Genomic DNA, 57,671 nt, shown 5'->3' on the forward strand with positions numbered 1-57,671 from the left:
GAGGATTGGCTATGCGAATTTTCATAGGCGCTGTGTTGGCATGCCTGGCGTTCGGCGCGTGGGCCGAACCGGCCGACCCTGCGAAGCTCAAGACACAACTACAGGACTACTATTTCGACGCCGCCCGCCGCGGCGACCTCGATATGCTCAACACCTTTATTGACTCCGGCTACAGCCTCAACACCCAGGATGACAAGGGCTACACCGCGCTGATCCTCGCCGCTTACCACGGCCAGGGCCCGTTCGTGGAGCGCTTGCTCAATGCCGGAGCCGACGCCTGCGTGCAGGACAAGCGCGGCAACACGGCGCTGATGGGCGCGATCTTCAAGGGCGAGTTGAAAATCGCCCAACGCTTGCTGGCGACCGACTGCAACCCCGACCAACGCAACGGCGCCGGGCAGACGGCGGCCATGTACGCCGGGCTGTTCAAGCGCGTCGAGTTGCTGGATGAATTGAAGGCCAAGGGCGCCGACCTCAACGCCGAAGACCCGATCGGCAACAGCGCTTCACGATTGGCCAGTGGTGAAATCCGGACCCCGACGCCGCGCTGAGCTATCATCGCGGTTTTTCGGTTGGAGGTTCTCAAATGGCAAAGGCCAAGCGCATGTACGGCTGCACGGAGTGCGGCGCGACCTTTCCCAAGTGGGCCGGCCAGTGCACCGAGTGCGGTGCATGGAACACCCTGACTGAAACCATGATCGAAAGCGGCGGCGCTGCGGCCCCCACCGGCCGCGCCGGCTGGACCGGGCAACAGGCACAGATCAAGACGCTGGCCGAAGTCAGCGTCGAAGAGATCCCGCGTTTCTCCACAGCCTCCGGTGAATTGGACCGGGTGCTGGGCGGCGGCCTAGTGGACGGCTCGGTGGTGCTGATCGGCGGCGATCCGGGCATCGGCAAATCGACGATCCTGTTGCAAACCCTGTGCAGCATCGCCAGCCGCATGCCAGCGCTGTATGTCACCGGCGAGGAATCCCAACAACAAGTGGCCATGCGCGCCCGTCGCCTGGGGCTACCCCAGGATCAACTGCGGGTGATGACCGAGACCTGCATCGAAAGCATCATTGCCACGGCGCGTATTGAAAAGCCCAAGGTCATGGTGATCGACTCGATCCAGACGATTTTCACTGAGCAATTGCAGTCGGCGCCGGGCGGTGTATCCCAGGTGCGTGAAAGTGCGGCGCTGCTGGTGCGCTATGCCAAGCAGAGCGGCACCGCTATCTTCCTGGTCGGTCATGTGACCAAAGAGGGCGCACTGGCCGGGCCACGGGTGTTGGAGCATATGGTCGACACCGTGCTGTACTTCGAAGGTGAATCCGACGGCCGTCTGCGCTTGCTGCGGGCGGTGAAGAACCGGTTCGGCGCGGTCAACGAATTGGGCGTGTTCGCCATGACTGACCGGGGGCTTAAAGAAGTCTCCAACCCTTCGGCGATTTTTCTCACGCGTGCCCAGGAAGAAGTCCCAGGCAGTGTGGTGATGGCAACGTGGGAAGGCACCCGCCCGATGCTGGTGGAAGTGCAGGCGCTGGTGGATGACAGCCATCTGGCCAACCCTCGCCGCGTAACCTTGGGCCTGGATCAGAATCGACTGGCGATGTTGCTCGCGGTATTGCACCGTCACGGCGGTATTCCGACCCACGACCAGGACGTGTTCCTCAACGTGGTCGGCGGGGTCAAGGTGCTGGAAACCGCGTCCGACCTGGCGCTGATGGCGGCAGTCATGTCCAGCCTGCGTAACCGGCCGTTGCCCCATGATTTGCTGGTGTTTGGTGAAGTGGGCCTGTCGGGCGAGGTGCGTCCGGTGCCCAGTGGCCAGGAACGCTTGAAGGAAGCCGCCAAGCACGGCTTCAAACGGGCAATCGTACCTAAAGGCAATGCGCCCAAAGAGTCGCCGCCTGGGATCAAGATCATTGGCGTGACGCGACTGGAACAGGCGTTGGATGCACTATTCGAGTAGGGCGCCCAGCTCGCGCTCCAACTCTTGCTGATCACCCAGGTTCAACTCGATCAATCGTCGCAAATGGCTGATCGAGTCCAGGTCGATGTGCTGGCACACAAAACCCAATTGCCCGTGATCCTCATGGGTCAGTCGCACTTGCATCTTTATATGCGCCTTGGGGTCTAGACGGATATCGACGTCGAACGGCAGCGCCTTGTTGCCCTTCCAGTCGTCGGGGCGTTGTATCAACAAGCCTTTTAACGACAAATCCACCAATCGCACCGTCCATTCGCGGCCGGTTTGCCGGAATTCTGTCTTGGCGTCAAAGGCGATGCGGCGGAAACGGCGGCGGTCAGACGGTTGCTCGGTCATGGTGAAACCCTCTGGAGATACGGGAATTGTAGCCCTGCGCCATCATTGGCCCGGTATTTCTGCTTTTTTTGTGCGCAGGAGGCTCTAGACCAACGTAGGGGGGTGGCCTTTGAGGCCAACAGCGCTAAACTCGGGATGGCTGTCCTTTCTGTCCACCCTGGCTGGAATATAAAAATGAAAAATAATAATAGCCTGCTACGCCACTTACCCTGGCTGGTGCTGGCAATCGTAGGAGCGTGCGCCCTGGGCGTAGTGGCCTTGCGCCGCGGCGAGGCGATCAACGCCTTGTGGATTGTGGTCGCGGCAGTGGCCATCTACCTGGTTGCGTACCGTTACTACAGCCTGTTCATCGCTAACAACGTGATGCAACTCGATCCACGGCGGGCCACCCCCGCAGTGGTCAATAATGACGGTCTGGACTATGTGCCGACCAACAAACACATCCTTTTCGGTCACCACTTTGCGGCTATTGCCGGTGCAGGCCCGCTGGTCGGCCCGGTGCTCGCGGCGCAAATGGGCTACTTGCCCGGCACGCTCTGGCTGATTGCAGGCGTGGTGCTGGCCGGTGCGGTGCAGGACTTCATGATCCTGTTCCTGTCCACGCGTCGCAATGGCCGTTCCCTGGGGGACATGGTGCGCGAAGAGATGGGCCGCATTCCCGGGACCATCGCGCTGTTTGGCTGCTTCCTGATCATGATCATCATCCTCGCGGTGTTGGCGTTGATCGTGGTCAAGGCCCTGGCCGAGAGCCCATGGGGGATCTTCACGGTGATGGCGACCATCCCGATCGCGATGTTCATGGGCATTTACATGCGCTACATCCGCCCGGGTCGCATTGGTGAAATCTCGATCATCGGCGTGCTGTTGCTGCTGGGTTCGATCTGGCTGGGCGGGCAAATTGCCGCTGACCCGGTCTGGGCCAAGGCCTTCACCTTCACCGGCATTCAAATTACCTGGATGCTGATCGGCTACGGTTTCGTCGCCGCAGTGCTGCCTGTGTGGCTGATCCTGGCGCCGCGTGACTACCTGTCGACCTTCCTCAAAATCGGCACCATCATCGCCCTGGCGATCGGCATCTTGGTGACCATGCCCGACCTGAAAATGCCGGCGCTGACCCAGTTCATCGATGGCACCGGTCCGGTGTGGAAGGGCGGCCTGTTCCCGTTCCTGTTCATTACCATTGCCTGCGGCGCGGTATCGGGTTTCCACGCACTGATCTCGTCGGGCACTACGCCCAAACTGTTGGCCAGTGAAAGCCATGCGCGCTACATCGGTTATGGCGGCATGTTGATGGAGTCGTTCGTGGCCATCATGGCCATGGTTGCCGCGTCGGTGATCGAGCCAGGCGTGTACTTCGCCATGAACAGCCCGGCCGCGATTGTCGGCTCGGACGTGGTCACCGTGGCGCAGACCGTCAGCAGCTGGGGTTTTGCGATTACGCCTGAGGCGCTGTCAGCCGTCGCCCATGACATCGGTGAAACCACCATCCTGGCGCGTGCCGGCGGCGCACCGACCCTGGCGGTAGGTATCGCGCAGATCCTGCACAGTGTGCTGCCGGGTGAAAACACCATGGCGTTCTGGTATCACTTTGCGATCCTGTTCGAAGCGCTGTTCATCCTCACAGCCGTGGACGCGGGCACCCGTGCCGGTCGCTTCATGCTGCAAGACCTGCTGGGTTCCTTCGTGCCGGCGCTGAAACGCACCGAGTCGTGGACCGCCAACCTGATCGCGACCGCGGGTTGCGTGGCGATGTGGGGGTACCTGCTGTACCAGGGCGTGATCGACCCACTGGGCGGCATCAACACCTTGTGGCCGCTGTTCGGTATCTCCAACCAGATGCTGGCAGGTATCGCGCTGATGCTGGCCACCGTTGTGCTGATCAAGATGAAACGCCAACGCTACATCTGGGTGACCATGCTGCCGGCTGTCTGGCTGCTGATCTGCACCACCACTGCGGGTTTCATCAAGCTGTTCGACGCCAACCCGGCGATTGGCTTCCTGTCGCTGGCGAAGAAATACAGCGATGCATTGGCCAACGGCCAGATCCTTGCCCCGGCGAAGAGCATCGACCAGATGCAGCACGTGATCTGGAACGCCTACACCAACGCAACGCTGACGGCGCTGTTCCTGTTCGTGGTCTTCAGCATCCTGTTCTATGCGCTCAAGGTCGGCGTCGCTGCCTGGGGCAACAAAGAACGTACGGATAAAGAAGCCCCGTTCCAGGCTGTACCGGACGCGTGATCGAGGATTGCAACCATGTTCAATGACATCAATCGCCTCGGTAAATACCTCGGTCAGGCCGCGCGCCTGATGGTCGGCATGCCCGACTACGATACGTACGTCGAGCATATGCAAACCAAACACCCGGACAAGCCGATGATGGACTACAAGGCGTTCTTCCGGGAACGCCAGGAAGCCCGTTACGGCGGCAAGGGTGGGCCCAAGTGCTGTTGACCTGCTAGGCAGGCCCCTGTGGGAGCCCATACCAATGGGCTCCCATTTTTATTTCTGTTTATTGAAGGAGAACTGCTTTTGTCCTCTCCCATCCCAGTCACCGTCCTCAGCGGCTTCCTCGGCGCCGGCAAGACCACCTTGCTGCGCCACCTGCTAAAAGCCGAGCACGGCCTGAAAATCGCCGTGATCGAAAACGAATTCAGTGACGCCGGTATCGACACCCAGCTGCTGGGCGCCGAGCCAGTGCAAGTCATGACCCTGTCCAACGGCTGCGTGTGCTGCACCATCCACACCGACCTGACCAAAGCCCTGTATCTGCTACTCGAACGCCTGGACAGCGGCGAGATTGCCTTCGACCGCCTGGTGATCGAGTGCACCGGCCTGGCCGACCCGGCACCCGTGGCCCAAACCTTCTTTATCGACGAGGAGTTGCGCGAACGCTACATCCTCGACGGCATCATCACATTGGTAGACGCGGCCCACGCCGAGCAGCACCTCACCCAAACCATCGCCCAGGCCCAGATCGGCTTTGCCGACCGCCTGCTGGTGAGCAAGCGCGACCTGGTGGATGACGCCACCTTCGACGCGCTCAGCGAACGCCTCACCCGCATCAACCGCCGCGCGCCAATCCGTGTGGTGGACCATGGCAACATCGACCTGGCGGAACTGCTCGATGTGCGCGGCTTCAACCTCAACGCCGGCATGAGCCTGCGCCCGGTGCGCGCTGCGCCGTCCATCGACCGTATTTCCAGCCTGGTATTGCGTACCGATCAGCCGCTGGATATCGACCGCCTCAGCGAGTTCATGAACGAACTGCTGGAAGACCACGGCAAGCAGCTGTTGCGCTACAAGGGCGTGCTGAATATTGCCGGTGAAGACCGGCGCATGGTGTTCCAGGGCGTGCTCAAGCTCTACGGCTTTGATTGGGACACGGAGTGGGAAGAGGGCGAGGCGCGGGAGAGTGTGATTGTGTTTATTGCAGATGAACTGCCGGAAGACAAGATTCGCGAAGGTTTCCAGCGCGTCTATCAGGCATAAAAAAGCCCGGCTCTAGAGCCGGGCTTCTTGTTCAAGCAACTGCAATCAAGCGCCGTACACCGGCAGCTTCTTGCAGATGGCCTTGACCTTCTCACGCACCGCGTCGATCACGGCTTCGTTGTTCAGGTCAGCCAGGATGTCGCAGATCCAGCCAGCCAGTTCCTTGCACTCTGCTTCCTTGAAGCCACGCGTGGTCACAGCCGGAGTACCGAAGCGCAGGCCGGAGGTGACGAACGGCGAACGTGGGTCGTTCGGCACGGAGTTCTTGTTTACGGTGATGAAGGCTTTGCCCAAGGCAGCATCAGCATCTTTACCGGAAATGTCCTGCTTGATCAGGGACAGCAGGAACAGGTGGTTCTCGGTACCGCCGGAGACTACGTCGAAGCCGCGCTCGATGAACACGCTGGCCATGGTCTGGGCGTTCTTGACCACTTGTTGCTGGTAGGTCTTGAACTCAGGCTGCAGGGCTTCCTTGAAGCAGATCGCTTTGGCGGCGATCACGTGCTCCAGCGGGCCGCCTTGGGCGCCTGGGAATACAGCGGAGTTCAGCTTCTTCTCGATGTCGGCGTTGGCGCGAGCCAGGATCAGGCCGCCACGTGGACCGCGCAGGGTCTTGTGGGTCGTGGTGGTCACGACGTCAGCGTAAGGCACCGGGTTCGGGTAGACGCCAGCGGCGACCAGCCCTGCAACGTGAGCCATATCAACAAAGAGATACGCGCCGACTTTGTCAGCGATTTCGCGGAAACGTGGGAAGTCCAGGATCTGCGAGTAGGCAGAGAAACCGGCCACGATCATTTTTGGCTTGTGTTCAACTGCCAGGCGCTCGACTTCGTCGTAGTCGATCAGGCCGTTGGCATCGATACCGTACTGAACGGCGTTGTACAGCTTGCCGGAGGAGGAAACGCTGGCGCCGTGGGTCAGGTGACCGCCGTGGGCCAGGCTCATGCCCAGGATGGTGTCGCCGCCTTGCAGCAGGGCCAGGTACACGGCGCTGTTGGCTTGGGAACCGGCGTGCGGCTGGACGTTGGCGTAATCGGCGCCGAACAGTTCTTTGGCACGGTCGATAGCCAACTGCTCAACCACGTCGACGTACTCGCAACCACCGTAGTAGCGCTTGCCTGGGTAACCTTCGGCGTACTTGTTGGTCAGAACCGAACCTTGAGCCTCCATCACCGCAGGGCTGGTGTAGTTTTCCGAAGCGATCAGCTCAATGTGCTCTTCCTGGCGCACGGCTTCTTGCTCCATGGCGGCGAAGAGATCGGCGTCGTACTTGGCAATAGTCAAATCACGGCTGAACATGGCGGTCCTCAAGGATCGGGGGCAGAAAAGGAAGGCATTCTAACCCAATGGGTTTTAGATGGCATATGAAAGGACATCATGTCGCGGATAAGCGGGGCTCATCTGGGGATAAGCGTTGCCAGGGCCGGCCCTATCGCGGGCAAGCCCGGCTCCCACATTTTGATCTGTGAACCCATTCAAGGGTGGGAGCTGGCTTGCCTGCGATGAGGCCATCCGCCCCAGCAAAAAAACTCAGTCGAACATGAAAAGGGCATCATTGCTGAACTGCGCCTCGAACCGGTTCGCCGGCATCGGCCGCCCGAACAGGTAACCCTGCACCTCGTCACACCCATGCTCACGCAGGAAGTCCAACTGCTCATGGGTTTCCACACCCTCGGCGATCACCGCCAGGTTCAGGCTGTGGGCCATGGCGATAATGGCGCGGGCGATCTGCGCATCCTGTTCGCCGGAGGGCAGGCCATCCACGAAGGTGCGGTCGATCTTCAACACGTCGATGGGGAATTGCTTGAGGTAGTTGAGCGACGAATAGCCCGTGCCGAAGTCGTCGACCGCAATGCTCAGGCCCAGGTTTTTCAGGCTGTCGAGGATCTGCATGGCCTCGTTGACTTCCCGCATCAGGATACTTTCGGTCAGCTCCAGCTCCAGGCATGCTGGCGGCAGGCCGGTGTCCTTGAGGATGGTGGCGATACGGGTGCCCAACTGGCCGTCGGAGAATTGCCGCGCCGAGATGTTCACCGAGACTTTCGGCACACGCACCTTGTTCTGGTGCCAGGTCTTGAGCTGTCGGCAGGCTTCGCTGATCACCCAGTCGCCCACGTCCACCACTAGGCCCAACTCTTCCAGTACCGGGATGAAGTCCCCCGGCGGCACCAGGCCACGACGCGGGTGACGCCAGCGCAGCAGGGCTTCGGCACCGGTCAGGCGTTTGCCGTCGCCGCTGAACTGCGGCTGGTAATAGAGCACGAATTCGTTCTGGTCCAGGGCGTGGCGCAGGTCGCTTTCCAGCTCCAGGCGTTCCAGGGCGCTGGCGTTCATGTCGGCCTGGTAGAACTGGAAGTTGTTCTTGCCGCGTTCCTTGGCGTGATACATCGCGGTGTCGGCGTTTTTCATCAACTGACTCAGCTCGTTGCCGTCCTGAGGGCTCAGGGCGATGCCGATACTGGCGGTGACAAAAAACTCGCGGCCTTCCAGCACGAACGGCTTCACCAGGCTGGCAAGGATCTGCTCGGCCACATGAATCGCACGGTTCAACGCCATTTCGCGGCTGATCCGCGGTTGCAGCAGCAGCGTGAACTCGTCGCCGCCCATGCGCGCCACGGTGTCGTCTTCGGCCACGCAACCCAGCAGGCGCGTGGCCATTTCCTTGAGCATGCGGTCGCCGGCGGCGTGGCCCAGGGAGTCGTTGATCGGTTTGAAGCGGTCGAGGTCGAGGAACATCAGCACCACCCACGACTTCTGCCGTTCTGCCGACTGCAACGCGGTATGCAGGCGGTCCTGGAACAGCGTGCGGTTGGGCAGGTGGGTCAGGGCGTCGTAGTAGGCCAGGCGGTGGATGCGCTGCTCGCTGGCCTTGCGCTCGCTGATGTCACTGAAGAAACACACGTAGCTGGCCAGGTCGCCTTCATCGTCGAACACGGCGGTAATGCCGACCCACGCCGGGTAATGCTCGCCGTTGCGCCGCTTGAGCCACACTTCGCCTTCCCAAGTGCTGTGCTGGTGCAACTGCTTGAGTACGTAGCGCAGGTGGGCTTCCTGCTGTTCGTCGACGGTGAGCATATTCGGCAACTGGTCGAGCACATCGCTGACCGCATAGCCGCTGACCCGGCTGAACGCCTCGTTGGCCTGCACGATATAACCGGCGGGGTCGGTGATCAGAATCGCCGAGGTGGAGTGCTCGAATACCGTGGCCGCCATGCGCAGGTCTTTTTCGGCGCGGCGTTGCTGGCTGATGTCGCGGCCCACGCCGAGGACGCCCTCGAAGGCGCCGTGTTCGTCCCATACCAACACCAGTCGCAGCTCGATCGGCACTTTGCGACCATCTGCGCGCAGGCAGTCGAACAGGAACAGTTGGGTCTGCACCTCGTCGCGCAGCGTGTTCAGTGCCTCGATGTTGCCCAGCGCGCGGCTGACTTGTTCCATTAGGCTGTAAATGCCGGTCAGCTGCTGCGGGTTGGCGATGATCGACTGCCAGCCATTTTTGAACACCCAGTCCACGTCATAACCGAGTACGGCATTGACCGAGGGGCTGACGTAGTTGAGGGCCAACTGGCTGTCGGTGGAGCAGATCACGTCGCTGATGCTTTCGGCCAGCATGCGGTAGCGCTGTTCGCTGTCACGCAGGGATTCGCTGGCCTCGATCTGGTCGGTGATGTCCTTGGCCACCCCAATGATGCGGGTGATCTGCGCCGTCTTGTCGCGGGCCAGGGCCTGCTCGCGGATGTCAAAGCGCCGCCATTGGTTGTTGCGGTGGCGGAAGCGCAATTGGCATTGCAATTGGGTGGCGTAGCCGATCTGGCGCTGCTGCTGGCGCAAATCGTGGTAATGCTCGGCGTCTTCGGGGTGCAGTAGGATTTCCCAGAAGTACTCGCCCATTTGCTGCAGTTCGGCCTTGTTGTAGCCGAGGGTGTGGCCCAGATGGTGATTGCTGAAAATCATGCGCTGGCTGATCACGTCCTGCACATACAGGTGGTCAGGCACGGTGCGTACCACGTCCGACCAGAAGCTTTCACGCTCCACCAGCGACAGCTCGATCAGCTTGCGGCTGGTGATATCGCTGATGCTGAGGATCACTGCCTTGAAGTCGTCCTGCTGCTCCGGCAAGCGCATCACCAGCCAAAGGTATTGCTCGTTGCCCGCCACGTCCTTGAGCTGGATTTCCAGTTCCAACTGGCTCTGCTGGGTCAGTACCGCCTCAAGAATCTGGTAGCCGATGGACGTGGCATTGCGCGGGGAGTCATCGATCAGACGCTCCCAGGCTTCTTCACAGGAACCCACGTTCAACAGGCGCACCGCCACCTGGTTGACTTCGGTGATGCGCAGCTCCTTGAGCAGTTGCTGGCGTTCGTCGGGGTTGTCCTGCAGCCAGGCGTGCAGTTGCTCGCGGGTCTCCAGTCGGGTCTTGTCAAAGAACGCATTCAGGCCCGACAAGTCGAGCACGCACAGGGCCACGCCGGTGCCTTCGAAAATGTCCTGGTAGCGCCGGCGGCCTTCATGCACCTGGCGCTGGCGGCGGCGCATGTTCAGCAGCACGATCACCGGGATCAGCGAGAACGCCAGGCCCAGCAGGCATTTGCCGATGAAGGCCGGCAGCAGTTGCTCCAGCACCGCAGTACGGTCGAACAGCCCGCGCAGTTGCCAGTCGCTTTTGCTTAGAGGGGTGACCAGTACGCTTTTATTCAGCTCGTCCGGGGTTAGCGCAGACGCCCATTGCGCCGGCATGCCGCTGTCTCGGCTGACAACCCGGTGGTTGATGCGATTCTCGATGACCCACAGCGGGCGCTGGCCCTGGCCGTCCTGGCGGGTGAGGTTGCTCAGGTAGTTGGGTGCCAGGCGCAGCGCCCAATACATCCGCGAGCCGCCGCTGGGCTGGTGCAGCAGCAGATAGATGAGGGTGCCGTCGTTGCTGTTGCTCAGATAATAGGACTGCGCGTGGCTGCGTTGCACCAGCTCTGCCAACCAGGCGGCGTCCTGGCTGTCGGTGGCGCTGTCACTGATTATCGCGCCGCTGGGGGCGAGCAGGGCGACGCTGCGCAGCTCGGGTAGCGAGCGTTGCAAGGTGCGCATCAGCGCCTGTTGCTGTTCGCTGTCACGCGGCGGCTCGACCATCGGCAGCAGGTTCAGGGCGATTTTCGCGCTGAGGGCCATGTTCAGGCTGATCTGTTCAGCCAGGTCGGCGCTGTAGTCGATGGTGTATTGCTGCTGGTTCTTCTGGTTTTGCTGCAACTGGTCGAGCAGTTGCCAGAACAATAACGCGAGCAACATGAGGACGAGCGTCGCCAATGCGCCTTTGAGGGTGCCGTGCAGGGGCGCTCCCGGCGCTATATGAGCGGCGCGCAGGGGAGTTGGCGGCGTGACTTTGGACAAGCTGTGATCCTGCGGTTTGGCTGGACTGGCGCGCGACGTGCACTATAAGCCGGACGCCCGGAGGGCGGCTAGCATGCCTTGACTTGTGGCAAAGTGCCAGCCCCGCCTGGCGGGCACTATAGGGCGCCGCCGGTGTGGATCAGGCTGTCCGCCAGCCGGGTCAGGATCGCCAGCGTGAACAGGCTGATAACCACAGAGGCCGTGCGGTTGATGGTGTGCGGCGTCAACCACGCGTACCCGCCTCGTTTGATGCGGGCCCCCAGCAGCACCCAGACGCAGCCCACCGGTATCACCACGGCGCTGAACTGTGCGACGAAATGCACGTACAAGGTCAAGTCGATAAATGTCTGCATCGGGACGATAAACGACACGATCAGTAATCCCTTGGGGTTGATCAGCGTGAGCAAAAAGAAGTTCAGCGTGGAGACCCGTGCCTCGGCCTCGGTGTGGAGTGTTTCGTCGGGGTGGCGCCACAGCAGGTAGCAAGTCCTGATCAAATAGCAGACCGAAGCGAACTGCACGAGCTTCAGGCTCCAGGGCGCGTTGTCGCCGATATGGCTGAGCAAGTAGCCCCAGAACGAGATCTGCGTCAGGTAAGCCAGGCACTCCAGCAGGCTCAGCGGCCAGGCGCGCCGGAACCCCGCGAGTAATCCCGAGCGCAGCAGCAGCGTGTTGGTAGGCCCCGGCATTAATAGCAGTAGCCCGAGTGCGGATAGGACGCCAAGCATGAAGGGTGTCTCCTGGAACCCCTGAGGGTTTTGACCGGCTAATCTAACAGATAGGCTTCGATACGCTCGGTCACTTAGGTTAACCTTGAGGATTCGCAACACTATGTACAGCGCCATGACGCTACGTAGGCCTGTTCTTACTTTTATGAGGTCCACATTTTGGCTCAATACGTCTTCACCATGCATCGGCTGGGCAAAGTTGTCCCTCCGAAGCGGGAAATCCTGAAAAACATTTCGCTGTCCTTCTTCCCAGGCGCCAAGATCGGCGTACTCGGCCTCAACGGTTCGGGTAAATCCACCCTGTTGAAAATCATGGCCGGCGTCGACACCGAGTTCGAAGGCGAAGCCCGCCCGATGCCAGAACTGAACGTTGGCTACCTGCCGCAAGAGCCGATCCTGGACCCGACCAAGACCGTGCGTGAAGTGGTTGAAGAAGCCGTCAGCGTGATCAAGAACGCCCAGGCGCGCCTGGACGAGGTCTACGCGGCCTACGCTGAAGAAGATGCCGACTTCGACAAACTGGCCGCCGAACAGGCCAAGCTCGAAGCCATCCTGCAAGCCGGCGACGGTCACAACCTGGAGCGCCAATTGGAAGTCGCGGCCGACGCACTGCGCCTGCCAGCGTGGGACGCCAAGGTCGAATTCCTGTCCGGTGGTGAAAAGCGTCGCGTGGCCCTGTGCCGCCTGCTGCTGTCGGCCCCTGACATGCTGCTGCTCGACGAACCGACCAACCACTTGGACGCCGATTCCGTCGCCTGGCTGGAACATTTCCTTCACGACTTCCCAGGCACCGTGGTCGCGATCACGCACGACCGGTACTTCCTGGACAACGTGGCCGGCTGGATCCTCGAGCTCGACCGTGGCGCGGGTATCCCTTACGAGGGTAACTACTCCGGTTGGCTGGAAGCCAAGTCCGACCGTCTGGCCGCCGAATCCAAGCAGCAATCGGCCCATGAAAAAGCCATGAAGGAAGAACTGGAGTGGGTGCGCAAAGGCGCCAAGGCCCGCCAGTCCAAATCCAAGGCCCGTCTGCAACGCTTTGAAGAAATGCAGTCGCAGGAATTCCAGAAACGTTCGGAAACCAACGAGATCTACATTCCGGCCGGTCCGCGCCTGGGCGACAAGGTCATCGAGTTCAAGAACGTTTCCAAAGGTTATGGCGACCGCGTGCTGATCGACAACCTGTCGTTCTCTATGCCAAAAGGCGCGATCGTCGGCGTTATTGGTGGTAACGGTGCGGGTAAATCCACGTTGTTCCGCATGCTGATGGGCAAGGAAACCCCGGATTCGGGCACCATCGAAGTCGGCGAAACCGTGCAGTTGGCCTGTGTGGACCAGAGCCGTGAAGACCTGGATGGCAGCAAGACCGTGTTCCAGCAGATTTCCGACGGTTCCGACCAGATCCGCATCGGCAACTATGAAATCCCGTCGCGTACTTATGTCGGCCGTTTCAACTTCAAGGGTGGCGACCAACAGAAGTTCGTCAAGGACCTGTCCGGTGGTGAGCGCGGTCGCTTGCACCTGGCCCTGACCCTGAAAGAGGGCGGCAACGTCCTGCTGCTCGACGAACCGTCCAACGACCTCGACGTTGAAACCCTGCGTTCCCTGGAAGAAGCCCTGCTGGACTTCCCGGGCGCTGCCATTGTGATCTCTCACGATCGGTGGTTCCTTGACCGCGTCGCGACCCACATCCTGGCGTACGAAGACGACTCCCAGGCGGTGTTCTTCGAAGGTAACTACACCGAGTACGAAGCGGACCGTAAAAAACGCTTGGGCGACGCTGCTGCCCAGCCGCACCGTGTGCGTCACAAAAAGCTGGCCTGATTCGGGTTGGTGGTTTGAAAGAGCGGAGCCTTCGGGCTCCGTTTTTTTTGCCTGGAATTTGATGGTGCGTGCGGTTTGATTTGAATCCCTGAAAGGGTGCATAAAAGCCGCTAAAACTGGATACAGTTATATAAAACGCACCATTTAAATTCACAAAGGCGACATTTTGCCCTGTCGCAGTGCGGAATGAATTGATAAAGTCCGGCTCAATCTCCGTTAACAACTAAAAATTTGCCGAGACTTTCCATGATCGAATCCGTCGAATCCTTCCTTGCCCGCCTCAAGAAACGCGACCCGGACCAGCCGGAATTCCACCAGGCCGTAGAAGAAGTCCTACGCAGTCTGTGGCCGTTTCTGGAAGCCAATCCTCATTACCTGACATCGGGCATCCTGGAGCGCATCTGCGAGCCAGAACGCGCGATTACCTTCCGGGTGTCGTGGGTGGATGATCACGGCAAGGTCCAGGTCAATCGCGGTTTCCGTATTCAGATGAACAGCGCCATCGGCCCCTACAAAGGCGGCTTGCGCTTCCATCCATCGGTGAACCTGGGCGTGTTGAAGTTCCTCGCCTTCGAGCAGACCTTCAAGAATTCTCTGACGTCGCTGCCCATGGGCGGCGGCAAAGGCGGCTCGGACTTCGACCCCAAGGGCAAGAGCGACGCTGAAGTCATGCGCTTCTGCCAGGCCTTCATGAGTGAGCTGTATCGCCACATCGGCGCGGACGTGGACGTGCCGGCCGGCGATATCGGCGTGGGCGCCCGTGAGATCGGCTTCCTGTTCGGTCAGTACAAGCGTCTGAGCAACCAGTTCACCTCCGTGCTGACCGGCAAGGGCATGACCTACGGCGGCAGCCTGATCCGCCCGGAAGCCACGGGTTTCGGCTGCGTGTACTTCGCTGAAGAGATGCTCAAGCGCAACAACCAGCGGGTTGAGGGCAAGCGCGTGGCGGTGTCAGGCTCCGGCAACGTGGCGCAATACGCGGCGCGCAAGGTCATGGACCTGGGCGGCAAGGTGATTTCCTTGTCCGACTCCGAAGGCACCCTGTACGCCGAAAGCGGTTTGACCGAAGAGCAATGGTCGGCCCTGCTGGAGCTGAAAAACGTCCAGCGCGGTCGCATCAGCGAACTGGCCGAGCGTTTCGGCCTGGAATTCCGCAAAGGCCAGACGCCATGGGAACTGGCTTGCGACATCGCCTTGCCCTGCGCGACCCAGAACGAACTCGATGCCGACGCCGCCCGCGCTTTGCTGCGCAATGGCTGCATCTGCGTGGCCGAAGGCGCCAACATGCCGACCACGCTCGAGGCTGTGGATATCTTTATCGAGGCGGGCACCCTGTTCGCGCCGGGTAAAGCTTCTAACGCTGGCGGCGTCGCCGTGAGCGGCCTGGAAATGTCGCAGAACGCCATGCGCCTGCTGTGGACCGCCGGTGAAGTGGACAGCAAGCTGCACAACATCATGCAGTCGATCCACCATGCCTGCGTGCACTACGGCGAAGAAAACGACCGGATCAACTACGTGAAAGGCGCGAACATCGCCGGCTTCGTCAAAGTCGCCGACGCGATGCTGGCCCAAGGCATCGTCTAAAACTCGGGCTCAATCCGCAGCACTTCGATCAACTGATCGCCGACGGGGCGCTGCCACAGTACCTCGTCACCCACCTGGGCGCCCAGTAAGGCGCGGCCCAGGGGCGAACCCCAGTTGATCAGGCCTGCGCTCGCATCGGCCTGGTCTTCACCGACCAACTGGATACGTTGTTGTTCGTCCTGTTCATTGGCGAAGGTCACCCAACTGCCGATCTGCACCTTGTCAGTGGAGGTGGCCGGCGCGACCACTTGGGCGCTTTGCACCCGCTGGTTGAAGTAGCGCAAATCCCGCTCAAGGTCCGCCTGGCGCTGTTTATCGCCCTTGGCGGATTCGAGGCTGTAAGCCTGCTGCAACTGCGCAACCTTGGCCTGCAATTGCGCCAAACCTTGCGCAGTCAGGCGATTGGGCTGCTCACTGACCTGACGCTCCACCGGCTGATCAGCCTGGGCGGCAGCGTTGTCCTCATTTACAAAAGCTCGGCTCATGACGTTCTCCCTCTCTGGAGTTGGGCCATGGTCGCCGCGCTTTAGTTTCGCTGGATGTCTGGAAACGACCTATTGCGAACGATAGGCCCTGGCGGCGTCGCGGTTTTTCTCCTGTTGCCAGGCGCGCTCGCGGTCATCCCAGTGGTTGTCCTTGTAGTCACGCAACTCTTCGTTCTCACGCATGGCCTTGCACTGGCGGAAACCGTCTTCCCAGCCTTCAGCGTATTCGCGGTCTTTCAGATAACGCGGCACATTCTTGCGAAACTCACCGCTGATAACGCCAGCCGCCTGGCGACCGCTGCTGCAGCCATCGTCAAAACCGTCGGCAAAGGCCGGTGGGTAACCTTTGGCCAGCAAATTTTCATGGGTCGATTGGCAGCCGGCCAACCACATCACTGCACACAGCAATACCGCAGACCGCCACATGGCGTACTCCCTGGCCGTTTCACGGCTGATAGGGAAGAGTCTAGAAGGGGATTTGTCGGGGAGGTGTGAAAGGGAGGTGAGAATACTGTTGTTGTGTAGGAGCTGGCTTGCTGGCGATGCAGGCACCTCGGTGTATCAGTCGCTCTGAGGTGATGCGGTCGCCGGCAAGCCGGCTCCTACAGGTCCTGTGGTCAATAGTGGTACCACTTCACTTCCAGCATCACTTCATTAACCGGCGTCGACAGGTGGCTGTATTCGCGCTGAGCGCTCAGGCGCAATCCGAGGTTGCGCGACAATTCCCACTGCTGGTTCAGGCTGATGCTACGGCGCACTTCGCCATTGGTGAAGAAATCACCCTTGGCTTCCAGGCTCAGGTTACCCAGCGGGTTTTTCCACAGCACGCCAGTGTTAAAGCCGGCCGCGGGGGAGATGGCTTCGTTGAAGTCATTGTTGTGCTCCACGCGCACGGTGCCGAGGGCGAAGCCGAGCATGTCATCGCTCAGTTGCCAGGTGCCGCCGGCGCCACCGTTGACGTGGGCGACCAGGGTTTCGTCGTCGTGTTTGCCTGGTACACGTTCAAGGCCGCCAGTGACTTGCCATGACCATGGCTGCAACAGGGCGTTACGTGGGGTCAGGGAGCGGATGGTGGCCAGGTCCAGCTGCTGCAATTGCCAGTGGTTGCCTTCGTACTGGCGCAGTTTCATCTGCAGGATTTCGATCTGCGCACCCAGGGGGAAACCTTCGGCGTTGTCGTTGAGGTCGTGGTAGGCCATGCGCAGGCCGTATTCACCGAAGGCCTTGTCGCCACGGGTGCCGATGCCGGCTTGCCAGGTGCGTGATTCATGGCCGTTTTCCGGCAGGCCGGGCGGGGTGATCTTGAGGTCGGGCGCCGGGTTCTGGTTGATCGCGCGCAGCAATTCGAAGCTGCGCTGGGAGCGGGCCGTGTCCCGCTCCAGGCCATTGGCGCGGTAGCGGCCGAGGCGGTAGGCGGCGTCGATGATCAGGGCCTGGCGGTCGCGGGGCAGGGCTTTGAATGCCGGCTCCTGCAATTGTTTCTGGTCGTCGCTGATCTTCAGTACCCATTGTTGCTCGTCGCTGTCGAGCGGCTTGGCACGCTCCAGCAGCTCGCGCTCACGGGAGGGGCGATAATCAATCCTCTCCACCAACCCCGCATCTTTAACCGCCTTGACCGTGTCGGTCGGGATGGCGGTCAGAGGGAACTGTTCGGTCAACCGCAGGCCGGGACGCGCCACTTGCAGCAATTCCAGCAGGCGATAGGAGCAGTTTTCGTCAAAGAAGAAGTAATCGAACTGGATCTGTTTGAGCTCCCACACGTGCTCGACCATGCGCTCGGTCTCGACTTGAGTGAGGTTGAGGCGATATTCCCACAGGTCGCGGTTCTCAAGGCTGCGGTACTCCGACAGCTTTTCCTGATAAGGCACCAGCGCGAACAGGCCGGGATAACCGCCCATCAGGCCTTTCCAGGCGTAGAGAATGCTGTTGTCGGAGCCTTCGATGTAGGCGCCGAAGTTGATCGCGTAGCTGAGCAGGGCGGTATTGTTGCTCTGCACGTCGGCCTGGTCGATGCGCAGCAACGTGTGGCCGAACATCGACGACGGGCTGTTGAGGTAGGCCGCTGGGAAGATCATCACCGCGCTATGGGGGGCGACGTCCTTGAACCATTGCTTGAATTCTGTGCAGTCCACGGCAGGCAGGTCAGTGAGGTGCAACTGATCCTTGAGCCAGCGGGTCCGTGCTGGGTAAACGCATTGGGCGTGTTTTTCACCCAGGCTGGCCGGTGCGTAGAGCGCATCAACAGTGGCCTTGAGCTCGGCGTCCGGGTGGTGGGCGCCATCGGCCGCGAGGAAGAACTTTTTGTCGCTGACGTAACTGCGCCAGCCACTGATCTTGCCGGCTTCGTAATGGCCCAGGGAAAGCCAGAACGGATCATTCGCCAATTGCTGCAAACGTTGATCATCAAGGTGCGGGGCCGCATACAGCGGGGCGCAGGCGAAGAGTGCCATCCAGGCAAAGCGTTTGAGCATAGGGGCAACTTAAGTCGGATATAAAAGAGACCCAAAGGGGAGGCGGGTCCAAAATAAAACCCGCGCCTTAAGCAGGCGCGGGCGGATCGAGCTTAAGCCTGGGTTGCGTATTTCGCCAGACGGGCATCGCTTTTCAGTACCGCAATGGTGTTGTTGTGCACGTCGTCAGCGGTCACGTCAGCTTTGCTGAAGATCTGCTGGAAGTGCTCGTGGGTCACGGCCGCGAAGTGCTCGCGATCTTCCGGTGCCACGCCCAGTACCACGGCGTAGGTGGTCAGCGCTTCGCCGTTGCCCTTGGCCATGTCTTCGGACAGCTCGTTCATCATGCCATTCATGGCAATCCAGGACTTGCCGCCGTAGGTCAGGGCGCTGTTGGTGTTACAGCCGTTGGTGCCCGAGGTCATGCCGAACGTGGCGTTACCCGAAGTACCGTTGGTAGTGGAAGCCAGGAAGTGAGCTGGCGTGCCGCGCTGGCCTTCGAACAACATGTTGCCCCAACCGCAGTTCGGGCCACCTGGTGCTTCTGCCATTGCATTGAGGGAGACGACGGTGAAGAGAGTACCGAGAAGGATCCGTTTCATAGCTTTGTTCTCTTTGTGTGCAAACCAATGGACAAGGGTTCAGGCGCGTCGCAGCGCCCTAGGGGCCAGTTATTAGTCCAACCCGCGCAGTTTGGAGTTTAGGCACGTTCCAAGGGTTCCGTGCATTTTTATAAAACAATCCGCGATGTCGCGATATTTCTGCAGCTCATCTCTCACGTCTATGCTTTCCCGAAAGCGCGCCTTGCCAGAGCGCGTGACCGGGAGCCAGAATGCCGTCATCTGCCCCGCCTGATGTAAGGAAGCCCGATGCCTGATCCTGTTGCTGCCAGCTTGCGTCTAGCGCCCGAAGCGCTGACTCGCCCTTTCTCCGCTGAACAGTTCAGCTTCTCGACCACCAATGATTTGGAGCCCTTTCGCGGTGTGCTTGGCCAGGAACGTGCGGTTGAAGCCTTGCAGTTCGGTGTGGCCATGCCACGCCCCGGTTACAACGTGTTTGTCATGGGTGAGCCCGGTACCGGGCGCTTTTCGTTCGTCAAACGCTACCTGAAAGCCGAAGGCAAGCGCCTGCAGACCCCGGCGGATTGGGTCTATGTGAACAATTTCGATGAACCTCGCGAACCGCGCGCCCTGGAATTGCCCGGCGGCGCGGCGGCGGCGTTCATCAACGACATCAACGGTTTGGTCGACAACCTCGTCGCCACCTTTCCGGCGGTCTTCGAACACCCGACCTATCAACAGCGTAAAAGCGCCATCGACCGCGCCTTCAACCAGCGCTACGACAAGGCCTTGGACGTGATCGAACGCCTGGCCCTGGAAAAGGACGTGGCGCTGTACCGCGACAGTAGCAACATCGCTTTTACCCCGATGCTCGACGGCAAGGCGCTCGACGAGGCCGAGTTCTCGCAGTTGCCGGAAGCCGACCGCGAGCGTTTCCACACGGACATTTCCGAGCTGGAAGAGCGCCTCAACGAAGAACTGGCCAGCCTGCCGCAGTGGAAGCGTGAGTCGAATAACCAACTGCGCCAATTCAACGAAGAAACCATCACCCTGGCCCTGCAGCCTTTGCTTGCACCGCTGTCGGAAAAGTATGCGGAAAATGCGGCCGTCTGCGGTTATCTGCAAGCCATGCAGGTCTATCTGCTCAAGACCGTGGTCGAGCAATTGGTCGACGACGCCAAGACCGACGCCCAGGCGCGCAAGCTGCTGGAAGAGCAATATTGCCCAAGCCTGGTGGTAGGGCATCCGGTCAACGGCGGCGCCCCGGTGGTGTTTGAACCGCACCCGACCTACGACAACCTGTTCGGCCGCATCGAATACAGCACCGACCAGGGCGCGCTCTACACCACTTATCGCCAGTTGCGTCCGGGCGCGCTGCACCGTGCCAACGGCGGCTTCCTGATCCTGGAAGCCGAAAAAATGCTCAGCGAGCCGTTTGTGTGGGACGCGCTCAAGCGTTCCCTGCAGTCGCGCAAACTGAAGATGGAATCACCGCTGGGCGAGCTGGGCCGCCTGGCCACCGTGACCCTCAACCCGCAGATGATTCCGTTGCAGGTCAAAGTGATCATCATCGGTTCGCGTCAGTTGTACTACGCGTTGCAGGACGCCGATCCGGATTTCCAGGAGATGTTCCGCGTACTGGTGGACTTCGACGAAGACATCCCGATGGTCGACGAAAGTCTGGAGCAGTTTGCGCAGTTGCTCAAAACCCGTACCTCGGAAGAAGGCATGGCGCCGCTGACCTCGGATGCGGTGGCGCGGTTGGCCACTTACAGTGCGCGGTTGGCCGAGCATCAGGGCCGGTTGTCGGCGCGTATTGGCGACTTGTTCCAGTTAGTCAGCGAGGCTGACTTCATTCGCCACTTGGCGGGCGACGAAATGACCGATGCCGGCCATATCGAGCGCGCCCTCAAGGCCAAGGCCACGCGCACCGGGCGCGTGTCGGCGCGGATTCTCGACGACATGCTCGCCGGGGTCATCCTCATCGACACCGCCGGTGCGGCGGTGGGCAAGTGCAATGGGCTGACTGTACTGGAAGTCGGTGACTCGGCCTTCGGCGTGCCGGCGCGGATTTCCGCCACGGTGTATCCGGGTGGCAGCGGCATTGTCGACATCGAGCGTGAGGTCAACCTTGGCCAGCCGATTCACTCCAAGGGCGTGATGATCCTCACGGGTTACCTGGGCAGCCGGTATGCCCAGGAATTCCCGCTGGCGATCTCGGCGAGCATCGCGCTGGAGCAATCCTACGGTTATGTGGACGGCGACAGTGCGTCCTTGGGCGAGGCGTGCACCTTGATCTCGGCCTTGTCGAAAACGCCGCTCAAGCAGTGCTTTGCCATCACCGGCTCGATCAACCAGTTTGGTGAAGTGCAGGCGGTGGGTGGGGTCAACGAGAAGATCGAAGGTTTCTTCCGCCTGTGTGAAGCGCGCGGTTTGACCGGTGAACAGGGGGCGATCATTCCCCAGGCCAACGTCGCCACGTTGATGCTCGATGAGAAGGTGCTGCAGGCCGTGCGCGCCGGGCAGTTCCACATCTATGCTGTGCGCCAGGCCGACGAGGCGCTGAGCCTGCTGGTGGGCGAGGATGCCGGTGAGCCGGATGCCGAGGGGCAGTTCCCGGAAGGCACGGTGAACGCGCGCGTGGTGGAGCGGTTGCGCGCGATTGCCGAGATGATCAGCGAGGAAGACCTCAAGGAAGCGGAGAAGGAGTTGGCACAGCAGGCGCTGGCCGAAGCCAAGCCCACCTGATGGCTGAGCGAGTTGTCGTGACTGGTGGGCTGTGGTGGTGAGCACGCTTGTTGTGGTGAGCGGGCTTGCCCCGCGCTGGGCTGCGAAGCAGCCCCAAAACCAGACAATTCAATCTCACTGGCACACCGCACCGGTCCCACTGGGGCTGCTTCGCAGCCCAGCGCGGGGCAAGCCCGCTCACCACATTACGGGCAAAACCGTCACAAAATTGGCGCAGCTGTAGGGCCAACGGCCGTCTGTCCCTACAACCTTGGTTTGTCGTGGTTTTCTTCTATTCTGTGCTCAAGGGATATCCACAGGAGTCGCTGGATAGAGACAGCCTCGCCACAGGCGCAGGTTGAATACCGATCTACCGAGGGTCGCCGCCATGCCGCGCAACCTTTGCCTTACCCGCCAGTGCTTCGGCCTGGTCACCCGTATCGAATGTTCCATTCGCCCTCTCGCGGGGGATAACGGGATGTGGACGTTGTTGTTTGCCGCTGGAATGACCGGTGAACAACCTTCCACCATCAAGTCCCAAGGCCCGTTCCCCGGGCCCTTCGCGGCGGAAAATATTCTGGAATCCATTGTGGACAGCCTGACCCAGCACGGGTACGAGAAGGCGGGTGACCCGCAGATCTGGTGCCTGCACATGCAGGCCCATCTGCGACAGCTCAACGGTGACACCCATCACTGACCGCTACTTGCTCTCGGGCTTGTCCAGCTTGACCTCGAAGCCATATTGCACGGTGCTCAGGTCAGTGCGCTGGTAGCTTTCCAGGGTGGTCGGCTGGCCGTAGAAGTAATGCACGTCAAACATCGCTGTGCCGTATTCCTCGGCGCGGTGGCTGACGCCGAGGATTTCCTTGAGGTAATTGCCGCTGGCGTCCTTGGCGTAGAAACGCCAGCTGTCAGCGGGAAAGGCTTTCTGGTCGACGATCAGCGCGTTGTCTTTGAGTTCGAGCCCTTTGGGCAGCTTGCTCGCGTCAATCTCGTTTTTATCGATGGTCGCCAGGAACAGCGGGATCGAGCCCACCACAAAGGCCGGATTTTCCGGGAACAGGTTGAGGTCATAGGTCAGGGTGCCGCGTGCCGGGTTCAGCTCAAAGGCCTCGGTCGGCAGCTCGATCGGTTCGCCGCGCTCGCCTTTTTCGTCGGCGGTGAAGAAGGTCACCGGTGATTCACTGCTGTTGCGCTCGCTGCCCACCAGGTCGTCATTGAAGGTGAATGGGTGGTCGAACACGATGTGCGCCGCGCTGGCGTCTTCGACTGACTGGCTGATGGTGACGCTGTTTTTCAACTGGTCCTCGGTCATGCTTGCGTCTTTGAGCCAGTTGGCGGCGCTGTCGTCATACACGGTGACTGGCATTGGCAGGGCCTGCACGGTTTTCTGCAGGCTGTTCTTGTCGAAGCGCAGCACTGGCAGGTCGAGGTCTTTGCGGGTGCGTGTGGCGGTGGAAAAATCCAGCACGTTGACTTGCAGGTTGTCGATCACGCCATTGAAGTACACCTTGGCGTAATGGCTGCTCTGCTTGCGTTCGAAGGCTTTCTGCTCATCGGTCAGCTGTTTTTCGAACGCCTCCGACCAAGCCTTCTGCTTTTGCATTTCGGCCAGTTGTTTCTCGTAGAACGTGACTTGGGCGTTGCTTTCGTTGATCGAGCCCGAGCGTGTGAGGAACTGCCCGGTGCTGTCCCGCGCCTGCACCAGCAGAGGGTTAGGCGATTCGTCGCCGACTTCCGATGCCAGTGGCTGGCTGTTGGTCAACTCGATCTCGGCGTAGTTTTTTTCCAGCGAGACCAGGTTGAGGGTGATGTTGCCTTCGGTGCGCTTGTGGCCCACGTCCTTTTTCGACAGATCAAAGGTCAGCACCTTGCCCGGCGCGACCACTTCAACTGTGCCCTTGAGGCTGACAGGCTGTGGCTGGCTCTTGTTTTCCGTCTCGATGCCCTCGATGAACGGGTAGGTCACCGTCAGGTCATCGGGGTTGGTCAGGTTGGAACTGCTGGGGCTCAGTTGGATGCCCGGATCGGTTTCCGACCATTCCGGCTGGAAGGGGATCACCTTGTTGTTGCTCAGGGTCACCGATTGCCATTCCAGCCCATGGGGGAAGGGGAATTGGTCTGGGACGTTGAAGTTAAAGGGGAAGACCGGCTGTAAATCCGTCAGATAGTCGGAATGGGAGGTCTTGCGCAGCACGAACAGGCCATTGATGTAGGTGTCCACCAGCGCCTGGGGCGTGGGGTAGTGCTTGAGCAGGGTCAGGGTGTCGTCGCCGTATTCGGTTTCGATGGGCTTGGTGGCGAGCTTGACCCGCGCCCGCTCCAGCAACAGCAGCGACCCTCCCAGGTCAGCGACGGCGTCGCGCAGCTTGGGGTCCTGGATGCTGTCGAGGGATTGTTCGAACTTGGCGGTTTTCTCTTCGAGGGTGGTTTGCTTCTGCTCGTCGCTGGGGGAGCAGCCGCCAGCCAGCAGCAATGCCGCGCACAGGCCGATACCGGCCAAAGGGGATCGCACATCCATCATCTGGGTTTTTCCTGTCCGACGTCATCGAGCGGAGTCGTTATTGAGCTCGACACTAGCAGAAAAATTCTCTTACAGATGCCGCACAGGTCAGTTTTCTCGTGGTTACAGGTGTCTTGTAGCGGCTGGTATACTCGCCGCCATTTCTAGCCTAGCTGTGTGAGATCCAATGGAACGCTTTATCGAAAATGCTATGTACGCCTCGCGCTGGCTGCTGGCGCCTATTTATTTCGGCTTGTCCCTGGGGTTGCTGGCGCTGGCGCTGAAATTCTTCCAGGAAGTGATTCACCTGCTGCCGAGCGTGTTCTCGATGGCCGAGTCCGAGCTGATCCTGGTGCTGCTGTCGTTGATCGACATGGCACTGGTCGGTGGCTTGCTGGTGATGGTGATGATTTCCGGCTACGAGAACTTTGTCTCGCAGCTGGATATCGATGAAAACAAGGAAAAGCTCAACTGGCTGGGCACCATGGATTCTTCGTCGCTGAAGATGAAAGTGGCGGCCTCCATCGTGGCGATTTCCTCCATCCACTTGCTGCGCATCTTCATGGACGCCAAGAACGTCGATCCGCAGCACTTGATGTGGTACGTGATCATCCACATGACGTTTGTGATCTCGGCGTTTGCCATGGGTTACCTGGACAAGGTCACCAAGCACTGATGCCCTGCGCTGGCCTTACTGCTCCACGAAGTAGTAAGGCTGGCGATTGATCGACATTTGCTTGATCACCTTCACCGGGGTCGCCAGGTCATCGGTATGGTCCAGCAGCGCAACGTTGCCGGGCTTGGCGCCGAGGTAACTGTGCAACTCGGCCTCGGTTTGCAGAATCGGTAAATAGGCCTGCAGGTAAAACACGCTGGCCCCGGCGATGCGCTCGTTGGGCCGGTACAGCACCACCTCCCTGCCTTCATCTTTCAACGCCTGAACCTGGCTGATCACCGGTACGAATGACTGGCGCACATCCGCTTTGGGCGCGAACCAGAAGGCGGCGATCAGGTAGCACCCCACGGCCAGGGTGAACACGCTGCCCACTACCGTTCTGTGATGCTTATGCAGCGCGGGTTTGTGGGTTTTCAGCCAGTCCAGCAGCACCCGCGCATATTCCGCTGCCAAGACGGCGGCGGCTGGCGCGAGTGCCATCAGGTAAACGGTGCGTTTGCTCGACGCCAGGGTCAGCAGGGTGAACTGTGCCACCAGCCAGACGCTGAAGAACAGGTGGTAGCGGTTGCGCACCAGGCTTTTGCGGAAGTGCCACAGGCCCAGGTACACCAGGATATTCCAAGGCAGGAACGCTTCGGGCAGCTTGGCGATGTAGTAGTAGAACGGCTCGTAATGCCCGGCCTCGACAAACGAGCCGCTGAACCGGCCGACGCTGTTGGTCAGCAACACTTCGGCCACCGCCTGCATGCCGCCACGCTGGAACAGGAACCCCAGCCAGATCATCAGCGGCACCAGCGCCAGCAAGGTAAACAGCGCTGGCTTGAGCCAGTTGCCAATCTGCAGGCGTTTGTCCATCAGGCTGGTGCTGGCCAGGTACGCGAAAATCACAATGCCCGGCATGGCCAGGCCCAGCATGCCTTTGCTGAGGGTGGCGATCACCATCCCGGCGGTAAACAGTGCCCAGGCGCCTGTGCTGGGGCCCTGGCGATCAGGCCGCACGGCCTGGTAGAACGCCAGCAGCGCGGTGGTCACGCCGAGGGTGAGCAGCGAATCCTCACCGACGCCGCGCGCATTGCTCCAATAGCTGGCCATGGTCGCCAGGATCAACGCGGCGCTGAACGCCAGCGTCTGCGGTCGTCCGAACCGGCGCAGCATCGTGTAAAGCAGCATCACGCTGAACAACCCGGCAAACGCCGAGGCCAGGCGTACCGCCCAAGTGGTGCCGCCGAACAGGCGAATGGCCCCGGCGTCTATCCACAGGCTCAGGGGCGGTTTTTCCAGGAAGGGCTCGCGAAACAACTGGGGCACTACCCAGTTATTGTCCAGGTGCATGGCCATGGCGATCCCGGCGACACGGGCTTCGGTAGAGCCTTGCAGCTCATGGTTGCCCAAGGCAAAGAAGAACAACAGACCAGCAAGCAGGAGCAGCAGGGGAGCAGGGCGCGTCATGGAGTGTGGCTACCAGGGCAGGAGGACCGTCCGGGGGAACGGTCATTGCAATGGGCTAGTATCCGTGGGCGTTTCTGAATATTTCGTGAACGAGTGTTGGTTTTTTGTAAGGTGGGTCAGGGAGCCATCAAGCTAGGCAATGCGGCTTGACCTTGCGGGCTCAGCACGGGCTGCAGTTGCTCCCAAGTGAAGCTCAGCTCGTTATCGCAGCCATCGCCCTGAGCGGGTGTCGACAGTTGCAGCCCTTGGGTGTTGAAGCTCAAGTCGAACGAGGAATAGCTGGTCACGGCCGGGCATCCTTCGTCCGTGGTGGTCTGCTTGGCCAACCAGGTGCTGAAAGCGGCCGGCAGTTTGACCTGGCCCGAGTAGGGCGTGTCCCATTGCTCATGGCCGCCCAACCACGTCCAGGGGTCGACCTTTTCACCGGTTTGCAGGTTCCAACTGTGCAGGCCCCAACTGATTCCGCCGCGCCCGTACCCCGCCGACCAGCGATAGAAACGCACGGTGATCCACTGTGATGACCAGTAGAACGGTTCCACCGTGATCTCGCTGGTCGCGGTGCTGCCGCCCTGGTCCAATGAGTTGCGCCGTTCTCTATAAAAATCGGTCTGGCCGTCTGGATTGATGGCCATGCGTGCGAGATCCCGGTTGATCTTATCGATGGCTTCCCCGTCGCCCTCGAGTTTCAGGATGACCTGCCCGCCTTGGGTCTTCACCTGATAGGCGTGTTCGGCGAACGTCTTCTTCTCGACCTTCACCGCAGGCGGCGTCGCCTCCAGCGGGTTGTTGTAGGTGTCGCTGGCGCAACTGTCCGTGTCCGCGCGTTTTAGCATCAGCACCAGGCTTTTGCCGCCCAAGGCTTTGCTCCAGGTGCCGGTCAACGTATCGCCCTGCGGGTCGTCCAACTGCCAGAAACCGGTTTGGCCCTCTTCCACCCAGGGCTCGCTGGCGTTGGCTTGGGTCAGTTGAATGGGCGTAAGAATCCGTTGGTAGTAATAACTGCCATTGGCGCCGTGGGCACCGTTGAAACAGACGGTGATCGCGGATTTGCCCAAGGTGCCCGTCCAGACACCGGCCAGTTCGGCGGCGGTTGCGAGCAGAGGGGCGCAGGCGAGGGTGAGAGCGGCGAGTGGCTTGAACACGGGTATCGGACTTCCGGTTGTCTGATAGAGAGGGTCAGGGTAATGGGAAGTGCGGAGGGATTCCAGACAGGGACTGTTTTGCGCTGAAGGCTTTACATCTTTATCTGGTCAAATTTACCCGGCGCAGAAAAACGCCACGGCACGCTGAACGCGGCGCCTCCCCTTATCAACGCTGATTGCTTCATGATTGCCGGCCACCAGCGAACAAGATTGTGAGCTTTATTCCAGTAGGTCTCGCTGCTCCAATGTTTCGCTAGGCAAAAAATGGGCAGCCCGCAGTCTCGGAATGCCTGCTTTTCAGCATGCCCTTTGGTAAATCGATCTTGAGAGATAACAACCCAGTCGCCTTCATCGCGAAGCACTGATATCCAGGAAATGTCACTCGCACTCTGAGGGAATTTATCCTTGAGTGGGACTACGCCATGCTCATGGACGTGTGAAAGCTCATTCAAGGCTCGCGCTAGCGCAGGTGGCAGGTTGTGGTCCAGAAGGAAGTTCAAGCCGCATGCCTTTGTTCGAAGTCGATAGCGGCCTTTACAGCAGATGTGGGGATCTCATAGAGCAGGGCAACACGTTTCGTATCCTGTTCTTCCGCCTCATAAGCACTGAACAGTGCGGCAGTGTCGATACCGGTCCCCGTCAGTACTGGTTTCCCGAAATTTCTGGCGGGGTCCAGGACGATTGCCTTGCTGCGTTTTATCGGATACCAGCGCTGGGCAGAGCCCTTGCCGGTGTAGTCGATCCCTTCGTACAACGATGGGCTGATCACCTGCTTGAACGCGTACTGTTTTTTGATCAGGTCCAGCAGTGTCTCGTCGCCTGTTTCATCCAGAACAGTGGCGAAAATGTTGCGGCCGTCTGTTTGGAAGCGTTTGCAGGTAAATGGATAGGATTGGCCAAACAGTTCAGAGGCTTGCCGAGAGGCGCAGCGAATGGCTTGCAAGCTCACTCCATGCTGACGAAATGCGTGCACGAAGCGGATTTCGAGCAGGTCGTGGAAACTCAGTATGCAATCGTTCACATCCCTGAGTTCCGACTGCCAGAGGCCTGGATGATGAATGCCATTGGCACGATAGCCAAACAACCATCTACGAATATCTGAGGCAGGAATGCCGGTGTAGAGGGACGCTTCACTGGGCGTATAGAGACCAACGCCCACCAGGGGGCTGGGCGAAATGATGCTTTGCATGAACGGCCTCCTTGTCGTGGGTTGGCGTGCTGGAGTGTGCGTGCTCAAGTGATCGCGTTCAATCATCGGCAGACGAGCAGTCGTTTGAAGCGTATTCGAGCAATTCAATCCGCGCCAGTTCATCCCAGTCGCGCCAACGTGCAGGACTTTTCCGGCGGCTTACGTCGGCGCAAGTAGTCTGTGTCGATAATCCGTGACAGCTAAACACCTTCTTAAAGCAGGGAAGAAACTCCTAACCCGTCTCTAATGAGAAGTATTATCATATGTGACTTTCCTTAGCCGTCCCCTGGATATCGCACCGATGGCCTCATCTTCTTCTGCCCATCAGGTCGTGGGCGAACTCTACGCCCAACATCACAGCTGGGTGGTGCAGTTGCTGCGGCGCAAGTTGGGCGGGCAGGAACAGGCCCTGGATCTGGCGCAGGATACCTTCGTACGTATCTTGAGCAGTGGCACTGCGCCGGTTTTCCGCGAGCCGCGTGCCTACCTCACGACCGTCGCCAGCCGTTTATGCGGGCAGTATTTCCGTCGCCAGGCGCTGGAACGTGCCTATGAGCAGTCGCTGACAATCCTCGAACCCGAACACATGCCATCGCCGGAAACCCGATTGCTGGTACTCGAAGCGCTGGATGCCGTAGGCCAGGTGCTGGACGGGCTGGGCAGCAAGGTGCGCGAGATTTTCCTGCTCTCGCAGCTCGATGGCCTGACTTATCCACAGATCGCCGAGCGGATGGACCTCAGCGTGAATGTGGTGCAAAAGGCCATGCTCAAAGCCTATCGCCACTGCTACCTGGCGGTGTACGCGGCATGAATCGCTTCAAGTCCGCCAACGATCAACCCTTGGACGAGCAGGTGCTGGACCAGGCCCTGAACTGGATGGTCGCCCTGCAATCCGGTACCAGCGGCGCCGCCGAGCAGCACGCCTGCCAACAATGGCGCAACGAGCATCCGCAGCATGAGTTGGCCTGGCAGCGCTTGGCCGGGCTGAGCCGCGACATGCGCCTCAATACCCACGCGCTGCCGGCGCCAACGGCCCGGCAGTTGCTGCACGCACGGGGTGTTCCATCGCGGCGCACCCTGCTCAAGGGTTTCGCCGGTCTTGGCGTGGCGACTGCCCTTGGCCTGAGTGTGCGTGAGCGCGTTTTGCTGCCGGAGCTGTTCAGCGATTACCACACCGCCACCGGCGAACGACAGCGCCTGAGCCTGGCCCATGCTGGCGAATTGCAGTTGGATACCCGCACCGCTATGGATGTTCGGGGCGCCCGGTTGACCCTGAACCTCGGTCGGTTGTTGTTGACCACCGGCACCCGCGCCGACACCGCGATCCAGACGGCCAATGGCTGGGTACGGCCGTCGGCATCGTCGCGATTGGTCCTCAGCCACGATCTGCCACGTCAACCGGGCACGCTCGTGCAGATGCTTTCAGGCAGCGCCTCTGTCGAACCCTTGCACGGCGTCAGCACCCGGCTCGGCGCGGGCGAGCAAATGAGCTTCAACCGTCTTCAGAGTGGGCCGTCGACAGCCCTGTCATCTACTGCCGACGCCTGGACTAAAGGTCTGTTGATCGCCGAACGCACGCCGTTGGTCGAGGTGCTTGAGCAGCTTGATCGCTACCGTCGCGGCGTGCTGCGCTGCGATCCCGCAGTGGCGGGCTTGCAGGTATCCGGTTCGTTCTCGCTGGATCAGCCCGAGGCCAGCCTGGACCTGCTGGCCAAGGTGTTGCCCGTGCGTGTGCAACGGGTGTTTGGCTACCTGGCCACTGTCGTGCCGGCCTGACCTGAAATTATTTTTGCATCGCGTGGCAGGTTTTTCCGTCTCGAGCATCAAGACAGGTAAGACGCAGAAAAAAGCGTCCACCCAACCCTTTCACGACAGGACAGTCTTTATGCTCAGCCGCGTCAGCGCTTTGCGCACCGTTATCCTCGGTTTATCGGTGGCAACCGCCAGTCACAGTGTCATGGCCACCACGGCGGCGCCCGCCCAGGAACAATCCCAGCCTCAGGCGTATGATGTTTCGCCCGGCAGTCTTGACCGTGTGTTGGGTGCGTTTGGGCAGCAAGCGGGTGTGATGATCGGTATCGATTCCGCGCTGGCTGCCGGCATTCAGAGCAAGGGTTTGAAGGGCAGTTTCTCTGTGGATGAAGGCCTTGAGCGCCTGCTGGGTCCGGCGAATTTACAGGCAGAGCGTGAGCCGGGCGGCTATCGCGTGGTGGCCAAACCGGTCTCCCAGGATGGCAAGGTGGAATTGCAAACCACCCAAGTCAGCGCCAACCAACTGGGCACTGTCACCGAGGGCACGGGCTCGTACACCCCTGGCACCATTGCCACGGCCACGCGCCTGGTGCTGACGCCACGAGAAACCCCGCAATCAATCTCGGTGGTGACCCGTCAGGTCATGGATGACTTCGGCCTCAAGTCGATTGACGACGTGATGCGCCACACGCCGGGCATCACCGTGTCGACCTATGACACCGAGCGCACCAACTATTACTCGCGCGGTTTCTCCATCGAGAACTTCCAGTACGACGGCATACCTACCCTGCGTGATGCCCAATACTCGGCAGGCCAGACCATGACAGACATGGCGATCTACGACCGCGTTGAAGTGCTGAAAGGTGCCACCGGTTTACTCACCGGTGCCGGCGGCCCTGGCGGCACCATTAACTTGATCCGCAAGAAGCCGACCTCCGAGTTCAAAAGCAGCATCGAACTGGGTGCGGGCTCCTGGGATAACTACCGTTCCCAGGTCGACGTCAGCGGCCCCCTGACCGACACCGGAAACGTGCGTGGTCGCGCCGTGGCGGCGTATCAGGACAAAAAGTCGTTCCTTGATCATTACTCGCGCAAGACCAGCGTGCTCTACGGCATTCTCGAAGTCGACCTGACCCCGGACACCCTGCTGACCCTGGGCGCCGACTACCAGGACAGCGACCCCAAAGGTTCCAGCTGGACTGGCACCCGTACCATCTTCGACGCCACCGGCAACAAACTCGACTTGCCGCGCTCGTTCAACAACGGGCCAAAATGGGGCTCATGGCAACAATACAGCCACACTGTCTTCGCCACCCTGGAACACAGCTTCGACAACGGCTGGGTCACCAAAGGCCAGTACAACCATCAGGTCAACGGCTATGACGCGCCACTGGGCTACATCTCCCAGGATTCCGCGACAGCCAGTTCGATCTATGCGGCCAAATACACCGGCGACACCACCAGCGACAGCCTGGATGTTTACGCGTCGGGGCCGTTTGAGCTGTTCGGACGCGAGCATGAACTGGTGATCGGGCAGTCCGTTTCCAGCTCAAGGTGGAAGGGCAAGGACTACCGTAATCCCGTCTACTTCGACAATTCCTATGATTTCTACAACTGGCACGGTGAGGCTATCGAGCCTGAGTGGGGTAAGGCATCCCGCTTCAGTGATGAAATCACCCGCCAGACCGGCACCTATGTCACCGGGCGCTTCAGCCTGACCGATGCGCTGCACCTGTTGCTGGGCACGCGGGTTGCCAACTATCAAGTCACCGGCACCAGCGACACCGAAGAAAGCGGCAAAGTAGTGCCGTACGCCGGCCTGACGTACGACCTCAACGAAAACTTCACCGCATACGCCAGCTACACCGAAATCTTCAAGCCGCAGACCCAGTACCGCGATCGAACTAACACCATGCTTCAACCCGACGAGGGCAAAAACTACGAGATAGGCCTCAAGGGCGAATTCTTCGATGGCCGCCTGAATGCCAGCCTCGCCTACTTTGAGGTGCACGAGACCAATCGCCCCATCGCCGATACCGCCTGGAACTCGCAGCCGGCCGTCGATTACGCGTACATGGGCACCGAGAGCAAAACCAAAGGCTACGAAGCCGAAATCTCCGGCGAACTGGCACCAGGCTGGCAGTTGCAGGCCGGGTACACCCACAAGATCGCTCGCGATGCCGATGGCAAGAAAGTGGCGACCTGGGAGCCCGAGGATCAGGTCACCCTATACACCAGCTACAAACTCCAAGGCAGCCTGGACAAACTCACCCTCGGTGGTGGCACACGCTGGCAGAGCGCGGGCTGGCAAACCGTGCGCAACTGGGGCTATCCCGGTGGCGGCCGTTCGGAAAAATTCACCCAGGACCCGTACTGGCTGGTGGACGTGATGGCGCGTTATCAACTGACCCAGAACCTGTCGGCCACGCTTAACGTCAACAACGTGTTCGACAAGAAGTACTTCACCAATATCGGCTTCTATGACTCGGCGTATTACGGTGACCCACGCAATGTGATGGTCACGACGCGTTGGGATTTCTGAGGCAGATGACAGCAAAAGGCCGAGTTTCCTCGGCCTTTTTTGTTACTGGATTGTTTGGGGGGCTTGTGTGAGGACCAGCACCCGTTCCACCAACAGTTCGCCCAGCACTATCAACTGTTGGCTGGCCAGTAGCTTATGACGGCTGGCACCTTCGAGTTCGAAGGCGAGGTCGGTGGTCATGGCGTTGAGTGACGCGAGGGTTTCGCTGGCTTGGATCAGCAGGGTTTCGGGGGAGATGTCTGGGGCGAGGGTGAAGAGGGGTGCCGAGGGTGGATTGGGGGTGATCTTTTTCATGGCTGAAACTCCTTGATTGATGGAGTCGCCAGACATCGCTGCTAAACGAAAAGGGTGGCGACTGTACGCGGGTTAGCAGACCAGGAATCAAGGAACCCGGCGCACCCGAAAGTGCCCCACGCACAGCCGCCATAATACGAACCAGCGGATGCTGAAAGCATAGCTAGAACCGAATGGTGGATTTGCAAGCCTTGATAGTAAACGAGCTGCTAAACCCGGTCGCTGATTTTGCAGCGACTGGAGGAGGCTATCTGCGTGGTGGGCGTTGCACCAGTTCATCAATGGCGCGATATCTTGAAGGAAAATTCCGAGGGTTCATTCTGTCGAGCTTTCCAAACCCCAGAAACAACAAAACCCGCACTAGGCGGGTTCTGTCGATGCTTCGAATTGGTGGGCCGGGGGCATTTGAATTGAAATCCTAACCGATTGTAATTTCGATTTTTTTTGGCTAGAAATTTCTTCGGGGAACACCAAAGGGAATACCGTTTACTTAGCGCTGCTTGCTTGGCCCAGTAAGGTGAGGTTCTGCAAGCCTCTGTGCAGCATTTTTTGATGCTAGCGGTCGCGACGTCGAACCCGCTTTTGCAGCGCATAAGCAGTGCTAGGAAGGACCGACTCGTCCTCAGATTCGTTATTCTCAACCTGCGGCACGGGCCACTGGGGCTATCTGTAGGTCAGAGACAACTTAATGGCAGTAATCGTTATCAGCCGCGGCCTAATACAACTATTGATAATGGGAATCATTAATTCCTGAGCAAAGTCAAAAGCTTGTGTTCCTAGAGGTTACGTAACAAAATTGGTTCCGAAACTAGCGCAGGCACAATGGAGCTGCAAGGCGCGTTGAGCGCGCGATCCTACCTGTCACAGCTCTCATCATGTTTAGGGAAAAATATGCTCAATGAGGTTTTGTGGAAAACAGTTTACAGGACAGGTGACGATGATTTGCTCAAAGATTTCTATCTCCCTGCACTGAGTCACGCCAAGAACTATGACAGAGCTGTAGGATATTTTTCTTCAGAACTACTTGCCTCTGCGGCCCAGGGCTTGAGTAATTTGGTCAAGTCCGACGGTAAGATGCGATTGATCATAGGGCACCCACTTGATGAGGAAGAATATCAAGCAGTAGTGCAGGGGCAGAAGAATTCTTGGTTAACTGGGCAATTGAAAGACCAGCTTATAGAATTCATGTCTGCGCCCCAGTCTACTTTGAGCAATTACAGGTTAAGGTTACTTTCCTGGCTAGTTGCCGGTGGACGCCTAGAGTTAAAGTTTGCCTGCAGGCGTCGTGGTATGTATCACGAAAAGATTGGGGTTGTCACTGACTCACTAGGCAACAAGTTAGTGTTTCAAGGTTCTGCGAATGAGACTGGATTTGCAATGGATGCCAATTTTAATGCCGAGTCTATTTCGGTATACCCTAGTTGGACTGATGCTTACCCAACTTACGGCAAAATTTATGAAGATGCTTTTGAGTCTTTATGGAATGGTAAACAAAGGGATACGGTTACTTTAGAAATGCCGTCTTCGTTCTACGAAGAAATTGCAAAACAAGTAGCCACAAATCCAGCTTTGAATTTTGAGATTGAATCCGAGATTTTTGAACAAGCGCAACTCGCTAGCGGAATACATTCTAACGAAAATGGGCCGGCGGTTCCATCTGTTCTCGGAAACGAACGGTTTGCAATTAAGCCGCATCAACGACGAGCATTGGAGGCTTGGGAGCGAAATAGTTTCACAGGGATTATGAAGCTTGCAACTGGGTCCGGAAAGACGATTACTGCTATATACGGTGCAGTAAGGATATTTGAATCCACAGGGCAGCTTTGTTTAATTATTGCGGTGCCTTACATAGATTTGGCGAGGCAGTGGGTTGCGGTACTTCGCCTGTTCAACATTTTTCCTATCCAGTGTTATGAATCGAAAGCAAAATGGTCTCATAAATTAACTGAGCAAGTGGCCTTCTACAAAACCGGACAGTCATCATTTCTTCCTATCGTCGTGGTAAATAAGACCTTATCTTCGGATTCATTTCAGTCAATCATCAAAACTGTTCCTCCGGAGCGTATGTTGATGATAGGCGATGAGTGCCATAGGCACGGAGCGACGAACGCCTTTGCAGCGTTGCCTAACGCGGCAATGCGTTTAGGCCTTTCCGCGACACCTTTTAATGACGATGATGATGAGTTCGATACACCTTTCCCCAATGTGGCAAAGGATAGGCTACTTAATTACTATGGGGAAATTGTTAGTGAATACGAGCTCTCCGATGCTATCCATGATGGGGTTTTGACGCAGTATAATTATCATGTTTATCCCGTGGCTCTGACGGAAGAAGAACAAATTGAATATGAAGAGTTGAGCAAAAAAATCTCTGGCCTGATCGGTTCAGCAAAAGATGGAGCAAGCGATTCTCTAACGATACTCTGCGGGCAAAGATCTCGACTGCTTGGAGAAGCAGAGAATAAATTTCTGATGCTTCGGTCTTTGTTGAAAGCGGATGGGGGGGTAAGCAAAGGACACTGCCTATTTTATTGTCCTGAAGGTTCAGCCGAGACAGCTAGTGGTATTTCAAGGAATGTCGACAGGGTCTGTTCTGTATTGAATGAGTTTGGATGGAGAACATCACAGTTTACGAGCAGTGAATCAAAGACCCAGAGAGATAACATAATGAGTGGTTTTCTCAGAAAGGATATTGATGGTCTTGTCGCGATGAAGGTTTTAGACGAGGGTATAGACCTACCTGCGTGCAAAACCGCATTTATTTTAGCGAGCACTAGAAACCCCCGGCAATATGTGCAGCGGCGGGGCCGAATTCTCCGCAGATACCCGGGAAAGCTTATGGCAGAAATTCACGACTTTGTGATTTGTCCTGCAGCAGGTTACGAAGACACTAATGCGAGTCTTAGCTTGAGACGAGCGGAGCTCGAAAGGGTTAGAGATTTTCAACTTATGTCTTTTAATCGGACAGAAGTGTCAAGGTCTTTGAGCGATATGGGGTATGAATAATGGATGATTTACGGAAAGACTTCACAGCGGCGCTGGAGGAGATGGAGCGTGAAAAAGACTCGTCTGAAAATAAAGCGATACGAGATATCATAGCGGTTGTTAGGAATTTCTATTACAACAAGGGTAGCGCTCCTCAGCGGGTGAAAGATATTCGCGCAATTATCGCAAAGTCTGCAGAGGATTGATTGATGAAGTTGCTTTCTATTGAGATCTCAAATTTTCGACAGTTCTACGGAACGCAAGTGGTAAATTTTTCCACAGATGAACAGAAGAATGTGACTCTAATTCATGCAGAGAACGGCGTTGGAAAAACGGCATTTCTGAACGCAATACTCTGGTGTTTGTTTGAACAGTTGACCCCTAATTTTAAACATCCTACTGAACTTCTAAATAATGTAAAAAAAGAGGAGGGTGATGGCGGTTATTATGTCCGGATCAGCTTTGTTCACATGGGGAGGAAGTACTTAGTTCAGCGTAGGTACTCAACATTAAATGGTCCAAGCTTTTCGGTTCATGAAGAGCTAGCTACTGGCAACCACAGTGCCGTAAACAATCCAGCTTTTTTTATAAATAGTGTTGTGCCAAAAGATATGGCAGGATACTTTTTCTTTCAGGGCGAAGGCGCGGGTGCGTTTGCTGATAACCGAAAAGGAAGTGTGCGCGATGCTATTAGGGATATACTAGGGTTTTCCGTCGCAGAAATAGCGGTAAAGGATATACTTAATATAAAGAGCGAGTTTAGGAAGGAATTAATCTCGGTTGATCAAACCAGTGAAGTAGGTAAGCTACAGAGTCAGCTAGGAAATCTAGAGCAAACATTAGCTCGGGCGTCAGAAGAGCTAATGCATTTCAAAAATGAGAAAATTGATCTAGAACGCGATAAGGAGATAGTTGATCAGGAGTATCGAGATAGCAATATTGAAGTGGTCCGGGCAAAGCAGAAACAAAGAGACTCGAAAGAAAGTGAACTGTTGCGCATAGAGCAGCAGATGAAGCAAGTCCACATTCGTCGCGCTAACTTAATCACTAAGTACGCCGTAAGTATTTTTGGTAAGAAAGTAGCAGATCAAGGGATCGAGTTCATCGACGAGAAGGCTCTGAAAGGAACGGTTCCTGCGCCATTTAATGAGCAGCTCGTAAGAGATATTATTGAGCAAGCTCGATGTATATGCGGTGCTGAAGTAAAAGAAGGAACTGGGTCTTACGCTAATATCCTGAAGATGGTAGAGAAAGCAGCAGATCCGATTCTCCTTAATAGAGTTCAGCGTGCACGTGGACAGTTGACAAGTATTAGAAAGGAACTTCGGGACGCTTCGGATGTATTCACTGAAAGTCGAAGTGAGCTTGCGAATGTTATTCAGGCAAGAGACACAGTGTCGCGCGATCTTGCTGAACTGTCCGGAGATTTGAAGAGTATTACGTTTGATGATATTGCGGATAAAGAGAAACGAAGAACCCATTTAAAGAAAAGTATTGAGCAAGTTGATCGCAGCATCTGGGGGAAAGAGCGAGATATTCTCGAATATGCCAAGACTATAGAAGAACTAAAGGGTAAGATAAATAGGTTGGGTGCCCGGACCCCAGAAATTTCGCTATTGAATAAGCGGATTGCTTTTGCAGAGCTACTTGAGAATAAGTTGACGAAGCTTCTTGAGGATACAGAGAGCAGCTCTAGAAATGTATTAATGGCCAAAATCAATGATTTCTTGAGGAAGTATGTTCGTCAAGACTATATCGCTGCACTAAGTGAATCCTATGATATCGTTCTTTACGATAATAGAAGGAATAAAGTAGCGACCAGTGATGGTCAAGCTCTTCTACTCAGTCTAACCTTTATATCTGCTCTTATTTCGATTGCCAAGGATAGGCTATCCGCTAAAGGCGAGGTTCTTCAGCCCGGCGCTACCGCCCCATTTGTTATTGATGCACCATTCGGTGTTTTGGATAATGAATATAAATCCAATATCGCTAGAGAGTTGCCAGGCGCAGTTAGCCAAATAGTCTTCCTCTTGTCGTCATCTCACTGGGAGGGCGCCGTAGAGTCTGCTATCCGTAGTAGGGTAGGAGCTGAGTATAATATGGTGCTAGAGGTGTCTTCTGCTGTGAAACAAAGTATACGCGCGGGCATCGAGATCAATGGAAAGCTTCATGAAACGGTGCGGTATGACTCTATGAGAGATATGACACGTATTGAAGAGGTGTCTTTTCTATGATCGATACCAATAGCGTGCAGATAAAGCGTAACAGAAAGTATGAGGGTGTCGTTGAAAAGCTTTGTGTTCGAAAGAACCCACATACGCAAAAACCCTTATTTGGCTTCAACAAAGATCTGATGGTTTTTGCGGCTATGGTGGGTTACACCCACGACGTCACAGAGGATTTAGAGCCTGATGGCATTCAAATTGTTCTACATACCTATGCCACAGATGAAAAGGACGGATTTATTTACTTGCTCGCTCTACTAGAGACAAAAGATGCAATATGTTTGAAAGATGACAATATAGTAGAGTCTGTTAAGTACTTTGAAAGCTATTGTAATGGTGGGCTATCAGTTATAAAAGGTTGGCTAGATGATAATCCTGGGGATGCAGATGCACTTGACACATTGATTGATAAGGCATTTGAGCGAGTAAGTCTGGATAAAGGAAATCTTAGCTCTCGCGAATTGCCAAAGCCGGCTTGGTGACCGGCTTTTTAAAAGATGAGGAGGGTGTTACTTATGGCAAATCAGGCAGGCGCCGCCTCCCTCTTCCTCGAAATATAATTCATCTATATCAAGATTTTCACAATCAGTGGGCTTTAACGGATTCGGTCGACGCCGTGCTAGCTCCCTATTTTTACGGGTTTCGAATTCTGACTTTATCGCAATAATGCGCACTGGCTGTTCAAGCTCGCTGAGTGACTCTTTCTGCGTCCATGTGAAGGGAGAACCGTGCTCAAGTGCTGTCTTCTCATACGCTTTAGCTTTCTCGAACTCTTCCGGGTGATTCTCTTTCAATCGAACCCATTCAATCTTTTGTTGGAAGAAACAAAAAGTGCATCCACTACGTGAGCGCCAATCGTAATACTTTGGTAGGCCAAGTCCAGACCCGTCGAGTATCTCAAGCACCGTAGCTTTGTCAATTCCTTGCTCTCTGAAAGGTAGGTGCACGACCAATTTTTTGTGGTGAGTTACCATGCCCTCACGGTGCTCCTCGTCACTCCGTATTGCTACATAACTATGCACCGTCTCACCAGCCGAAAGCCAAGGCTTTATCCACTGCTTAAAAGGTTCTAGTTTAAGTTGCCGAGTGCACCAGCGAGTATTTGCAGATGGTAAGAAATTGTTGTACTGCCGGAGCCAAAAATCAAAATCTCGGTGTGGATTAAGGTATTCGATTGGGCGCCCCAAGAAGCCTTCAAGCTTGCCTAAATAGTCATAAACCTCAGGTAGCTCTTTACCTGTATCGGTAAAAAAATACCTGATGTCAATTTCCGGATGATTCAGCCTCATATAGATAGCTAGCGCGGCGCTGTCCTTGCCTCCTGACAGACCTAATACGTGATGATCAGCCATTGTTGATCTCCTCCAATTTCGCCTTGACAATTTTCGCCCCCACTTCTGCGAGAGCTGCTATCGCAATATTGCTATTAAAGTCTTTCGAAAGGGCCAGTATCTTCCTTACCAAATCATCCACTACGGGTGTGTCAGTGTCGGATATATCAACGGAGTCATGGATATCTCCCCCTTGCTTGGTGCTGAAAACAACGCCAATCATATGGCGATTTTTCCCTTTCCCATGCATTGGTACTAGGGTTTCTAGTTTCCTAAAATCCATTGACCATGTGCCCAACTGCACATTCGCCATATCGATGTCCCTATCGACCCAAGCAGCTGCCGGCTTGCTAACTGCTAGGCTGATAAAACCTTCAATACATCTATCCGAATTGTCGAACGTCTCAACGCGCGAGGTAAAAGCGTCTAGTCTGAAATCGCCACTGGTGCCCTTAACGGCAGACGCACGGGCTATTAGCCTTTGCTCGTCGCCATCGTTTTGGTCTATAGATAATAACAACGTGCTTCTTACACGATCTAGCATTTCAGAATAAGAGCTCCAAATCTCGGTCATTACAGCTTCAAAAGCAGTTGAGAGAGACGTCTCTTCATCAGTATTTAGAATGGTCGGCAAATCAGCATACAGCAGCTTGTGCGGATCATTGGCTCTTAGTAGAAGGGACCTCACCGCCTGAGCCTGCTTGGAGATGGATGTGGTTCGTTTTGCCCATCCCGGAAGTTCGCTTCCGAATCGCACCATTGCACGGGCAACGGAGAGAGGTTCAGCAGTTATGGGGCCAGACAATCTAGCACTCAATATAATTGCTAGCTCCTCAAGCGTTTTACTCTGGTCTCGGCTTGCAGAGATATATCTGAGCTTTATCGAGCTAGGTTCTAGAAGCCATTCGTCAATCACGGTTTCAGTAAGGTCAGGCGTGAATAGCCCAGACACATATAGTGCAAGCTCTGCTCTGTTTGCGAGAAAAAAAGCTAACGCTAGTAAGGGCATTACTCCACTTTTAACTCCATACGGAGGCTGGGCCCAGAACGAGTAGAGATCCGATAATAAAATACTTTTGCTTTTTTTGAAGACTTTGGCCTGCGTGGCATTCCACAAGTCTTGCATTGCGATACCCCTATTTCCCTTATCAGGAGGGGTAAACTGCCAGCCGCTAGGGTACGTATAGCGGTGGAGCCCGTTAGCATTGATTACGGTAAAGTAAAGACCGGCGTCTGCCGGAAAACCTTCATACGCCAAGTCCTGTTGCTGCTCGAATGATATCATTCGATACATTAGATCTTTTCGTGCCCTCACGGAATTGCTCGAAGGTGTATCGCGATTCACTAACTCGCTATGGATGATTGGCGACTGCGGGTACACCTCGTCGCAAATCTTGGAGGCTATTGCTGATAATGATCTGGTTTTGCCGCCTTTGATTGTTACGCCATTCCAAAACCAATCGGATGACTGAAATGCTTCAGATAGTTCATCTTCGAGGGCGCTTCGCAGTGAAGAAACTCTTGCGGCAAGCTCTCGTCTGGCGACAGCGTCTCCCTCAAGTTCAGAGCTGTTACTGCCTACTTGCTCCGCAGCCATAAGTTCCAAGCTAAGAGCAGTGATTCGACTAGAGTTTTCGGGTACGCCCAACACTATATTGTTTTTGTAATTGTCCTGGGAAGCTTTAGTCAATAAGCTCACGACAGATTCACTATCTGTAGACTCTGTAGTAAGGCACAGAATAAATTCGCCAAGCGAGTTCTTGCTCTGAGTGACCAATACTTGGTTAAGCGCAATATCTGACAGAAGTACTATGCGCCGATCTAACCAGTGCATTGCTCCTTTCTCTGCATAGAAACGCTTCGCCAATACTGGTTGTAAGTTGGCCAGCTTGATAACCTGCTTTACGATATCCGGGCTATTCTTGGCTTTTGCTCCAGAAATGGCTGCCTCTATGTCAAAGTCACTCCCGGCATATACTCCGAAGGCTCCAAGATGCTTTCTTTCGACTAAAATTCGCCAGCTGATTAAGTCGTTAAGAGAGATAATCACTTCGCGTTCGTCAGCAGCATTAATAGAGCTGACTATTATCGACTCTTCGGCAGCAAGTCCAGATCCGCTTCTAAACATTTCCAACAAGGCAACGGTCTTGGCAATGTCAACATGGATTTTTTTTCCCTTGCTTTCAGCCCGTTCTACTGCGTCAACTCCAGTCGCCCATTTATGTCCGTCGGGAGACGCTAAAATAGCAGGCTCTAGGTTGGCACGGAGATAGTCCCAATACATCGCAGGGGTATACAGCTCTCGTCGATTCACTGTCCCATGAAGATACTCTGTGAAGCCTAACGGTTCTCTAGATGACAGAAAACCAAACGTACTGCGTTCGTTCTGCCCAAATTTCCGCTTAGAAATAGGGCCCAGTATAGCGGCAGTTGCGGGATGTAAAGGCCAGCATTTGGAGAGACCTGTATCTATACTAGTGGCAGTACCAGGCCGTCGCTGTCGAATACTCGAGCCAACCAGGTGAGATAACACGGAAATGTCATCTTTTTCATAGCCTTCATATGTGCTAATCGCCTTGCCTATTAGCTCTACCATTTCATCGGTAGCAGTCACAAGGGGAATATCGACGTAACGGCCCTGGATTTTAGCCCACTCATCTCTAACTTCGCTGTTTAGCCGATTCGCATATGCCTCGAAAGATTGGTGGAGGATACCTACGATTACTAGTTTTCCGGAGGATCGGCTAGCTGCCTCTGCAAGCTCCTGGAATATATAGATATCATTTTCAGGCGATTGTGCAGTGGACTCTAGGAATTTACCCAACTCATCGATTATTAAAAGTACACCTTGTGCATGATTTTCCGCTTTTGCAGCAATCTTCGCCGCGAGCTCGCTAGCAGACAAACGCTTTTTGGTATTGGGGCCCAATATTTTCGCGACTAGAGTCTCGTGGATCCCCGTCCTACTGCCCACAATAGGTATAACTTCCCAGCCATCTTGCTCAGCTGCAAAACACTCTAAAATTGGAGAGCTTTTGGGAAGGTCGAGAATTTCTTTGGCTTTTGTCCTTAGTGAGGTTGTTTTTCCCACTAATGAGCAGAGCATTAATGCCAAGGAGGACTTTCCTCCTCCGTATGGGCCTGTCCAAGTAAAAGCACGTTGCTTGGTGTTTAATATTTGCTCTGCCATGTTTTCCAGCAGATAGCGAGCGGTTCGTTGGCAAACGTAGCCGGTGAGCGCGTCTTCTCTTCCAATGTCAGTATCCAAACGGACAGATCGCATAAACTGACGAGATATATATACTTCCTTGTCTAGTCTATTAGGTTTGGTAGCAGATTTAATAGACATAGGCTTTCCGTAGTGATTCTGACATTGAATTTTGTACTTCGTATAATGAATTGCCGCGCCTGACTACTTGTCTAATGCCAGCCTGTTCGGTCCACTGGATCTCGCCTAGAGTTATATCCTCTAACGACATCAATCGCTCTGCAACCGCATCTTCATCAAGTTTAAATACCCGACCTGGAGAGCCATATCCATGGGCGATCCTGTCAAATGCCATAACCGATGATGAATGTTGGCGCTGCCAGTAATCGAGCAATGCATAGATGAATATACCGTCAGGTAGTGACTTCTTTGCTCCTCGGCGAAACTCAAATGTGTTTTTATTATGTTGTTGTATTATTCCTAGTTCGCCGAGGAGCGGCTCGCTAATCTCTTCGGTAGAGTCACCACCAAGATGCGGAACATAGCTTCTGATGCAGCATTCAACATCTCGCTTGATTGTGGATGGCGATATGCTTTTAAATCCTTGCCCCGAAAACCGCTCAGAGATCTGCTGGAATATTGCAACGTTGATATTCTCTCGATCAAAAGTTTGAGAGGTTAAATGATTAAATAATAAATACCAAGTTGTGCTTTTTTCTATGGTGCTTGCTAAGATCCAATGAATAAGCCAGGCAGTCGCAGGCGACTCACTAAAAGGGTCAAGCCCCTCTGTCCCAAATAGGTCATGACCAAGTTTGGTTGGTAAGTGATATTGGCTATCATCAATGATTTTGCACGCGATAGCCCAATGCTTAATCGAGGCTACCATGTTCTTACCCACGCCAAAATTTACAATTCCGTCGTCACCGAACGGGGATTTCCCTGATTCGCTTGCGCGCACCGATGCGTTATAAGCTTTACTCAGCCAAAGCTGCCGAAGGGGAAACGTTTCGTGCCCTGAGAACTGCGGCTTGACTATGTTATTTTCGGTGTTCATCTGTTTTCCGTAGCCTGGATGAGGTCGCCAGGAGGAGTATACAGGCTGATCAGGAGGCCATGAAGGGCTTTGTTGATAGCTTGAAACTATCAATATATTAAGTGTAGTTGTCTTTTGCTATCATTTTGGCGTTCGTCTCCGCTTTGCTACGCGAGTTGTTCTTGGCCTTAGATGACCTACTACGCTACCAGGGGCCTGTCATGGGTAGAGGACAGCTAGGGGTGGCCCACTGCGTCTACTGTTCGCCTGTGATGGCTGTAGAGTGTAGTGGTCTAATGAAACCGGACACCCATTTAGGCGAGAATGCTCGCCAGATAGAGGTGTCTGATGACCAAACAACGTCGTTCCTTTTCCGCTGAATTCAAACGCGAGGCCGCAGGCCTCGTGCTCGATCAAGGCTATAGCCATATCGAAGCCAGCCGCTCGCTTGGGGTGGTCGAGTCCGCGTTGCGTCGCTGGGTTAACCAACTCCAGCAGGAGCGCAACGGCTTGACTCCGCAGAGCAAGGCGCTGACGCCAGAGCAACAGAAAATCCAGGAATTGGAAGCTCGAATCGCTCGCCTTGAGCGGGAGAAATCCATTTTAAAAAAGGCTACCGCGCTCTTGATGTCGGAAGAGCACGAGCGCACGCGCTGATTGATCAACTGAGCCCCCAAGAGCCGGTTGATTGGCTTTGCGCAGTCTTTGATGTCACTCGTTCGTGTTACTACGCCCACCGCCTCAGGCGCCGAACTCCGGACGTTGAGCGGCTTCGGTTGCGCAGTCGGGTCAACGAACTGTTTACGCAAAGTCGAAGTGCCGCCGGTAGCCGCAGCATCGTGTCGATGATGCAGGAAGACGGTGAGCAAATCGGGCGGTTCAAGGTGCGTGGCCTGATGCGGGAGCTGGAGTTGGTTAGCAAACAACCTGGATCACATGCCTACAAACAAGCGACGGTTGAGCGGCCTGACATTCCGAACATCTTGAATCGAGAGTTTGATGTGCCGGCGCCGAATCAAGTCTGGTGTGGCGACATCACCTACATCTGGGCTCAAGGGAAATGGCATTACTTGGCTGTCGTTCTGGATCTCTACGCACGCCGAATTGTGGGTTGGGCGCTGTCAAACAAGCCGGATGCGGATCTGGTCATCAAGGCGTTGGACATGGCTTACGAACAGCGTGGCAGGCCTCAAGGGCTGCTGTTTCACTCGGATCAGGGCTCGCAATATGGCAGTCGCCAGTTTCGCCAACGGCTCTGGCGTTACCGCATGCGCCAAAGCATGAGCCGTCGTGGAAACTGTTGGGATAATGCGCCGATGGAGCGTGTGTTTCGCAGCTTGAAAACTGAATGGATACCGACCGTGGGCTACATGACAGCTCAAGAAGCGCACCGCGACATCAGTCATTACCTGATGCATCGGTACAACTGGATTAGACCGCACCAATTCAATAACGGACTGGCCCCAGCTCAGGCCGAGAAAAAACTTAACGTCGTGTCCGGGATTAGTTGACCACTACAAGAGCCAGCGGATACAACCACGCCTGAGGTATCGATAATGTTGGGTCGACAGCCGGCAGGTGATCTGCTCGTAAGTTCTAGTTTCCGTCCCATCCGTCGCCATACTAATAGGACTGTCAGCCGGTAGTAATAACGGGTAGGGCATGAGTGATCCTTTAGATGTTGCACCAAGAACCATCGCACATGCTTGAGCTGCCACGTCCATGGGTTGTCTCGGTGCCATCGCTGTTGAATGGCCGCTTGCATGATTCGGGCTTGGCGTAGGTGGCGTTGCTGCGTGGCCGTCGAGCCAGTCAGGACGCCGCTCAGGAACAACGCCATATCGAAGAGCCTAGTCACGCTCTACCTCCAATGTAGGCCGACATCACATCGATCCGGTTATGCCCGAGTTCAACACTGATCTGTTGCCGCACCTGTTGATCCAAATCGCGGTCAGTGCGATAGCAGTGGCCACCATTGACCGGTGCGGCGTGGCCCGTGAGCTGTTCGTAACGCTCGCAGGCGTAGGCCGCGCGCAGTTCATGAAAGCCCTTCAGGCCGTGTTTATGCAGCGTTTCGCGGGCGGGGAGCACGGTCTGTTGCAGGAATGCGGCGTAGCTTTCGTCTCGGGCGAGCAAGTTGCGGCTACGGGGCGGCGAGGTATGACGAGCTAACTGCAGCGCCGCCTTCACTTGTTCATTGGCCACAATCCATCGCGGCGCTGATGCCCCTGAACGGCCGCCTTTGGTGCCGTCCTGGATGTTGATGCGGCCTAAGTGCTCGGCTTCGCGGTGCAAGCGTGGCAGGTCAGCCAGGATCGCTTCGCGCAGGCGCATGCCGGTTTCTCGGGCCAAACGGATAATCGCGGCCACCCGCTCGTGTTGCTGTTCGCCCAGCGCCTCGAGTACTCGCTGCACCTGTTGGCGGTCTTGGCCATCTGGCGCGCGGGTGCGTACGGTCGAGCGCTTCTGTCCCAACGCCTGGCTCGGGCTGGCGATCCTCACGTCCTGATCGCCGCGCAGTGCAGCGAGGGTGCGGTTGACGCTGCTCAGGCAGTTCTGCGCGGTAGCGATGCAGAGTTCGCCTTGCTGGATCTGCTGGCGCAGATACGCGGCGTAGTCCTGCAGCGTCTGTCGGTCGATCTGGCGCGCATCGTTGTAACCGGGGCCCTCCTCTGACCGACACCAACGTACGAACGCTTGCCAGCGATCACTATGGGCTTTGACCGTTGCGAAGTGGCCGTCGGCAAACAAATCCTTTAGCGCTTGTGGGCCGGCATAGCTCAGCTGGCGGCCATAGCCAAAGTTGCGACCATCACGCCGACTGATCAAGGTCATCGTCATCACCGTTTTCGTTTGTCTGTAGAAAGTGCAGCAAGGCTTTCCAGTGAGGGCTGAGCCTGTCCATCTGCCGCCAGTGGGTCGGGCGGATCAGGAGGGCGTTCTCGTGGTGTTGCAACAGTGCCCCTTCCTCACGCAATTGCTCGAGCAGCAGGGCAATGTTGGTAGGCTCCAGGGGTGGTGTGGCGACAGCGGCGACAGTGGCGACAACCCGCGTCGTTTCTGGCCTGGCGCGTGGCGACAGGGTGGCGACAGCGGTGGCGACACGCCGCGATTCTGGCTGTGGTCGATGTTGCGCCTGGTAGCGGCGCACCGCGTCATTGAGGCGGAACATGACGGACCTCGAAAGTTTTTCCGTCGCGACTGCTCAACCAGCGATGAGTGATCAGCACGACCAATAAAGAGGCGGTATGGTCAGCGCTCTTGCGGGCAAAGCGAGGGCCGTTGCGATTAACGTCGCGGATGGTGAAGTGGGTCCAGCCTTTCTGCATCAGCCAGCGCAGCAGCCGATCCGCTTCCTCGCGTCGGCTATTCACCGGCTCCTGTTCCGTCAGGCGCTGAATCTCGGCCAGGTAGTAATCCATCAGCGTGGAGGCGCGCTGGATGTATCCTTCGTCCAAGGCACTGGCCTCTTCAACCATGGCCAGCACTCCCGCGATACGCAATACATTCGCCGCGGCCTTGCTCGCGACAGGCTGGACGCCGGCTAGCTCGCCGAATTCGCCAGACTGGCACTCGATGGTGTCGTGAATATCAATCCAGGCACTACGGGCACGGGAAGTCAGCTCCAGCGTGGTGGGATTGAGTGAGCCATCCTTGTGGAGCGACCAGGGCTTTTGCAGCAGGGCGGTGATCCGCTGTTGGTAGCACTGGACTTTGGCATCTCGGGTCAGGTCGATCGCTTTGTAGAGCCGCTGGCCGGCAAGGCGCTCGGGCCAACTGATCAGGCAACGACCCAGGATGCCTTGGCCATTGATCACCGGGTCTTTGAGCAGCTGGTTGGCCAGGTAGGGTTGCAGCATCAGATGCAGGCTGAGGCGGCGGTCATAGGCGCGTAGGCTTTCTCCGGCCATGGAGCGCGCCCGGTCGATCGGGCTGCCATCCCACAGCGTCGACAAGGTGGTGATTGCCTTGAGCAAATTCTCTTTGCTCATGGTGCTGCTGCCCAAGAACTGGCCACCTTCATCATTGAACAAGCCCATGCTGGGCAAGCCATGGCACAGGCTTTTGACCAGGGCCTCAATGGTGGGCTCGGCAATGATCAGTCTCGGCGGGACTGGCTCGGACAGCTCACCGCCTTCCGCCTCCGAGTGTTTCTTTGAGGTTTTGGGTTTTGTCATGATGCTGCGGGCTGCGCGATAGGCTTTGAGCTTTGCCGCATACAGGGTCCACTGCTGTCGTTCCCAGTCGCGCGCCGCCTTCAGTGCCAGGTGATCCACGGCGCTTTTGCGATCACCCGAGGACGCCACCGTCAGTAGGTAGAGGGATAATGGATAGGTTCGGCCATCGAGTTGGACATTGGCATGAACCTGGCTCACCAGGGCAGTAGTAGCCAGCACCGATTGCGCCGCCATGGCGCAGGGTACGCCGATCACCTCGGCCAGTCGTTCAACCGCAGGGCCCAACAGTTCCCCGAGTGCTTCGACCGGGTAGGGCAGTGGCACCTGCTGGTATTCCAGCAACGGTTGTGGCGGCTCGAACGCTTCGCACAGTTGCATCGCCATTCTCCTAAGATTATCGACTTCCTCCTCACTCATCCCGCCACGGTTGTTGAGTGTTATCAGGGATCAAGGCCCCTGCGACCTGTGAGGTTTGTCCACTTACGCGGGACTGACGACTCCTTACGACCGAGAGCTTGGGCATCTCATGATCTGGCCTCCTGAACACCGATAGCGGTGGGCGGGTGGAGGCTGCGCTGGCTGACGAGACCGGTGCCGCGAGATCCTGAGTCCAGGTGAAGACAGTGAGGTGATGACTGGGGCATGCCTGACTGTCAGTCAGGTGCAGTCCATTCCCTGGGCTGCGGCACCAATCACCGGCATCGCTGTGGCGAGTGAGCATTCGGTGTTTGTCACGCCGATTGTCACGAGGGGGAAAATCCGCAAAGGCCCGTGCAAGCAGGGCTGCAGCAGTGGTAGGAGCGCCCGTCTCTTTAGGGGGCAAAGAGACGGGCAACAGGTTGGCGCAAGAAATGGCCAAGCGGATAAGTTGCTGCAGAGCAGCCAGGAGGGGGTATCAGTTGCCGCAGTGAGCATTCTGGGAGAAGTGGCATCCATCACATCGCTGTGACCGTGCGAGCCGCCGGACGCTAATCGCACTTGGGGGTGAACCACCACGATGTGGCGTAGCCTCAAAGGTTCTGGCTACTTGGGTGCTGTCGAGGACAGCGCTTGTACGGTTCTGGTTTAGCGCTCGTTCTGCTAGCGGTCAACAGTATTTTGGGGGCCGCTGTTGCGCCAATCGGTAGCGCTGGAAGACCTTGGAGGCCGGTGGTTTTCCGTGGCCGGGTGGTCGTTCGTCGGTTTTTAATGTGAGCCCATGCGAGTGGGAATGCGGAGCCTTCCCGCTCGCGTGGGCTTGGCCGAAAAAGCCCCAAAGAGAGAGGCTTGCAACGGTGACAGTCGCCACTTCTGTCGCCATGCTGCAGACCAGGTATTAGGCGGGTTGTCGCCGGCGTCGCCGCTGTCGCCAACAAAACTGCAACCCTGTTCCTCTACAACGAAACTTATGCGCTACCGCTCACCCCAGCGGGCGGGCGCCGATTCGCTATCAAGGGAAGCAATAGTTCTCATGGAAACCAAACTTAGATTTCTCGTTTACTAATACCAGCGTTCCATCGGCATACATGATTTGGGAAAGTACCGAGGGCTGAGGATGCCCGTAGGTATTTTCCGTCCCGTAGGAAATTACAGAATTCAAACCTTCCTTATGATTGAGGCCAGGATTGTAAAACCGAGGACCTTTTTTGGGGGCTGCACCGTGGTGTGGGACAAGAACGGTTTGAGTGAGGGGAAGCTCATTTTGGTAGTGAAGCTTGAAGTCGTCCCAGACTGTCGGTTCGCCCAACGGGGCATCACCTGTACCGATCCAGCCTGTCAGCGTGCCCCAGTCGTTGTAAAAATGGCGGATATGTCGGTATGGATAGGGGCGGTCGCCGTACAGATATCCGTACCGGAAACCTGTTTTGTCGAACTGAAAGTTAGGGCCCGAATAAATACCCAGCGATAAGAAATTACTTAGGTTTTTCCCCTCAGTTTCACCTATCCAACTGGGCTTGTGTTGTTCGATGGCGCTTCTGTACGCCGCGACGGCTAGATTGCGGTTGGAGCTTGGAGTCGTTGCCTTTTTTACTCCGCTTCCCTTCTTCGGGCGTCCCTTACGGTGTCTCACATTAAGCCAAGTGATGATGTCTCTCGAGCCATTCACTTTGTCCGTTAATGCAGTCACCGGAAATCCCACGCGGCCAAGTGTGTCGAGGATTAGCTCCCCTAACTCCTTGTCCATGCCGCGGTTCCAAAATCGGATCTTCCAATCGCAATTGCCTGATCCTGGGTGTGCTTTCGCCAACAGATCTTCTTCATCTGAGAGGACACGATCCAAGACTGCACCTTGGTTATCCGGTACTACGGTCACACGTTTTGGAGTTTCAGCCATCTCATTCGAGGCGCGAAAGAAGTCTTCGGGAGACAGAGAAGGGTCTTCAGGACTTTCAGGTTTTTCGGGGCGGGGGCGTCTAGGCCCTCTTTGTACCATTGTGATGGGGCTACCCCACAAAGTCCCTCCGCCTGTGGCGATGCTATGCAGTTGCTCCACGGTTCCGTCAGCTATCGATCCAGCTTGGCTGGCCAAGATAATCGCCAGTTCCTGAGGCCCAAGATACGGGAGAACGATTCTATCTACTTCGAATCGCGCTAAGAGGTCTTGGGCGCCATTCATATGATCCCAATCGAAGTGGGACAGGATTAGCATGTCGAGCACTGGCCTCGCGCTTCCCTCGCGAGGCTCAAGCCAGATGCGGCTGACGCTGTGTTTGAGCTCAGAGGTTTTTTGCCAATTCGCTAGCGCGCCGCAGTCGTAGATGTAATCAAAACGGTACTTGGTATTCGACGCTTCAAAAATCACCGAAGCAGAGTGAAATGAACCTTGGCCAACTCCGTGCTGGATGCGTGTGTGGTTAACCTGCATGGTGCTTATAATCCTTAAATACTGAAAAGATCGATATCCCTATTGTTTTTGGGACTGACCCTCAACCTTCCGAAGGTGAAAATTGAAACGAGCTACCGGCACCTAACCCCCAAAATTTTTTCAGATCTGACAGCCAGATTGGCGGTCGGTGACCGGCCGGGCACCGCCTCTTTCTGACATCTTCGCTTAAAGTGGTCGGAGGACGAAAGGAGTGTTGTCCAGCCGCCTACACTATCACTGCAGATGAGGCGTCATTTGTGGTTATCAGCACCATCCGATAAGGACTCAGTGTATCGGCACGACGTTGTGGTCCCTGGTTTGATTGATCGCAGATGCCGACAGGTTGCCAGTGGCCGCTTTCTGGATGTGCTCACTCCACCAAGCCATCATCGGACGCCTGCGTTCGATGTAGTCAGCTCGGTTGTAAGCGCTTCGGACTTCGTCTTTGTCGACATGCGCCAGCGCGACTTCGATCAGCTCCGGATCCCACCCATGCTCGTTCAGGATGGTGCTGGCCATGGAGCGCATGCCGTGGCTGACCAAGCGGTCCTGGAAGCCCATGCGTTTCAACGCCATGTTGGCGGTCTGGCTATTGGCGTGGGTGCGTGGGTCTCTGTCTGCCGGAAACACGTATTCCCGATGGCCGCTGTGGGACTTGAGCGTCTCCAGCAGTGCGAGTGCTTGATCGGTCAACGGGATGCTGTGCGGGCGGCGCTTCTTCATCCGCTCCGGCGGGATGGTCCAGATGCGTTTTTCGAAGTTGATGTCTGCCCATCGGGTGGTCGCCGCCTCGGCAGGACGAGTCATGGTGTGCAACTGCCATTCGATCAGGCAGCGAGTCGTGCGCTTGATGCTGGCGTTCGCGATTTCGATCATGAGCTCGGAAAGCTCATCGGGTCGTAGCGCGGCCATGTTCTCTTTCTTGGGCTTCTTGAAGACCGCCCGAATGCCACTGAGAGGGTTGGCGAAAATCAGCCCGGAGTTCACCCCGTAAGTCATGATCTCGTTGAGCCGTTGGCTCAACCGCTTCACTGTCTCGAGACTGCCTTTGGCTTCGATTGGGCGGAGGAGCTTGATGACCATCGGGGCGCTGACTTCCGAGAGGAGTGTCGATTTCATGCTCGGAAAAATATGCAACGTAAGTGAGCGCCAGATGTCCTCGGCATATGCCGGTGTGACGGAATCTTTCTTCAGTTCGAACCAGGCCGTGGCCACGTTCTCGAACGTGTGTTCTGTCTCCGCTCGTTTGGCTTGCGCCAGCTCGTTGCGTTGAGCTTTGGGGTCGATGCCTTGCGCCAACAGCTCTCGGGCCTCAACCGCTTTCTTTCTGGCTTGCGCAAGAGAAAGCTCGGGATAGGTGCCGAGTGCCATGTTGATTCGGTTCTTCGTTACTGGATGCCTGTAGTTGAAATTCCACTGCATCGAGCGATTGACCCTGACTCGCAGCTGAAGCCCGTCACCATCGGTGAGGACGTAGTCCTTGTCTTTGGGTTTGACAGTCTTGAGCTGACGGTCCGAGAGGCGGGCGGTTTGAGCGCACATGAGAAGTACTCCATGTCACCTTTTGGTATTCCCAAGATTAGCGCTGGGTAGCCGGGAATACCAATGGGAATACCAAACCGCCTGGAACTCAAAAAACCATTGTGAACCTCAGAAGCGCTGGAAACCCTTGATTTAACTGGGTTTCAGGCACAAAAAAAGACGTCCGTGGACGTCTTTATATGATGAAGTGGTGGAGCCGGGGGGATTTGAACCCCCGTCCGCCAGTACTCCGCTGTCGGTACTACATGCGTAGCCGTTTCTATTAAGTTAACCCTCAGCGACCCGAAGGGCAGGGTGCTTTGGGCGAGTTGTGTAAGTTTTAGCCGCTTCGTCCACAACGTACTGCACGGCGATTCTGTTCTATATGACAATCACTTTGGGTTTACAGACATCCCCTGGTGATTGCTGGACCCGAAGGTACCAGAAGCTCAGGGCTAAGGCTGCTTACGCAGCGAGAGCGAATTCCTGGCCGTAGTTTTCGTCATTGGCAACTATAAGAAGTTGCAACAGTGGATTTACGAGTTCTGTTACCAACTCGGCATGCACCTAAAGTTTCGCAACCGGCGTCGAATCCTAAACGGCCCCGTGCTTGTAACTCGTTGTTTCATAGTGAGTGACAAGCCTTTGCAGTGTACGCCAAACCGTCACGGAAGGCCAACCCGAAGGTTGGTCTTCCGTGACTGAGCAGTCTATTGGCCACCTTTTTCGCTGTTCTGCAGGTCTTGCAGCGCCTTCGAGGTGATCTCGATGCACTTTTTGTCATCGCCCGCGGCGTGGGCCGCTTTGGCTTGGGAGACGGCAGTGTCTATCTCGCCGCTTTTGCCACTGGTGTCAGTGGCGAGCAGCGCTTTGCCGTTGTTGATTTTGTCCAGATTGATTTTGCACAAATCCGGCTCGCCCGCAGCGAACACAGGGGAAGCCAGCATCGCAGCGGTAATGAACAAGCCAGCAAGAGCGGAACGCTTCATAGGGTATCTCCTTGCACAAAAGGGCTCGACGCTGCTGGCGTTCAACGGCTGCCAGCGACATCACTGATGAGCCTCGTTTGTCGAGGCCTATGCAGATGACTACGCCGGCGCGCGAGGGTTCTGTTTTTATGCAGGTTCATTTTTGCAGGATCAGTGGGCGCGGGCTTGAGTGACGCGGTCAACCAGGTAGACCAACCCGTGATAATCAATACCGCCATGCTGGCTCAGACCGATCTCGCAGGTGCGGCTGGTGGAGATGCCTTCGCTGCAATATTGCACCGCGTCCTTGAGGGTGCGCAGTGAGTGGGCGTTGAGTTCCGGTGTGGTGAAGCCCTTGTCACCGGCAAATCCGCAGCAATGGATGCCTTCAGGGATGATCACGCTATTGGAACAGCGTCGAGCCAGATCGATCAGGGCCTGGCTCTCGCCCAGGTGTTGGGTGCTGCAGGTGACGTGCACGGCGATGGGGGCTTCCTGGGGTGTGAAGTCGAGACGGTCCATCAAGTGGGTGCGGATAAAGCGCACCGGATCGTAGAGGTCCAGCCGCGTTTCGCCCAGGTCCTGCACAAGGCGCAGGGTGCAGGGGCTGGTGTCGCAGTAGATCGGGTCAAGCCCGCCACGGCTGGCGTGCAACAGGGCGCCGATCAGCTCCTGGCGCTTGTGTTCGGCCTGTTCGGCGTAGCCCTTGGAAGCGAAAGGCTGGCCGCAGCACAGGCTGTCCTGATTGTCGGGGAGCACGACTTGGTAACCGGCTTTTTCCAGCAGGCTGCGGGTTTTGTCGTACAGCGACATCTGTTCCTTATCCCCCGCTGCGGGGCCCATGGCACGTGAAACGCAGGCGGCCAGGTAGACCACCCGTGGTCGTTCGTCCGTCACTGCCGGGCTGAAACGGATGGCTTTTTCCGGCTGCGGCATGGCGTTGGTCCACTGCGGAATTTGCCCCTTGGACAGCTTGGTCACGCTGGCTGATAGCTTCGCCAGGCGTGGTGCGCCCAGCAGCATGCGGGCGCCGTTGGCCATATGCAGGGTAAAGCGCGCGCCTTGCAGGGCGGTGGAGAAGTGGGTGGCGAGCCACTCGGCGGTTTTCGGACGGTCGGCGTCACGGCTGCGCAGTTTTTTCACCAAGTCGCCGGTATTGATTCCTACAGGGCAGCGTTGAGCGCAAAGGCCGGTCGCGGCGCAGGTGTCGATGCCCTGGTAGTGATACGCAGCTTCCAACTCAGTGGTGTCGACACCGGCGCGTTTCTTCGCCTGAATGTCACGCCAGATCACGATGCGCTGGCGCGGGCTCAAGGTCAGGCCTTTCGACGGGCACACCGGTTCGCAGAAGCCGCATTCGATGCACTTATCCACAAGCTCGTCGGCAGCGGGCAGTGGTTTGAGGTGCTTGAGGTGGATTTGCGGGTCTTCGCTGAGCACCACGTCCGGGTTGAGAATGCCGTTAGGGTCGAGCAGGCGCTTGAGTTGCCACATCAATTGATAGGCGTCGCTGCCCCATTCCAGTTCCACGAACGGCGCCATATTGCGCCCGGTGCCGTGTTCGGCTTTAAGCGAACCTCCAAACTCCACCGCCACCAATTGCGCCACGTCGTCCATGAACGCTTGGTAGCGTGTGACTTCTTCCGCGCTGTTGAAGCCTTGGGTGAATACGAAGTGCAGATTACCTTCCAGCGCATGTCCGAAAAGGATCGCTTCGTCGTAGTGATGTTTGTCGAACAGTTCGATCAGGCGATTGACGCCGATTGCCAGTTGCTCAACCGGGAAGGTCACGTCCTCGATGATCACGGTGGTGCCGGTTTTGCGCACGGCGCCGACGGCAGGGAAGGTGTCTTTGCGGATTGCCCACAGTCGGGCGTTCTCGGTGGGGTCTTCGGTGAAGTCGACCTGTTTTTCTACCGGGAATGGGGCCAGGGAGGCCATGATCAGCGCCAGTTGCTCATGCAACAAAGACGACGATGCTGCGCGGGATTCGATCAACAGGGCGCAGGCATTTTCCGAGAGTTGCTGTACGAAATCGGGCATGCCCGGCTTGTTCTGTACCGAGCGCATGCTGCGTCGGTCCAATAACTCGACGGCCGAGACCGGTTGGGTTTTGAGGACGGTGACTGCATTGCAGCAGGTCTCGACATCTGGAAATACGATCAACGCCGAGGCTTTGTTCGGGTGGTCGATCACGGTGTCATAGGTGACCGCGCTGATAAAACCAAGAGTGCCCTCGGAACCCACCAGCAGATGGCTGAGGATATCCAGCGGTTCATCGAAATCCACCAGGGCATTCAGCGACAGCCCGGTGGTGTTTTTCAGACGGTATTTGTGGCGAATCTTGGCCGCTAATTCGGCATTGGCCCGCGTCTCGCGACCCAATGTTGCCAGCCGCTCAAGCAGCGCGCCGTGTTGTTCACGAAACGCCTTAACGCTGGTGGCGTCTTCAGTATCCAGTCGGCTGCCGTCAGCCAGTACCAGGCGTATGCCAGCCAGGGTGTGGTAGGTGTTCTGTGCGGTGCCGCAGCACATGCCGCTGGCATTGTTGGCGACGATACCGCCGATCTTGCAGGCATTGATCGACGCTGGGTCCGGCCCGATCTTGCGCCCGAACGGCGCCAGCCACGCATTGGCCTGGGCGCCGATCACACCGGGTTGCAGGCGGATTTGCGTGCCTTGCCCGCGAATCTCGCGGCCATTCCAGTTGTCGCCCAGCACGATCAGTACCGAATCGCTGATGGCTTGCCCGGACAGGCTGGTGCCGGCGGCGCGGAAGGTCACCGGTACGTGGTCGCGCTGAGCCAGTTGCAGCAAGGCAACGACTTCGTCTTCTGACTCCACGCGGATCACCAGTTGTGGGATCAGTCGGTAAAAGCTGGCGTCAGTGCCGAAAGCGAGGGTGGAAAGGGGGTCGTCGAAGCGTCGATCTTTCGGGATCAGTTGTGCGACGTCGCTCAGGAAAGCAGCAGGCAGGCTCATCGGTCCTCCAGAAATAGCTGACGCCGGAATCGTATCCGGCGGCATTACGTGCAGGTCTTAGTGCACCAGCATACCGGTGAACCAGTAGGCCTGGGCCAGGGTGATCAGCCCGACGATGGTGGCGAAGAACAGGCTGTGCTTGAGAGTAAAGCGGAACAGATCGGATTCCTTACCCACCAGGCCGGTAGCGGCGCACGCCACGGCGATGGATTGAGGCGAGATCATCTTGCCGGTGACGCCGCCGCTGGTGTTGGCAGCGACCAGCAGGGTGTCATTGACGCCGATCTGGTGCGCGGTGGTGGCCTGCAAGGAGCTGAACAGGGCGTTGGATGAGGTATCAGAGCCTGTCAGGAAAACCCCCAGCCAGCCGAGGAACGGCGAGAAGAACGGAAAGGCTGCGCCCGTGCCGGCCAATACCAGTGCCATGGTCGAAGACATGCCGGAGTAGTTGGTGACGAAGGCGAAGGCCAGCACCATCCCAATCGACAGGATCGGCCAGCGTAGTTCGTAGAAGGTCTCTTTTAAAGTGGTAAGACCAGTCTTGATGTCGATTTTCAGTACCAGCATCGAGATCAGCGCGGAGAAGAAAATCGCAGTGCCGGTCGCCGAAATCGGGTCCAGTTTGAACACGGCCGGAATCGCGGTGGGGTTGGTCACGATCGGCGCGACCTTAATCACCAGTTGGTCCAGGTGTGGGATCGCGAAGTTGAATACCCAGCTGTACATCGAGCCCCCGGCAGCAAACATCGCCTTGAACGGCTTGAGGGTCCAGATGGTGACCAGCACGGTGAGAATCAGGAACGGCGACCAGGCCTTGAAAATCTGCCCGAGGCTGTAGGGCGAGACGATGGTGTTGCGTGGCAGGCCGAAACCGCCGGCACTGGCCGTGACCGCCGCGCTGGAGGTGGCGCCGGCGATTTGTGCGCCTGCGGTGCGTTTTGGCTGCCAGACTTTCAGGAATAACGTCAGGGAAATCAGACTGGCCAGGGCCGAGGTGATGTCCGGCAGTTCCGGGCCGATGAAGTTGGAGGTGAAGTACTGGGTGATGGCAAAGCTCAAACCAGCAACCAGAGCGGCCGGCCAGGTTTCACGCACGCCGCGCACGCCGTCCATCATGAACACCAGCCAGAACGGCACGAACAGCGACAGCAGCGGCAGTTGGCGGCCAGTCATGGCGCCGATCTTGAACGCGTCGATGCCGGTGACTTGCCCGGCCACGATGATCGGGATGCCCAAGGCGCCGAATGCGACAGGCGCGGTGTTGGCGATCAGGCACAGGCCGGCGGCGTACAGCGGGTTGAAGCC

General features: G+C 56.9%; 43 protein-coding genes, 1 other RNA gene and 1 pseudogene (1 of these 45 running past the window's edge). 18 read left to right on the forward strand and 27 right to left on the reverse strand.

Translation table 11 applies throughout. The features are described from left to right. Positions 1–11 precede the first annotated feature (11 nt). Both WH299_RS17005 and radA read left to right on the forward strand, forming a co-directional pair. Positions 12–551, forward strand: a complete 540-nt coding sequence (locus tag WH299_RS17005) for an ankyrin repeat domain-containing protein (protein WP_123475689.1) — start codon at positions 12–14, stop codon at positions 549–551. Between the two features lie 35 nt (positions 552–586). Continuing rightward, entirely contained in the window at positions 587–1,954 is a 1,368-nt protein-coding gene (gene radA / locus WH299_RS17010; protein ID WP_016976768.1) for a DNA repair protein RadA, read from the forward strand. Here radA and WH299_RS17015 read toward each other — a convergent pair. Beyond that, positions 1,943–2,308 (reverse strand): PilZ domain-containing protein, encoded by a 366-nt coding sequence (locus WH299_RS17015; RefSeq protein ID WP_122728038.1) that lies wholly within the window; start codon positions 2,306–2,308, stop codon positions 1,943–1,945. The genes radA and WH299_RS17015 overlap by 12 nt on opposite strands. A 174-nt stretch (positions 2,309–2,482) precedes the next feature. On the opposite strand from WH299_RS17015, the gene WH299_RS17020 reads away from it, so the two are divergent. From WH299_RS17020 to yjiA, 3 genes are all read left to right on the forward strand, one after another. Continuing rightward, positions 2,483–4,549: a carbon starvation CstA family protein gene (locus WH299_RS17020; protein WP_122728040.1), complete on the forward strand. Its 2,067-nt coding sequence runs from the start codon at positions 2,483–2,485 to the stop codon at positions 4,547–4,549. A 15-nt stretch (positions 4,550–4,564) separates the two neighbouring features. Next, positions 4,565–4,762, forward strand: coding sequence for a YbdD/YjiX family protein (locus tag WH299_RS17025; protein WP_033901562.1), 198 nt, complete (start codon positions 4,565–4,567; stop codon positions 4,760–4,762). A 78-nt stretch (positions 4,763–4,840) separates the two neighbouring features. Further along, complete coding sequence (yjiA, locus tag WH299_RS17030) at positions 4,841–5,800, forward strand: GTPase (protein ID WP_339550843.1); 960 nt, start codon at positions 4,841–4,843, stop codon at positions 5,798–5,800. A gap of 45 nt (positions 5,801–5,845) precedes the next feature. Here the strand turns inward: yjiA and glyA are convergent, their stop codons facing one another. The 3 genes from glyA to WH299_RS17045 form a co-directional block, all read right to left on the reverse strand. Next, entirely contained in the window at positions 5,846–7,099 is a 1,254-nt protein-coding gene (gene glyA / locus WH299_RS17035) for a serine hydroxymethyltransferase (RefSeq protein WP_065910203.1), read from the reverse strand. A 231-nt stretch (positions 7,100–7,330) separates the two neighbouring features. Then, complete coding sequence (locus tag WH299_RS17040; RefSeq protein ID WP_068937627.1) at positions 7,331–11,182, reverse strand: bifunctional diguanylate cyclase/phosphodiesterase; 3,852 nt, start codon at positions 11,180–11,182, stop codon at positions 7,331–7,333. Positions 11,183–11,298: 116 nt separating this feature from the next. Further along, positions 11,299–11,910, reverse strand: a complete 612-nt coding sequence (locus WH299_RS17045; RefSeq protein WP_028618005.1) for a LysE family translocator — start codon at positions 11,908–11,910, stop codon at positions 11,299–11,301. Between the two features lie 159 nt (positions 11,911–12,069). Between WH299_RS17045 and ettA the strand changes: the two genes are divergently transcribed. Together ettA and gdhA are read left to right on the forward strand one after the other, a co-directional pair. Further along, positions 12,070–13,734 (forward strand): energy-dependent translational throttle protein EttA, encoded by a 1,665-nt coding sequence (gene ettA, locus WH299_RS17050; RefSeq protein ID WP_339550844.1) that lies wholly within the window; start codon positions 12,070–12,072, stop codon positions 13,732–13,734. Positions 13,735–13,980: 246 nt separating this feature from the next. Beyond that, positions 13,981–15,318: an NADP-specific glutamate dehydrogenase gene (gene gdhA / locus WH299_RS17055; RefSeq protein WP_339550845.1), complete on the forward strand. Its 1,338-nt coding sequence runs from the start codon at positions 13,981–13,983 to the stop codon at positions 15,316–15,318. On the opposite strand, the gene WH299_RS17060 is transcribed toward gdhA, so the two are convergent. From WH299_RS17060 to WH299_RS17075, 4 genes are all read right to left on the reverse strand, one after another. Next, positions 15,315–15,803 (reverse strand): GreA/GreB family elongation factor, encoded by a 489-nt coding sequence (locus WH299_RS17060; protein WP_126570749.1) that lies wholly within the window; start codon positions 15,801–15,803, stop codon positions 15,315–15,317. The two genes, gdhA and WH299_RS17060, sit on opposite strands and share 4 nt — an antisense overlap. A gap of 69 nt (positions 15,804–15,872) precedes the next feature. After that, positions 15,873–16,229: a hypothetical protein gene (locus WH299_RS17065; RefSeq protein ID WP_122728052.1), complete on the reverse strand. Its 357-nt coding sequence runs from the start codon at positions 16,227–16,229 to the stop codon at positions 15,873–15,875. A gap of 191 nt (positions 16,230–16,420) precedes the next feature. After that, positions 16,421–18,274, reverse strand: a complete 1,854-nt coding sequence (locus tag WH299_RS17070) for an Lnb N-terminal periplasmic domain-containing protein (RefSeq protein ID WP_339550846.1) — start codon at positions 18,272–18,274, stop codon at positions 16,421–16,423. A gap of 92 nt (positions 18,275–18,366) precedes the next feature. Beyond that, positions 18,367–18,855: a DUF3015 domain-containing protein gene (locus tag WH299_RS17075; RefSeq protein WP_016976782.1), complete on the reverse strand. Its 489-nt coding sequence runs from the start codon at positions 18,853–18,855 to the stop codon at positions 18,367–18,369. 267 nt (positions 18,856–19,122) lie between these two features. Between WH299_RS17075 and WH299_RS17080 the strand changes: the two genes are divergently transcribed. Beyond that, a complete protein-coding gene (locus tag WH299_RS17080; protein ID WP_126570746.1) occupies positions 19,123–21,561 on the forward strand; it encodes a Lon protease family protein in 2,439 nt (812 codons plus the stop codon). A gap of 367 nt (positions 21,562–21,928) precedes the next feature. Next, positions 21,929–22,237 carry a PA4575 family protein gene (locus WH299_RS17085; RefSeq protein WP_122728058.1) on the forward strand — a complete coding sequence of 103 codons (309 nt, stop codon included), beginning with the start codon at positions 21,929–21,931 and terminating at the stop codon, positions 22,235–22,237. Between the two features lie 3 nt (positions 22,238–22,240). On the opposite strand, the gene WH299_RS17090 is transcribed toward WH299_RS17085, so the two are convergent. Then, a complete protein-coding gene (locus tag WH299_RS17090; protein ID WP_339550847.1) occupies positions 22,241–24,064 on the reverse strand; it encodes a hypothetical protein in 1,824 nt (607 codons plus the stop codon). A gap of 166 nt (positions 24,065–24,230) precedes the next feature. Between WH299_RS17090 and WH299_RS17095 the strand changes: the two genes are divergently transcribed. After that, entirely contained in the window at positions 24,231–24,719 is a 489-nt protein-coding gene (locus tag WH299_RS17095; RefSeq protein WP_017253710.1) for a TIGR00645 family protein, read from the forward strand. 15 nt (positions 24,720–24,734) lie between these two features. On the opposite strand, the gene WH299_RS17100 is transcribed toward WH299_RS17095, so the two are convergent. The 4 genes from WH299_RS17100 to WH299_RS17115 form a co-directional block, all read right to left on the reverse strand. Then, positions 24,735–26,168, reverse strand: coding sequence for an ArnT family glycosyltransferase (locus WH299_RS17100; protein WP_123475671.1), 1,434 nt, complete (start codon positions 26,166–26,168; stop codon positions 24,735–24,737). Positions 26,169–26,284: 116 nt separating this feature from the next. Continuing rightward, positions 26,285–27,310, reverse strand: coding sequence for a hypothetical protein (locus WH299_RS17105; RefSeq protein ID WP_339550848.1), 1,026 nt, complete (start codon positions 27,308–27,310; stop codon positions 26,285–26,287). Positions 27,311–27,402: 92 nt separating this feature from the next. Next, positions 27,403–27,810, reverse strand: coding sequence for a PIN-like domain-containing protein (locus tag WH299_RS17110; RefSeq protein ID WP_071493603.1), 408 nt, complete (start codon positions 27,808–27,810; stop codon positions 27,403–27,405). Next, the gene (locus WH299_RS17115; RefSeq protein WP_178083552.1) at positions 27,807–28,394 is read right to left on the reverse strand and encodes a DUF433 domain-containing protein; all 588 of its coding nucleotides are present in this window, start codon (positions 28,392–28,394) and stop codon (positions 27,807–27,809) included. The genes WH299_RS17110 and WH299_RS17115 overlap by 4 nt, the downstream gene beginning before the upstream one ends. Positions 28,395–28,800: 406 nt before the next feature. Between WH299_RS17115 and WH299_RS17120 the strand changes: the two genes are divergently transcribed. The 3 genes from WH299_RS17120 (at position 28,801) to WH299_RS17130 (ending at position 32,793) form a co-directional block, all read left to right on the forward strand. Then, complete coding sequence (locus WH299_RS17120; RefSeq protein WP_122728068.1) at positions 28,801–29,310, forward strand: sigma-70 family RNA polymerase sigma factor; 510 nt, start codon at positions 28,801–28,803, stop codon at positions 29,308–29,310. Beyond that, a complete protein-coding gene (locus tag WH299_RS17125) occupies positions 29,307–30,275 on the forward strand; it encodes a DUF4880 domain-containing protein (protein ID WP_122728070.1) in 969 nt (322 codons plus the stop codon). Before WH299_RS17120 ends, WH299_RS17125 begins: the two co-directional genes overlap by 4 nt. Before the next feature lie 109 nt (positions 30,276–30,384). Next, on the forward strand, positions 30,385–32,793 hold the full coding sequence (locus tag WH299_RS17130; RefSeq protein ID WP_339550849.1) for a TonB-dependent siderophore receptor: 2,409 nt from the start codon (positions 30,385–30,387) through the stop codon (positions 32,791–32,793). 42 nt (positions 32,794–32,835) lie between these two features. Here the strand turns inward: WH299_RS17130 and WH299_RS17135 are convergent, their stop codons facing one another. Further along, on the reverse strand, positions 32,836–33,087 hold the full coding sequence (locus WH299_RS17135) for a DUF6124 family protein (RefSeq protein ID WP_339550851.1): 252 nt from the start codon (positions 33,085–33,087) through the stop codon (positions 32,836–32,838). An 822-nt stretch (positions 33,088–33,909) separates the two neighbouring features. Here WH299_RS17135 and WH299_RS17140 point away from each other — a divergent pair. Genes WH299_RS17140 through WH299_RS17155 form a run of 4 tightly spaced genes read left to right on the forward strand, consistent with a single transcriptional unit; the run spans position 33,910 to position 38,779 of the window. Then, positions 33,910–36,093: a DEAD/DEAH box helicase family protein gene (locus WH299_RS17140; RefSeq protein ID WP_339550852.1), complete on the forward strand. Its 2,184-nt coding sequence runs from the start codon at positions 33,910–33,912 to the stop codon at positions 36,091–36,093. Next, on the forward strand, positions 36,093–36,278 hold the full coding sequence (locus WH299_RS17145; protein ID WP_339550853.1) for a hypothetical protein: 186 nt from the start codon (positions 36,093–36,095) through the stop codon (positions 36,276–36,278). Before WH299_RS17140 ends, WH299_RS17145 begins: the two co-directional genes overlap by 1 nt. A 3-nt stretch (positions 36,279–36,281) precedes the next feature. Continuing rightward, positions 36,282–38,306: an AAA family ATPase gene (locus WH299_RS17150; RefSeq protein ID WP_339550854.1), complete on the forward strand. Its 2,025-nt coding sequence runs from the start codon at positions 36,282–36,284 to the stop codon at positions 38,304–38,306. Beyond that, complete coding sequence (locus WH299_RS17155) at positions 38,303–38,779, forward strand: hypothetical protein (protein ID WP_339550856.1); 477 nt, start codon at positions 38,303–38,305, stop codon at positions 38,777–38,779. The genes WH299_RS17150 and WH299_RS17155 overlap by 4 nt, the downstream gene beginning before the upstream one ends. 27 nt (positions 38,780–38,806) lie before the next feature. On the opposite strand, the gene WH299_RS17160 is transcribed toward WH299_RS17155, so the two are convergent. Genes WH299_RS17160 through WH299_RS17170 form a run of 3 tightly spaced genes read right to left on the reverse strand, consistent with a single transcriptional unit; the run spans position 38,807 to position 43,893 of the window. Next, complete coding sequence (locus WH299_RS17160; protein ID WP_339550857.1) at positions 38,807–39,649, reverse strand: phosphoadenosine phosphosulfate reductase family protein; 843 nt, start codon at positions 39,647–39,649, stop codon at positions 38,807–38,809. Continuing rightward, on the reverse strand, positions 39,642–42,977 hold the full coding sequence (locus WH299_RS17165) for an ATP-binding protein (protein ID WP_339550859.1): 3,336 nt from the start codon (positions 42,975–42,977) through the stop codon (positions 39,642–39,644). The genes WH299_RS17160 and WH299_RS17165 overlap by 8 nt, the downstream gene beginning before the upstream one ends. After that, on the reverse strand, positions 42,967–43,893 hold the full coding sequence (locus WH299_RS17170; RefSeq protein ID WP_339550861.1) for a DUF4007 family protein: 927 nt from the start codon (positions 43,891–43,893) through the stop codon (positions 42,967–42,969). The genes WH299_RS17165 and WH299_RS17170 overlap by 11 nt, the downstream gene beginning before the upstream one ends. 327 nt (positions 43,894–44,220) lie before the next feature. Here WH299_RS17170 and WH299_RS17175 point away from each other — a divergent pair. After that, a protein-coding gene (locus WH299_RS17175) for an IS3 family transposase (protein ID WP_339550862.1) occupies positions 44,221–45,383 on the forward strand; the annotation gives its coding sequence in 2 pieces (ribosomal slippage) (positions 44,221–44,476 and positions 44,476–45,383; 1,164 coding nt in all). An 80-nt stretch (positions 45,384–45,463) separates the two neighbouring features. Here the strand turns inward: WH299_RS17175 and WH299_RS17180 are convergent. The 10 genes and pseudogenes from WH299_RS17180 to WH299_RS17225 all read right to left on the reverse strand — a co-directional run. Further along, positions 45,464–45,730, reverse strand: a pseudogene (locus tag WH299_RS17180) (hypothetical protein); the annotation flags it as partial. Further along, positions 45,727–46,707 (reverse strand): integrase domain-containing protein, encoded by a 981-nt coding sequence (locus WH299_RS17185; RefSeq protein WP_339550863.1) that lies wholly within the window; start codon positions 46,705–46,707, stop codon positions 45,727–45,729. The pseudogene WH299_RS17180 and the gene WH299_RS17185, both read right to left, overlap by 4 nt. Next, entirely contained in the window at positions 46,685–47,044 is a 360-nt protein-coding gene (locus tag WH299_RS17190) for a hypothetical protein (RefSeq protein ID WP_339550865.1), read from the reverse strand. The genes WH299_RS17185 and WH299_RS17190 overlap by 23 nt, the downstream gene beginning before the upstream one ends. Continuing rightward, the gene (locus tag WH299_RS17195; protein WP_339550867.1) at positions 47,028–48,428 is read right to left on the reverse strand and encodes a YfjI family protein; all 1,401 of its coding nucleotides are present in this window, start codon (positions 48,426–48,428) and stop codon (positions 47,028–47,030) included. The genes WH299_RS17190 and WH299_RS17195 overlap by 17 nt, the downstream gene beginning before the upstream one ends. Positions 48,429–49,479: 1,051 nt before the next feature. Continuing rightward, on the reverse strand, positions 49,480–50,895 hold the full coding sequence (locus WH299_RS17200; protein ID WP_339550869.1) for a hypothetical protein: 1,416 nt from the start codon (positions 50,893–50,895) through the stop codon (positions 49,480–49,482). Between the two features lie 285 nt (positions 50,896–51,180). After that, complete coding sequence (locus WH299_RS17205; RefSeq protein WP_339550870.1) at positions 51,181–52,437, reverse strand: integrase domain-containing protein; 1,257 nt, start codon at positions 52,435–52,437, stop codon at positions 51,181–51,183. A 188-nt stretch (positions 52,438–52,625) separates the two neighbouring features. Further along, positions 52,626–53,022: a transfer-messenger RNA gene (gene ssrA, locus WH299_RS17210) on the reverse strand. A 104-nt stretch (positions 53,023–53,126) separates the two neighbouring features. Beyond that, positions 53,127–53,405, reverse strand: coding sequence for a hypothetical protein (locus WH299_RS17215; RefSeq protein ID WP_010206635.1), 279 nt, complete (start codon positions 53,403–53,405; stop codon positions 53,127–53,129). 150 nt (positions 53,406–53,555) lie between these two features. Next, positions 53,556–56,366, reverse strand: coding sequence for an FAD-binding and (Fe-S)-binding domain-containing protein (locus tag WH299_RS17220; RefSeq protein ID WP_339550871.1), 2,811 nt, complete (start codon positions 56,364–56,366; stop codon positions 53,556–53,558). Positions 56,367–56,423: 57 nt separating this feature from the next. Beyond that, positions 56,424–57,671, reverse strand: partial view of a lactate permease LctP family transporter gene (locus WH299_RS17225; RefSeq protein WP_122728078.1) — the 3' portion only. The gene runs 447 nt beyond the window's last position; the window shows 1,248 of its 1,695 coding nt (coding positions 448–1,695); the start codon falls outside the window, past its right edge; the stop codon is at positions 56,424–56,426.

Source organism: Pseudomonas sp. MYb541 (assembly GCF_037479595.1).
GTDB lineage: Bacteria > Pseudomonadota > Gammaproteobacteria > Pseudomonadales > Pseudomonadaceae > Aquipseudomonas > Aquipseudomonas canadensis.

Excerpts from the sequence above, each read along its gene's own strand:
- WH299_RS17005 (WP_123475689.1), top strand. The coding sequence starts at position 12 with ATGCGAATTTTCATAGGCGCTGTGTTGGCATGCCTGGCGTTCGGCGCG.
- radA (WP_016976768.1), top strand. The coding sequence starts at position 587 with ATGGCAAAGGCCAAGCGCATGTACGGCTGCACGGAGTGCGGCGCGACC.
- WH299_RS17015 (WP_122728038.1), bottom strand. The coding sequence starts at position 2,308 with ATGACCGAGCAACCGTCTGACCGCCGCCGTTTCCGCCGCATCGCCTTT.
- WH299_RS17020 (WP_122728040.1), top strand. The coding sequence starts at position 2,483 with ATGAAAAATAATAATAGCCTGCTACGCCACTTACCCTGGCTGGTGCTG.
- WH299_RS17025 (WP_033901562.1), top strand. The coding sequence starts at position 4,565 with ATGTTCAATGACATCAATCGCCTCGGTAAATACCTCGGTCAGGCCGCG.
- glyA (WP_065910203.1), bottom strand. The coding sequence starts at position 7,099 with ATGTTCAGCCGTGATTTGACTATTGCCAAGTACGACGCCGATCTCTTC.
- WH299_RS17045 (WP_028618005.1), bottom strand. The coding sequence starts at position 11,910 with ATGCTTGGCGTCCTATCCGCACTCGGGCTACTGCTATTAATGCCGGGG.
- gdhA (WP_339550845.1), top strand. The coding sequence starts at position 13,981 with ATGATCGAATCCGTCGAATCCTTCCTTGCCCGCCTCAAGAAACGCGAC.
- WH299_RS17060 (WP_126570749.1), bottom strand. The coding sequence starts at position 15,803 with ATGAGCCGAGCTTTTGTAAATGAGGACAACGCTGCCGCCCAGGCTGAT.
- WH299_RS17065 (WP_122728052.1), bottom strand. The coding sequence starts at position 16,229 with ATGTGGCGGTCTGCGGTATTGCTGTGTGCAGTGATGTGGTTGGCCGGC.
- WH299_RS17070 (WP_339550846.1), bottom strand. The coding sequence starts at position 18,274 with ATGCTCAAACGCTTTGCCTGGATGGCACTCTTCGCCTGCGCCCCGCTG.
- WH299_RS17075 (WP_016976782.1), bottom strand. The coding sequence starts at position 18,855 with ATGAAACGGATCCTTCTCGGTACTCTCTTCACCGTCGTCTCCCTCAAT.
- WH299_RS17080 (WP_126570746.1), top strand. The coding sequence starts at position 19,123 with ATGCCTGATCCTGTTGCTGCCAGCTTGCGTCTAGCGCCCGAAGCGCTG.
- WH299_RS17085 (WP_122728058.1), top strand. The coding sequence starts at position 21,929 with ATGCCGCGCAACCTTTGCCTTACCCGCCAGTGCTTCGGCCTGGTCACC.
- WH299_RS17090 (WP_339550847.1), bottom strand. The coding sequence starts at position 24,064 with ATGATGGATGTGCGATCCCCTTTGGCCGGTATCGGCCTGTGCGCGGCA.
- WH299_RS17095 (WP_017253710.1), top strand. The coding sequence starts at position 24,231 with ATGGAACGCTTTATCGAAAATGCTATGTACGCCTCGCGCTGGCTGCTG.
- WH299_RS17100 (WP_123475671.1), bottom strand. The coding sequence starts at position 26,168 with ATGACGCGCCCTGCTCCCCTGCTGCTCCTGCTTGCTGGTCTGTTGTTC.
- WH299_RS17120 (WP_122728068.1), top strand. The coding sequence starts at position 28,801 with ATGGCCTCATCTTCTTCTGCCCATCAGGTCGTGGGCGAACTCTACGCC.
- WH299_RS17125 (WP_122728070.1), top strand. The coding sequence starts at position 29,307 with ATGAATCGCTTCAAGTCCGCCAACGATCAACCCTTGGACGAGCAGGTG.
- WH299_RS17130 (WP_339550849.1), top strand. The coding sequence starts at position 30,385 with ATGCTCAGCCGCGTCAGCGCTTTGCGCACCGTTATCCTCGGTTTATCG.
- WH299_RS17135 (WP_339550851.1), bottom strand. The coding sequence starts at position 33,087 with ATGAAAAAGATCACCCCCAATCCACCCTCGGCACCCCTCTTCACCCTC.
- WH299_RS17140 (WP_339550852.1), top strand. The coding sequence starts at position 33,910 with ATGGAGCTGCAAGGCGCGTTGAGCGCGCGATCCTACCTGTCACAGCTC.
- WH299_RS17145 (WP_339550853.1), top strand. The coding sequence starts at position 36,093 with ATGGATGATTTACGGAAAGACTTCACAGCGGCGCTGGAGGAGATGGAG.
- WH299_RS17150 (WP_339550854.1), top strand. The coding sequence starts at position 36,282 with ATGAAGTTGCTTTCTATTGAGATCTCAAATTTTCGACAGTTCTACGGA.
- WH299_RS17155 (WP_339550856.1), top strand. The coding sequence starts at position 38,303 with ATGATCGATACCAATAGCGTGCAGATAAAGCGTAACAGAAAGTATGAG.
- WH299_RS17160 (WP_339550857.1), bottom strand. The coding sequence starts at position 39,649 with ATGGCTGATCATCACGTATTAGGTCTGTCAGGAGGCAAGGACAGCGCC.
- WH299_RS17165 (WP_339550859.1), bottom strand. The coding sequence starts at position 42,977 with ATGTCTATTAAATCTGCTACCAAACCTAATAGACTAGACAAGGAAGTA.
- WH299_RS17170 (WP_339550861.1), bottom strand. The coding sequence starts at position 43,893 with ATGAACACCGAAAATAACATAGTCAAGCCGCAGTTCTCAGGGCACGAA.
- WH299_RS17185 (WP_339550863.1), bottom strand. The coding sequence starts at position 46,707 with ATGACCTTGATCAGTCGGCGTGATGGTCGCAACTTTGGCTATGGCCGC.
- WH299_RS17190 (WP_339550865.1), bottom strand. The coding sequence starts at position 47,044 with ATGTTCCGCCTCAATGACGCGGTGCGCCGCTACCAGGCGCAACATCGA.
- WH299_RS17195 (WP_339550867.1), bottom strand. The coding sequence starts at position 48,428 with ATGCAACTGTGCGAAGCGTTCGAGCCGCCACAACCGTTGCTGGAATAC.
- WH299_RS17200 (WP_339550869.1), bottom strand. The coding sequence starts at position 50,895 with ATGCAGGTTAACCACACACGCATCCAGCACGGAGTTGGCCAAGGTTCA.
- WH299_RS17205 (WP_339550870.1), bottom strand. The coding sequence starts at position 52,437 with ATGTGCGCTCAAACCGCCCGCCTCTCGGACCGTCAGCTCAAGACTGTC.
- WH299_RS17215 (WP_010206635.1), bottom strand. The coding sequence starts at position 53,405 with ATGAAGCGTTCCGCTCTTGCTGGCTTGTTCATTACCGCTGCGATGCTG.
- WH299_RS17220 (WP_339550871.1), bottom strand. The coding sequence starts at position 56,366 with ATGAGCCTGCCTGCTGCTTTCCTGAGCGACGTCGCACAACTGATCCCG.